The organism is Limnohabitans sp. TS-CS-82, assembly GCF_002943475.1.
Genome location: NZ_PTQX01000017.1, coordinates 57,021 through 111,975 on the forward strand (window position 1 = coordinate 57,021; position 54,955 = coordinate 111,975).

The following is a 54,955-nucleotide window of genomic DNA, read 5'->3' on the forward strand; positions in this document are numbered from 1 at the left end:
CTATGTGCAGGTCGATGTGGGCGAGGGCTTGGTCACGTGTGACGATGCGCTGGAAGACATCGACGTGCATGAAGGTCTGCGGTACTCGGTGCAAGGCGTGGTGTGGCCGTATCACGCCAAAGCCTATGTGCTCCTGCACAAACCCGCAGGCTACGAGTGTTCGCACAAGCCTTCGGCGTGGCCCAGCATGTACACCTTGCTGCCACCACCCTTGCGCTACCGTCCGCAAAAAAGCGCGGTGCAAGGCGTGCAAGCGGTGGGGCGATTGGACCAAGACACTACGGGCATGTTGGTGCTGACCGACGATGGCCCGCTGATTCACCGCATGAGCTCACCGCGCCACCATGTGCCCAAGGTGTATGAGGTGACCACGGACGACCCGCTGGACGACAAACAAGTGCAACGCTTGCTCGATGGTGTGGTGTTGGACGACTCGCCCAAGCCCGTCAAAGCCGCAGCGTGTGTGGCGGTGGCCGAGCACCATTTGCGCCTGACCTTGACCGAAGGCAAGTACCACCAAGTTAAACGCATGTTGGCCGCGGTAGGCAACAAAGTGGTGGGGCTGCACCGTTCGCAAATTGGTGCCATGCCATTGCCTGCTGATTTGGCGCCAGGTCAGTGGCGTTGGATCAGCCCTGATGAGTTGAAGCTGCTAGCTACAAACGCTTAATTTCATCCCGCGTTTGTGGCTTGTGCCCTTTGCGCAGGTGTGCGTAGCTTGGCTCGTTACACTGAGGGCAGATTTTTCAAGGTGTTTTTTGTGTTTTTGATTCAACGTTTAACGCTGGCTTTGGCCAGCGTGCTGCTGTTGGCGGCAACCCCTGCAGCGCAAGCCGGTAACCCAATTTTTGTGCTGAATTCGCAAGACGCGAATGTGAGCGTGATTGACCCCGCCACATGGAAAGAAACCCGTCGCATTGCCACGGGCAAAGAGCCGCACCACATCTACCTCACGCCCGATGAAACCTCGGTCATTGTGGCCAACGCGGGTGGCGATTCACTGACCTTCATCGACCCACGCACCGCCGAAGTGCAACGCGTGGTGCGTGGCACCTTGGACCCTTACCAGCTGCGTTTTTCACCCGACATGAAATGGTTTGTCACGGTGGCCAACCGCCTGAACCACATCGACATTTACCGTTGGGACGGCAAAGAGTTGACGCTGGCCAAGCGCATTCCATCCAGCAAAACACCCAGCCACATTTGGATTGACACCAAAAGCACCACGGCCTACGCCACCATGCAAGACAGCAATGAGTTGGTGGCTGTCGATTTGGCCACGCAAACGTTGAAGTGGCGCATGAAAACAGGTGAAATGCCTGCCGACGTGTTTGGCACACCCAACGACAAATACCTGTTGGTGGGCCTCACAGGCGACAACCATGTGCAGGTGTTTGATGTGTCGGGTGCTCAGCCTAAATTGTTCAAAACCATTCCCACCGGTGCAGGCGCACATGCCTTCCGTGCGGCGGGTGATGGTCGCCATGTGTTTGTGGGCAACCGTGTGGCCAACACCATCAACAAAATCGACTACCTCAGCTTAGAGTCGGTCATGCAGTTCGCTGCACCTGGTGGGCCTGATTGCATGGAGGTCACGGCAGACGGTAAGTTGTTGTTTGTGTCCTCGCGTTGGATCAAAAAAATGAGCGTGATTGACACGGCCACAGGTCAGCTCGTGCGCCAAGTCAAAGTCGGCAAATCGCCTCACGGCATTTGGACTTTGGACCACGCCAAACGGTATTGATGCTGATGCGTTGCTTGCGTTGGGTTGTCTTGGCCTCACTGAGCATCGCTGCACATGTGGCGCACGCCGCTGCGCCTTGTCACAAGCCGCTGTACCTCACGTTTGACACAGGCCACATGGGTGTGGCGCCGTTGATTGCGGAGGTGTTGAACCGTCACAACGTCAAAGTCACTTTCTTCGCAGCCAATGAAGCCACCAAAGAAGGCGATGGTTCGCTGGGCGAGTATTGGGCGCCTTGGTGGAAGGCACGTGGCGCAGAGGGCCATGCCTTTGCTTCGCACACCTTTGACCATGTGTATTGGCGCTCGGACCTGCCACGCGGCAGCTGGCAAATGCGTCCCACAGCAGGGCCCAGCAAAGGCCAAACCGAGGTGTGGACCAGCCAGCGTTACTGTGACCAATTGCAACTGGCCAACACGCGTTTGGAGCAAATCACAGGTGTCAAACCCTTGCCTTTGTTTCGCGCACCGGGCGGGAAAACCTCTCCCTCGTTGTTGACCGCTGCGAAGCAATGCGGCTTTGCCCATGTGGGGTGGGCGGATGCAGGCTTTTTGGGCGACGAGTTGCCCAGCGATAAATTTCCCAACGCCATGCTGCTGCAACGCGCATTAAGCAACATCCGCTCGGGCGATATCTTGATGGCGCATTTGGGCATTTGGTCACGCCAAGACCCATGGGCACCGGCAGTGCTGGAGCCTTTGATTGAAGGCCTCAAAGCCAAAGGGTTTTGCTTTGCCACGCTCAAAGAGCATCCACAATTCAAACCATGGATACGCTGATCGATCTATTTGCCAACGCGCAAGCCGCCTTGTATGAAAGCGTGATGCAGCCCATCGCGTTTGCGGTGGGGTTGGGCAATCGATTGGAAGATGTGTTTGATGGCACGGGGTGGTTGCTGGTGGGCTTGATTCAAATCGCCATCATGGTGGCTGTGATTGGGCCTCTGCAGCGTTGGCGTCCTGTGGAAGCCGTAACCGATACGCGTGCGGTTTATACCGATGTGATTTACACACTTATTCACCGCTTGGGGCTATTTCGCGTGGTGCTGTTTTTGTTGGTCGAGCCCGTGTTGGACACCTTGCTGGGCGAGCTGCGTGTACAGGGCGTGGGGACGTTCCATTTGGAAGACCTCTGGCCAGGTGTGACCGATGGCCCGCTGACCAGCTTTGTGCTGTACCTCGTGGTGTTTGACTTCGTCAATTACTGGCTGCACCGCGCGCAGCACCAGTGGAGTTGGTGGTGGGCTTTGCATGCCTTGCACCACTCGCAGCGTCAGATGACGCAGTGGACCGACAACCGCAACCACTTGCTGGATGACTTGATGGGCGCTGTCATTTGGGTGTGCATCGCGCAACTCATAGGCATTGCGCCCACGCAGTTTGTGGCGGTGGTGGCCATCACCCAGTTGTTTGAAAACTTCCAACACGCCAATTTGCGCTTGAGCTTTGGCGCGTTGGGCGAGCGCTTGTGGGTCAGCCCGCGCTTTCATCGCTTGCACCATGCGGTTGGGTTGGGGCATGAATCCTCTCAAGGTGTCAAGACGGTTCTGGGTGGACACAATTTTGGTGTCTTGCTGCCATGGTGGGATGTCTTGTTTGGAACCGCTAACTTCGATGTGCGTTTTGAGTCCACCGGCATCCGCGACCAAGTGGAGCAGGGGGTGGATTACGGCGAAGGTTTCTGGTCGCAGCAGCGATTGGGTATCAAACGCCTCATGCAAGCCTTGGGATTTTCTTCCGCACGTTAAATAGCTGCGGTATGCTTTTGGCATGCGTTTGTTTTTGGATTCTTTTTGGCGTGCACTGGCGTATTGCTTGATGCCGCGCGTGATGCTCCTGTCACTGCTGCCACTGGCCATGTTGCTGGTGTTGTCGGTGAGCTGGGGATATTTCTATTGGTCGCCCACCCAAGACTGGGTGCGCGAGATGTTGGCTTCTTGGCAAGTGCTGCAAGGCATACTGGATTGGTTGCAAGACAACGGTGCCGGTGAATTGCAATCGGTGATGGTGCCCTTGGTGGTGATTTTTGCGATCACGCCCATCTTGGTGGTCATTTCTTTGTTGGCGGTGTCTTTGATGATGACGCCTGCTTTGGTGGACTTGGTGGTGCAACGTCGCTTTGCGCATTTGGCGCTCAAGCATGGTGGCACCACGCTGACCAGTTTGGCTTGGACCGTGGGTTCTACGCTGATCGCCATGGTGGCCATGTTCATTTCGCTGCCGCTGTGGGCGGTGCCGCCTTTGATGTTCATCGTGCCTCCTCTGATTTGGGGCTGGCTCAGCTACCGCGTGATGGTGTTTGATGCTTTGGTGCTGCACGCCAGTCGTGAAGAACGTTTGGTCATTGGCCGTCAGCACCGCATTTGGCTGCTGCTGATCGGTGTGTTGACGGGCTATATGGGCGCTTTTCCCAGTTTGGTGTGGGCCTCAGGTGCGGTGTTTGCGGCTGCCTTTTTGGTGCTCATTCCCCTCGCCATTTGGATTTATGCCTTGGTGTTTGCTTTCACCTCGCTCTGGTTCACGCATTACAGCTTGGCTGCGCTGGAAGCCCTGCGTGCCGAGTCGGGCACTGTGGTGATGGGCGCCTCGGTGCCGCTGCCCACGGTAGCATTGGGCGATGACTCAAATCCCACCTCCAGCATCTAAAGCCAGGCCAGAGTTTGGCCTCATCATCGTCGGCGATGAAATTCTCTCGGGCAAGCGTGCCGACAAGCACATGCCCAAACTCATTGAGCTTTTGAGTGCGCGTGGTTTGTCGCTGGATTGGGCGGACTACGTGGGCGATTCGCCCGAGCGCATCACCCGCACACTGGCCCGTGCTTTTGAGAGCCACAGCATTGTGTTTTCGTGCGGCGGCATTGGTGCCACGCCTGACGACCACACCCGTCAGTGTGCAGGCAAGGCATTGGGCCTAGACATCGTGCTGCACCCGCAAGCCGAAGCCTTGATTCGTGAACGCATGCAAGACACGGCGAAAGAGCAGGGCGTGCCCTACGAACCCGACCGCCACGACAACATCCACCGCCTCAACATGGGTGTGTTCCCCGTGGGAGCCAGCATCATCCCCAATCCGTACAACAAGATTCCAGGCTTCACTTGCCACGGTGCAGGTGGCGGCGTGGTGCACTTTGTGCCGGGCTTTCCCGTGATGGCGTGGCCCATGATGGCATGGGTGCTCGACACACATTACCCGCATCTGTTTCAGCATGAGGCTTGGATTGAGCAGTCTGTTGTCGTCTACGGCTCGATGGAGGCTACGCTGACGCCCTTGATGGAAGCCTTGGAGCGTGATTTCGAAGGTGTCAAAGTGTTCAGCTTGCCAAGCGTGGATCACCCAGTGCACGGGCGTCACATCGAGTTGGGCGTCAAGGGCGCACCTGAAATCGTGACTCAGGCTTATTCGGCGATGCTGACGGGGCTTCAACCGTTTGGCTTGAAGTTAGGCCCTGAATTGGTGCGAAAATAACAATGAACCATTTTGGTGCAAGATTGCACCAAAATAAAGCATTTTGTTTTTCTGTGTTTGATGCGCGTAATGGGCATCTTGAGTTAATTTGCGCCAATCTCGGTGCAAAATACGCGACTTGACGGTAGAGCTGATGAAGCTTGCTGCTGGCAAACGCTGGCACAGAAACTGCATTCTCAAACCTCGAAACACTTTTTAACCCAACTACCCAGCAGGAGAACTTGATGGCCAAGACCGTCGCAGACGTAATCAAAATGGTGAAAGAGAACGAAGTCAAATTCGTTGATTTCCGTTTCACCGATACCCGTGGCAAGTGGCAGCACATCACTGCGCCCGTGTCGCAGTTTGACGAAAGCAAGTTTGAAGAAGGTCAAGCGTTTGACGGTTCTTCTATTGCTGGTTGGAAAGGCATCGAAGCCTCTGACATGTTGTTGATGCCTGATCCAAGCAGCGCGATCATCGACCCCTTCTTTGAAGAAGTGACCCTTGTGTTGATCTGTGATGTGATCGAACCCACAGACGGCAAGGCCTACGAGCGTGACCCACGTTCGATCGCCAAGCGCGCCGAGTCCTTCCTCAAGCAATCTGGCGTGGGCGACACCGCTTACTTTGGTCCAGAGCCAGAGTTCTTCTTGTTTGACGATGTGCGTTGGAGCACTGAGCCAAACAACACCTTCTACGCCATCGACGAAGCCGAAGCGCCTTGGAACAGCGGCACCAAGATGGACAATGGCAACAGCGGTCACCGCAACCGTGTCAAGGGTGGCTACTTCCCAGTGCCTCCGGTTGACAGCACACACGACATGCGCAGCGAAATGTCGCTGATCCTCGAGTCCGTGGGTATCCCCGTTGAAGTGCACCACCACGAAGTGGCCGGCGCGGGTCAATGCGAAATCGGTACCAAGTTCTCCACTTTGGTCGAGCGCGCTGACTGGACATTGCTCCAAAAGTACGTGATCCACAACGTGGCCAACGCTTACGGCAAAACCGCCACGTTCATGCCTAAGCCCTACGCTGGCGACAACGGTTCTGGCATGCACGTGCACCAGTCCATCTGGAAAGACGGCAAGAACTTGTTCGCAGGCAACGGCTACGCTGGTTTGTCAGACTTGGCGCTGTACTACATCGGCGGCATCATCAAGCACGCCCGTGCTTTGAACGCCATCACCAACCCAGGTACCAACAGCTACAAGCGTTTGGTGCCTCACTTCGAAGCCCCAGTGAAATTGGCTTACTCTGCCAAGAACCGTTCTGCTTCGATCCGTATTCCTAACGTGGCCAGCGACAAGGGTCGCCGCGTAGAAGCGCGTTTCCCAGATCCATTGTGCAACCCTTACCTCGGCTTCGCAGCCTTGTTGATGGCTGGTTTGGACGGTATCGAGAACAAGATCCACCCAGGCGAAGCAGCGACCAAAGATTTGTACCACCTCCCACCCGAGGAAGACAAATTGGTCCCAACCGTGTGCTCTAGCTTGGACCAAGCTTTGGAAGCCCTCGATGCAGACCGTGCCTTCTTGACCAAAGGCGGCGTGTTCACCGACTCGTGGATCGACGCTTACATCGACTTGAAGATGCAAGAAGTCACCCGTAGCCGCGTGGAAGTGTCTCCTGTCGAATACGACATGTACTACTCGCTGTAATTCGTTGCAACGACACGTGCAATCAAAGGACGGCGCAAGCCGTCCTTTTTTGTTTCAACTGTTATGAAGTGATGACCTCTTTGTTGCGCCACTCCTTGTTGTTTGATCGCGTTGTGCGTGATCTTTTGTTGCCAGGCTTTTGTTTGGCCTCGCTTTTGTTCGCGTGGCCAGCATGTGCTTCGTCTGAGCAGCAACGTATTTACCGCTGTGGCAACGCCTATACCAACCAACCCGACCCTGCAGCGAACTGCAAGCCCTTGGCTGGTGGCAGTGTGACGGTGATTGAAGGCACGCGTGTGCAAGGCGCATCCGTTGCATCGCCCCAAGTGAATGCCAGCGGCGGCACCAGTGCAGGCTCAGCGAAGGTCGACAGCGCCGAACAGCGTCAACGCGACACACAGGCGCAAGTTGTGCTGCAAGCTGAATTGCAAAAAGCACAGCAGCAACATGCCGGGTTGCTGCGCGAGTGGAACAACGGTGAGCCTGAACGTCGCGCCGATGAGTTCCGTCAACCGCAAAAATACCAAGACCGTGTCGCGCAGCTACGCAGTGCATTGCAACGCACAGAGGCTGATCTGGCAGGGCTGCAGCGCGAGTTATCACGCTTGTCGGCCCCCGTTCAAACTGGAAGCAAACCATGACCCTGCAGGTGATTCAATCCAATTACGCACAAGCGTTTGACTTGCTGGCGACCTTGGTGGCTGTGGTGCGCACCGACGGTGTGGTGGTGTTTGCCAATGCGGCGCTAGAAGATGTGATGGGTGTCTCGCGCCGCACCATTGAAGGCTCTGCCATGGCGAGCTACTTCAACGAAACCCAATCGTTTGAGAATGCCTTGCAAGGTGCGCAGACCAATGCGTTTGCCACCATGCGCTATGACGCACAGCTGCGCCGCCCCTTGCAAGACCCCATGCCTGTGCACGTCATCGTGGCGCCCACGGATGTGGCAGGTGAGGTGCTGGTCGAGCTGTTGCCGCTGGAGCTGCAAACCCGTCAAGACCGCGAAGAGCGCCTGATTGACCAAGCCCAAGCCAACAAAGAGCTGATTCGCAACTTGGCCCACGAAATCAAAAACCCATTAGGGGGCATTCGTGGCGCAGCGCAGTTGTTGCAGATGGAAGTGGAAAGCAAAGACCTCATCGAATACACCCAAGTCATCATCCACGAAGCCGATCGTTTGCAAGTGTTGGTCGACCGTCTGCTGGCGCCGCACCGCCGTCCGCATGTGGTGGGTGACGTCAACATCCATGAGGTGTGTGAGCGTGTGCGAAGCCTGATCTTGGCGGAGTTCCCCAAAGGTCTGCGCATGGTGCGCGACTACGACACATCCATCCCTGAGTTCCGTGGCGACCGTGAGCAGCTCATTCAAGCTGTGCTCAACATCGTGCACAACGCAGCGCAAGCTTTGGCTGATCGGGTGGCGGAAGGGGATGCTGAGATTGTTTTACGCACACGCATCAACCGCCAAGTGACTTTTGGCAAACAACGCTATCGGTTGGCACTGGAATTGCATGTGATAGACAACGGGCCCGGCATTCCGGAAGAAATCAAGGACAGGTTATTTTTCCCCTTGGTTTCTGGACGAGATGGCGGTTCTGGCCTAGGGCTGAATTTGGCACAAACCTTTGTGCAACAGCACCATGGCTTGATTGAGTGTGACAGTGTGCCGGGACGCACGGATTTCAAAATCCTCATCCCGCTGCCTTGAAGCCTCGCATGGCCCCTAACTTAGAACAGAAAGTGCCGAGATGAAATCGATTTGGATTGTGGACGACGACCAGTCAATTCGCTTCGTGCTGGAAAAAGCGCTGTTGCGCGAGAACTTGCCCACCCGCAGCTTCACCAGCCCACGCGAAGTGCTGCAAGCGCTCGACTCGGTGAGCGAGGATGATGGCCCGCAAATTTTGGTCAGCGACATCCGCATGCCGGGTGGCTCGGGGCTCGATTTGCTCACCAAGGTGAAAGAGCGTTTGCCTGCACTGCCCGTCATCATCATGACGGCCTTTTCTGATTTGGACAGCGCAGTATCTGCCTTTCAAGGCGGTGCGTTTGAATATCTGCCCAAACCGTTTGACTTGCCCAAAGCAGTCGAGCTGATTCGTCGCGCTTTGGACGAAAGCCAACGCGAACAACTGCAAAGCGAGCAACAAGACGCCACGCCTGAAATGCTGGGCCAAGCGCCTGCCATGCAAGACGTGTTTCGTGCGATTGGTCGCTTGAGTCAAAGCAATGTGACCGTGATGATCACGGGTGAAAGTGGCTCGGGTAAAGAACTCGTGGCACGTGCGCTGCACAAACATTCGCCTCGTGGTGATGCGGGCAACAAAGGCCCGTTTGTGGCCATCAACACAGCGGCGATACCGAAAGATTTGTTGGAGAGCGAACTCTTCGGCCACGAACGAGGTGCATTCACCGGTGCGCAAACCACACGCCGTGGCCGCTTTGAGCAGGCCGAGGGCGGCACCTTGTTCCTCGATGAAATCGGCGACATGCCTTTTGATTTGCAAACCCGCTTGCTGCGTGTGTTGAGCGATGGCACTTATTACCGCGTGGGTGGGCACAACGCCATCAAAGCCAATGTGCGTGTGATTGCAGCGACCCACCAAGACTTGGAAAAACGCGTCAAAGACGGCGTGTTCCGCGAAGACTTGTTTCACCGCTTGAACGTGATTCGCTTGCGTTTGCCTGCTTTGCGTGAGCGCCGTGAAGACATCCCCACGTTGACGCGCCACTTTTTGCAGCAGAGTGCACAACAATTGGGCGTGGAGCCCAAACGTATCTCGGATGGTGCACAAACGGTGCTCAACCAGTTTTCGTTTCCGGGTAACGTGCGTCAGCTCGAAAATATTTGCCACTGGTTGACCGTGATGGCACCGGCGCAAGTGATTGAGCCCAAAGATTTGCCACCTGAAGTGACCTTGTCGGGGGAAGCCTTGGCAGCCCTCAGCCACACAGGGCAAGACACCTCAGGCTTTGGCGCTGCCCCCGCGGCAGATGTGGGGCAGGTGGCCTCGGCGCCTGTGGTTGGCATTGAGGGGGCAATCGCGCCCGTGGTGCTCAACATGCCGGGCGCAGATTGGGAGCAAGGCTTAGAAGCCGAAGCCATGAGCATGCTTGTGGCCGGACGCACCGATGTGTGGGATGCCTTGGTGAACCGCGTCGAAGCCAAGTTGATTCAAACCGCGTTGGCCAACACGCGCGGTCGTCGCATTGAGGCCGCTCAAAAGTTGGGCATTGGTCGCAACACCATCACCCGCAAAATTCAAGAGCTGGGTTTAGACGATTGAATTTTTAAGCGAGCTTCACAACCACAGGCGTGTGGTCGCTGGGGCGCTCGTTTTTACGCGGTGCTTTGTCAATCACGCAGGCTTGCACCGATGCCTTCAGCGCATCGCTGACCAAAATGTGGTCAATGCGCAGACCACGGTTGCGACGAAACGCAAACTCGCGGTAGTCCCACCAGCTGTAGCTCTTCTCGGCTTGTTCAAACAAGCGGAAGGCATCGTGTGTGCCCAAGTCAATCAAGGCTTGAAAGTGGTCACGCTCTTGCACGGTGCAGTGGATGGTGTCTTTCAAGGCCACAGGGTCCCACACATCGCGGTCATCGACGGTGATGTTGAAGTCACCCATCAACACCAGATTGGGGTGTTGTTTGAGTTCTTCACGCAGCCAGTTTTGCAAGGCTTCGAGCCAACGCATTTTGTAAACAAACTTGTCGCTGTCGGGGGCTTGGCCATTGGGGAAGTACGCGCCAATCACGCGCACACTGTCGACCGTGCCGGCAATCACGCGGGCCATGTCGTCTTCAAAGCCGGGGATGTTTTTCACCACATCGGTGGCTTCGCTGCGCGAGAGCAGGGCCACGCCGTTGTAGGTTTTCTGACCGAAAAATGCCACCTTGTAACCTGCCGCTTCAATGGCCTCGCGTGGAAACTTATCGTCTGTGGTTTTGGTTTCTTGCAAGACCAACGCATCGACGGGGTTGGCCGCCAACCAGTCCAGCACTTGCGGTAAGCGCACGGTGAGTGAGTTGACGTTCCAAGTGGCGAGTTGCATATGTGAGTGTTCTTTGCTTAACGTGTGCGATCTAGGGTGACGAGGCTGTAGCTCAAGCCGTTCGCGGCCACGTGGGTGGTGCGTGCAGTTTCTTGCCAGTTGGCATCGAAGGTAGGGGCAAAGGCATCGCCTTCAAAATCAGCATCGATTTCTGTGACGACCGCACGCGAAGCCAAAGGCATGGCTTGCGCATACACCTCAGCGCCGCCAATGACCCAGATCTGTGCATCAGCAGGGCACTGTTGCACGGCTTCTTCGATCGAGTGTGCAACGACGGCACCAACGGCTTGCCAATCGGTTTGACGCGTCACCACAATGTTGGTGCGCCCGGGCAGAGGGCGAAATTTAGGTGGCAGCGATTCCCATGTTTTGCGGCCCATGACGACGGGCTGGCCGAGCGTGGTTTGTTTGAAGTGGGCGAGGTCTTCGGGCAAGTGCCAAGGCAGGGTGTTGTCCTTGCCAATGACGCCGTTGCGCGCACGCGCAAAAATCAAATTCAAAGCCATGGCTTAAACGGCTACCGGGGCTTTGATGGCACCGTGGCATTGGTAGTCCAGCACCTCGAAGTCTTCAAACTGGTAGTCGAAGATGGAGTCGGGTTTGCGTTTGATGTGCAGTGTGGGATAGGCAAACGGCTCGCGGCTGAGTTGCAACGCCACTTGTTCGTGGTGGTTGCTGTAGATGTGACAGTCGCCACCGGTCCAGATGAAGTCGCCCACATCCAAGTCGCACTGCTGGGCCACCATGTGCGTGAGCAGGGCGTAGCTGGCGATGTTGAAGGGCACGCCCAAAAAGATGTCGGCACTACGCTGGTACAGCTGGCAACTGAGCTTGGCTTTGTCGCCTGGGTTTTGCGCGGGGGCCACATAGAACTGAAAGAACGCATGGCAGGGCATGAGCGCCATCTTGTCGAGCTCGGCCACGTTCCATGCACTCACGATGATGCGGCGGCTGTCGGGGTTGTTCTTCAGGGTGTCGATGACCTGCTGAATTTGGTCAATGTGGCCACCATCGGGTGTGGGCCAGCTGCGCCATTGCACGCCATACACGGGGCCAAGGTCGCCGTCTTCGCGGGCCCATTCGTCCCAGATGGTGACGTTGCGTTCTTTGAGCCAGTTGTTGTTGCTCGACCCAGTCAAAAACCACAGCAGCTCTTGGATGATGGAGCGCAGGTGAACCTTTTTGGTTGTGACCAGCGGGAAGCCTTCGTTCAGGTCGAACCGCATTTGGTAACCAAACACGCTTTTGGTGCCCGTGCCCGTGCGGTCTGTTTTGGCAACGCCGTGGCTGTCCACGTGTTGCATGAAGTCTTCGTATTGGCGGCGGATGGGGCGCATAAGGGTAATTCGGTAAAAAACTCTTGCAGAGTTTACGCGCTGCCGTCTTAGAGTCCGTTAGCATACCGACTTGCTTACTTTGGACGCATACTTAAGTTGTCTACGCCAAGCGGCGTATTGACGACAATTGCTTCCACGGCGACAGTACGATTTTATTTTTAGACAAGTTGTGACAAAGCTGTCAAATATGACACCCAACGGCCATTCAGAAGAACCTAAGCGCAGCGTGTATGGCACCTGTGACCCTCACTACCTTCGCACCTTGCGTGAGGCTGCGGGCATGGATATGTTTGTGTTGGCGCGCACGGCTTGTTTGTCTGTCGCTCAAGTTCGCCAACTCGAAAGTGACGACAGCGACGGCTTGTTTTACTCCGACGCCATCAAGCGTCAAGCCTACAAACGTTTGCTGATGATTTTGGGGGCAGAGCCACCCTCTGTCGAGATTCCAGAAGAGCTACGTGATGCAGCGAAGGTTGCGGATGCGCACTTGACCACGTTGGATCAAATTGTGGCCATGAGCGAGCAGCCGCCCATGAACCATTCTGCGTTCGATGCTGTGCATGCTGGTTTGGCCAAATTGAGAGAACACAAGCAAGCAACGGCTGCCTTGCTGTTATTGGTGGCAGCGGTGACCTTGTTTGTTTTGCATGGGCCACAGAGTGTGGTGGAGGCAACATCTGAGCTTGCAGCAGCTTCGCCAACGCCCAAGGTGTCTGCTGTCGCGGTATCGGTGGAGCCGCCTTCTGTGACAACCGCTTCGGTTCCCGTGGCTGCTGTCGCTGCGGCATCAGCCTCTGTGGCGGCTGCTTCTGCTTTGGTGGCAGCATCTCCAACCGCGCCTAGCAAGACAATGGGGGCATGCACTCATTCCAATGAGGCTATGCCACAGTTGTCACCATTCGTGGCTCAAAAAGAAGGCAAGTATGTTTACTTGGTAAGTGCTGCCAACGCAGAAGTGTGTGTGGTTGATGGCAACAAACAAGCCACACTGTTGCAGCTCAAAGCCGGTGAGAATCGCAGCGTCTATGGTGTGTCGCCGTGGCAAGTGTCTAGCACCAGTCTGCAAAAAGTTCAAATCTTCTTCCAAGGTGGGCGTGTTTCTTTGCCCGACGCCACAGTTAGCCGCGTGCAACTGGTTGAGATGACTGTCGCTCGCTAATCCTATGTTTAAGCATATGAAGTTCAGGCAGTCGGAACAAACCGACGCCACTCAAAAAACCATCATCGGTCAATCTGCGGTCGTGGTGGGCAATATCGTGTCACAAGATGTGGTTCAACTCAAAGGCCATGTGGTTGGCAATATTGATGTGAATGGCAGTCCAAATGCCCAACTGTCTGTTCTTTCGCAAGCGCATGTTGAAGGTGACATCAGTGCGCAGCAAGCAGTTGTCAATGGCGTGGTCACAGGCAATATTGAATCAACCGGACGTGTCGAGTTGCACGCTGGCGCCGATGTCAAAGGTAATATTTCATACGCCACTATGGCGATTGAGCATGGCGCGAAGTTATACGGAATGATGAGCAGTACAGATGTCAAACAGCGCTGACAATTCAGAGAAATTGGGTCATGTCATCGTGATCGACGATGACGCCTCAGTCCGTCGCAGCTTGGCCACCATGCTTGAACGTGTGGGCTACAACGTGAGTTTGTACGACTGTGCCGATGCATTTTTGCAAAACCCTGTGGTGCCTTCCCCCGCTGTGATTTTGTTAGACATGCGCATGCCGGGTACCACTGGTGTGGGTTTGCAATCGCAGCTTAAAACCTTGGCGCGACATGTGCCTGTGATTTTTGTGAGCGGTGACAGTCGCCCAGAAGAAATCATCACTGCCATGAAGCAAGGCGCAGTGGACTTTTTGCTCAAGCCCTTCACAGCGCAGGCCATGATGGATGTAATTCAACGTGCCATGCACATGTCTGAACAGGCCGTGGTGGAGGCTGATAAAAACATGCAAGTGTCGGAACGTTTAAAACGACTGACACCCCGCGAGATGGAGGTCTGTCATTGGATGGTGCGTGGTTACTCCAACCAACAAATCGCCACCATTGATGGAGGGGCATCAGCCACGATCAAATTGCATCGCGCCCGAGTGATGGAAAAAATGGCGGCTCGCACCTTGCCTGAGTTGATCGACATGCTGATCGGCATGGACCTCCCCGCACCTGCGCGCCAAGCTTTAGCGAACGACACGGCCCGGGTTGAGTAAGCCTTGCGGGTCAAGCGCACGCTTGACTTGCTGCATCAAGGCCAAAGCCACAGGGTCTTTGTAATCTGGCAAGCTGTCTACCTTCATGCTGCCCACGCCGTGTTCGGCAGAAATAGATCCACCAAAACGCTTCACGGATTGATAGACCAACGTGTTCACACGGTCTTCGTTCTCGTGCAAAAAAGCGCGTGTGTCGCAGTTCTCGGGGGCTTGTACGTTGTAGTGCAAATTGCCATCACCCAAGTGCCCAAAGTTCACCAAACGCACGCCTACAATTTCTCGCGTCAGCAATGCATCGGTTTCTGCCACAAACGCTGGAATAGATGAAATGGGCACAGAAATATCGTGCTTGATGTTCAGCCCTTCTTCAGCTTGGGCGAGGGTGATGCTCTCGCGGATGTGCCAAAGGTTGCGGGCTTGACCGAGGTTTTCTGCCACCACGGCATCGCTTACACAACCCGCTTCAAAAGCGACTTCTAGCAAATGCTCAAACCGTGCGCGGGCATGGGCTTCGGACTCGCTGTCGGAGTTTTCCAGCAGCACGCAGTAGGGAGACTCTTGCCACAAAGGCACGCGCAGTTGAGGGTAGTGCTTGTCGACCAAGCTCAGCGCAAATTGCCCCATCATTTCGAAGCCAGTCAAGCCTGCTCCTAAGTGCTGGTGCGCCAAGCTCAATAGCTTGACGGCATGTGCGACTGACGGCACAGCAGCCCAAGCGGTCAGGCTGACGGCTGGCATGGGGTAGAGCTTCATGGTGGCGGCGGTGATGATGCCTAGCGTGCCTTCGCTGCCAATCATCAGATTGCGCAAGTCGTAGCCCGTGTTGTCTTTGCGCAGGCCGCTCAAGCTGTGCATGACCTCGCCTTGCGCGGTGACGACTTCAAGCCCCAAGCACAAGTCGCGCGTGTTGCCATAACGCACCACCTGTGTGCCGCCTGCGTTGGTGGCCAAGTTGCCGCCTATGGTGCAACTGCCTTCGGCGCCCAAACTCAGAGGAAACAAGAAGCCCGCTTGTTCAGCGGCTTGCTGAAGATTTTGTAAAACACAACCGGCCTCGACCGTGATGGTGAGGTTGTCCGCATCTATCGCACGTACCGCATGCATGCGCTGCAGGCTCAACAACACTTGTGTGCCGGTGTCATCTGGAATGCCGCCGACGACCAAGCCGGTGTTACCGCCTTGCGGCACGATGCTCACGCCCGCTTGGGCACAGGCTTTGACCACATCCGCCACTTGCTGGGTGTTGGCGGGGCGAACAACGGCCAAGGCTTTGCCACGCGTGCGTTTGCGCCAATCTTGTTCGTAGGCCGATAAGTCACCCTCGATCAACACATGAGCGTTGCCCAGCAGCTGGCGCAGTTTGTTTAACAAATCAAACGAAGCGGTATTGGGCATGGCGGGCTTTTAATTTTGAATTGAAGCGTCGACTTGTTCGGCGAGGGGGTTGGCTTTGGCGTGCTTCAAACGTAGGCGCACATGAAAAGCACAAGCTGCAAACAGCACGACGCATAAGAGCACTTCCACCATCGCGAAATAGTTGCTGGGTGCTGCATCGCCCCACGCACGCACGACACCCTCTGTGAAGTACAACCAAATTAACAGGCTCAGCCAGCGGTAGGTGTACATGCGGTTTTTGAGCAAACCTGTGAGCGGAAAACACAATGGCAACACTTTCAGTGCCAAGAGTGTGCCGCCAGGACGCAAAGGTGCCAGCCACAGCTCCCAAGCCAAGCCCAGCACGATGAGGCCCATCAGGCTGCTCACGGCGAGCAAGCGGGTGAGCGTCACGTGACGCAATGAATTTTCTTGGGGGGCGAGGGTGGAGTTGTGCATAGAAAGTGGGATGATTCAGACCATGATTGTCCCGCAACTCCAGAACTTTTTTGACCGCCTTGCACGATTCCCTTGGCGCAACACTGCCCGCACTTTGCGTCAGCGTTTTCGCGATGACCGCTTAGGCCAGACCGCGGGCAGCTTGACCTTCACCACCACCATTGCTTTGGTGCCGATGGTGACGGTGGCCTTGGCGGTGCTGACCGTGTTTCCTATGTTTGCTGACTTTCAAACGGTGCTGCAAAAGCGTTTGATTGAGAGCTTGGTGCCCGACAACATTTCGCGCCAAGTGTTGGGTTATCTGACCCAGTTCGCCAGCAAAGCCAGCCGCTTGGGGGCTGCGGGTGTGGCGGCCTTGTTGTTCTCAGCATTGGCGTTGGTGTTCACGATTGACCGCACGCTCAACGCTATTTGGCGGGTGCGTAAACGCCGTCCTTTGGTGCACAGCATGCTGTTGTACTGGACCGCCATCACATTGGGCCCATTACTCATGGGCGCAAGCTTGGTGATGATGTCGCAGTTTGTGGCGGCATCGCGTGGCGTGGTCCCAGACATGGCCGGCAATTTACGCTGGGTGTTCAGTCTGTTGGAATTTTTCTTATTGGCTTGGGCGGTGAGTGCGCTTTACCGTTTTGTGCCATACACCCAAGTGCGCTGGAGCCATGCCTTGGTCGGCGGCGTGTGGGTGGCGGCGGCCACCGAAGTGGCGCGCAAAGTGCTGGCCTATTACTTTGGTCAAATGCCCACGTATTCGGTGGTGTACGGCGCATTTGCCACCGTGCCAATTTTGTTGGTCTGGATCTATTTGGCATGGTCCATCGTGTTGATCGGCGCGGTGTTGGTGGCCAATTTACCAAGTTTGCTGGGTGGCATTTCTCGTGATGGACGCAGTGTGGGTTGGCGTTTTCAGTTGGCGCTTGAAGTGCTGCAACGCTTGCAAGTGGCGCGCAACACGGACGAACACGGGGCCAGCATGAGCACCTTGTGCGAAGACCTTGCCCTGGACCCTTTGCAGATTGAAGACGTGTTAGCTGCCTTGGTGGACCTCGATTGGATTGCCCGCTTGAGCGAGTCGGTCGATGCCCGCCAAACCCATGTCAAAGAAGCACGCTATGTGATGTTGGCGGACCCGCATCGCACACCCTTAGCGCCACTCATGGAGCGCTTGCTGTTGGTGCGTAGCCCGGAGGCTGAAGGGCTGTGGATGAAGTGGCAAGACCTGCGCTTGCGCGATGTGCTCTGAGCTTAAGACCTCAAGCCTAAAAATGCTTTCAACGCATCTAAGGTTTCTTCAGGCGATTCACTCATTTGGTGATGACCCATCGGCACCTTCGCTACCGTGAACGTTTTGCCATGGGCTTTGGCTTGGTCTGTCAAACTCTTGGCGGCGCGTGGGGGCGTCATCTGGTCGGCCTCACCCAACACAAACAGCACAGGGCAAGTCACGGCCGCCATGGCTTCTAAGCCGTTGGCATAGCTGTCACACGCCACAAAGCCTCGGTGAAAGATGTTGACCTGCGTGTTGCTGGCCAACACGCGTCGCCCCAACGCCATGGACGCGCCATACACCCATGTACCAGGCCCCAGCGCCGAGGGGGGCGCGGCCAACGTGGCGCGTGAAAACACATTCACCATTTGCAACGCTTTCATGGGCTCGTTCAACGACGCCTCAATCAAAGCGGGCGACACCTTCATGGGGAAGGCCGTGCCCACCAACGCCAAGTGCGTGATGCGGTCTTTCAGTCGCGCGGCTGTTTCCAGTGCAATCAACGAACCCCAGCTATGACCCACCAAGCCCGCTTGCTTGACCCCTGCCGCATCTAGCAACGCCTCGATGAATTGCGCGGCTTCTTCCACACTCGCGGGGGCGTCGCCGCCACTGCGCCCGTGACCGGGCAAGTCGACCGCGAGCACATTGAAGCCGTGGTGTGCGAGGTAGCGCGTTTGCAAAATCCACACGCTGTGGTCGTTGAGCACGCCGTGGATGAATACCAGCGTGGGCTTGGCCGCATCAAAGGCTTTGCCGCCTGTGTAGGCGTAGGCTTCGTAGTTTTGGCCAGCAGCAGTTTTTAAAGTGAACTTCATCACGCACCTGCCTTCTCTGCAGCTTTCAGGGCGCGCTTCAAATCGTCAATCAAATCAGCGGGGTCTTCAAGTCCGATGGACAAACGAATGGTGCCTGGCCCAATGCCGGCGCCTGCCAGGGCTTCATCACTCATGCGAAAGTGCGTGGTGCTGGCGGGGTGAATGACCAAGCTGCGGCAGTCGCCCACATTGGCCAAGTGGCTGAAAATTTTCAGAGCTTCGATGAAGGCCTTGCCTTGCTCGCGTGAGCCTTGGATGTCAAAGCTGAACACCGAGCCTGTGCCGCGTGCGCCAAAACGCAACAGCTTTTCAGCCAGTGCGTGGCTGGGGTGGCTTTCGATGAGCGGATGCCCCACACGGCTGACCAGCGGATGGCTGGCCAAGAACTGCACCACTTTTTCGGTGTTGGCCATGTGGCGGTCCATGCGCAGCGAGAGGGTTTCGATGCCTTGCAAAATCAGCCACGCGCTGTGCGGACTCATGCACGCGCCAAAGTCGCGCAAGCCTTCGCGGCGTGCGCGCAGCAAGAATGCGCCAACCGTGCTTTCTTCGCTGAACACCATGTTGTGAAAGCCTTCGTAGCTTTGCGTCAGTTCTGGGAATTTGCCACTTTTCTCCCAATCAAAACTGCCGCCATCCACCACGATGCCACCAATCACAGTGCCGTGGCCGCTAAGGAACTTAGTGGCCGAGTGGTACACCAAGTCAGCGCCTAGCTCGAATGGTTTGACCAAGTAAGGCGTGGTGAGTGTGCTGTCCACCAACAGAGGTACACCCGCTTCGTGGGCGATGGCAGAGATGGTCGGAATGTCCAACACATCCAAGCCAGGGTTGCCCACCGTTTCGCCAAAAAACAATTTGGTGTTGGAGCGCACAGCCGCGCGCCACGCATCGATATCGTTGGGACTGACGAATGTGGTCTCAATGCCAAAGCGACTCAGCGTGTAGTGCAACAGGTTGTGTGAGCCGCCATACAACGCCGTGCTGGCGACGATGTGCGAGCCCGCGCCCATGAGTGTGGCAATCGTCAAGTGCAGCGCTGCTTGCCCGCTGGCGGTGGTGATGGCTCCGATGCCACCCTCTAAAGCTGCCACGCGCTGTTCTAAGACCGCGTTGGTGGGGTTGCTGATGCGGCTGTACACATGGCCTGCGCGTTCGAGGTTGAACAACGAGGCGGCATGGTCGCTGGACTCAAACACAAACGAGGTGCTCAGGTGGATGGGCACAGCGCGTGCGCCTGTGGCGGGGTCGGGTGCCGCACCTGCGTGCAAGGCGAGCGTGTCAAAACTGGGGTCGTTGTAGCCGGGCATGGTTTCCTCGGGTGCTTTGTCAGAAATTCGTTCCTCATTGTGGGCTATATTCAAAACCTCACTGGGGGAGAAAAACCATGAAAGTCAGCGATATTCTGCGCGTCAAAGGCCAAAGCGGCGGCACCTTGTTCACCATCGGACCTATGGAGCCGCTGGACTCAGCCGTGAATATCATGGCAGAAAAAGACATGGGTTCCCTGCTGGTCATGGAGGGCGGCGAGTTGGTCGGGGTGCTTTCGTTTCGAGAGGTCATCCAAACCCTCAGTCGCCATGGTGGCAAGTTAGAAGGTTTGACGGTTCGCCATGCGATGGAAACCAACCCACTCACCTGTTCGACGGACACCAGCATTGATGAGGTGCGCCGCATGATGTTGGGTAGCCATGCGCGTTACATCCCGATTTTGGACAACCGGGTGTTGCAAGGCGTCATCAGCTTTTATGACGTGGCCAAGTCTGTGGTGGACAGCCAAAACTTTGAAAATCAAATGCTCAAGGCCTACATCAAAGACTGGCCCAGCGGCACGCCTGAGCCTGAACACCCCTAAGCAAGAAGCCTTCATGGTGGTGGGATAATCTCAGCCCATGAGCGGCAATACCTTCGGAACCCTTTTTAGCGTCACCAACTTTGGTGAATCCCACGGCCCAGCCATTGGCTGCGTGATTGACGGCTGCCCTCCGGGCATGTCACTGTGCGAGGCAGACATCCAGCATGACTTGGACCGTCGCCGCCCCGGCACCAGTCGCCACGTGACCCAACGCAACGAACCCGATCAAGTGCAAATCTTGTCAGGTGTGTACGAGGGCAAAACCACGGGCACGCCCATTGCGCTGCTGATTCAAAACACCGACCAACGCAGCAAAGACTACGGCAATATTTTGCAAACCTTCCGCCCAGGTCACGCGGACTACACCTATTTCCAAAAGTTCGGCATTCGCGACCCACGCGGTGGTGGCCGTTCTTCGGCACGTTTGACAGCGCCCACCGTAGCGGCAGGTGCGGTGGCCAAGAAGTGGCTCAAAGAAAAATATGGCACCACGTTTTATGGCTGCATGACGCAAATTGGCGAGCTGCCTATTCCTTTCGAGAGCTGGGACCACGTTAGCCATAACCCGTTTTACGCCCCTTGTGCCGACGTGCAAGCCTTCGAAGACTACATGGACAGCCTGCGCAAAGCGGGCGACTCGTGCGGCGCACGCATTCGTGTGGTGGCCACGGGCATGCCTGTGGGCTTGGGTCAACCCATTTACGACCGCTTGGATGCCAACATTGCTTACGCCATGATGGGTCTCAACGCTGTGAAAGGTGTGGAGATTGGCGCTGGTTTTGCCAGTGTGGCGCAACGCGGCACCACGCATGGCGACTCGCTCACGCCAGAAGGCTTTGCCACCAACAACTCAGGCGGCGTGTTGGGGGGCATCAGCACAGGCCAAGACTTGGAGGTGAGCATTGCCATCAAGCCCACCAGTTCCATCTTGAGCCCGCGTGACTCGATTGACCAAAACAGCCAACCTACTGAGGTGGTGACCAAGGGTCGTCATGACCCGTGCGTGGGCATTCGCGCCACACCGATTGCGGAAGCCTTGTTGGCTTTGGTGGTGATGGATCACGCCTTGCTGCACCGCGCGCAATGTGGTGACGTGCAGGTGGGCATGCCAGCCATTCCAGGCCACATTGGCGCTTGATGGTCTTGTACGCAGGTCTGCTTTGACATCTCCCACCTCAGAAGCGCGTTCGAGTAACGCGCTTTCTCGTTTTCAGCTCTTTCCTTTTGCAGCGCTGTCTGCCAGCTACTTTGCGCACATCGGATTTTTCAACCCGTACTTGCCGTTGTGGCTCAAAGACTTGGGCTTCTCCATCACCATCATTGGTTTGCTCACGGCGGTGCAAGCGGCCACGCGCGTGTTGGCTCCCTATGGCTGGGGCTGGCTGAGCGACCACACCGGCGAACGCGTCAAGCTGCTGCGCTTTTGCGCCAGTGCTGCGTTGATCTGTTCGGCGGGCTTGTTGGTTGATGGCAGCGTGGTGTGGATTGCGGTGGTGTTGCTGTTAATGTTCATTCATACCAGCGCCATGATGCCCATGAGCGAGGCCGCTTTGGCGCATTTGGTCAGCACCGACCAAGGCTTTGATTCGCGTCGCTATGGTCGCGTGCGTTTGTGGGGTTCGTTGGGGTTTTTGGTCACGGTGTTTGTGGCGGGGGCGTGGTTTGAAGTGCAGGGCATGCAGAGCTTTCCTGCGTGGGCGGTGGGGTCCTTGGTCTTGCTCAACCTCAGCGTGTGGTGGCTGCCCAATCGCAAAGAAGCGGTGCATCACGACGAGGTGCGTCCATCCGTCATGCCTGTGTTGCGTCAACGCCAGGTGCAGTGGTTTTTTGCCACGGTGTTTTTCCATGTGTTGTCGCACATTGGTATTTATGTGTTCTTCTCGCTCTACCTCGATGAGTTGGGTTACAGCAAAACCATGATTGGTGTGTTGTGGGCCGTGTCAGTGGCTGCGGAGATTGTGTGGTTCTTCACCCAAAGCCGTTGGCTGCCCAAGTTCAGTTTGTCGATGTGGATGTTCATTTGCGCCGTTGCGATGGTGCTGCGCATGGTGCTCACCACATGGGCGGCCGAGTGGTTGTGGGCCTTGCTGTTTGCTCAGGTGTTGCATGCGCTCACCTTTGCCACGCAACACACGGCATGCATTGCTTTGTTGTCGCACCATTTTCCTGGACGCTTGCGGGGCAGAGGGCAGGCCTTGTATGCCTCGATTGGCTATGGTGTGCCAGGGGTTTTGGGTGCTTTAGGCGGTGGAGCCTTAAGCGATGCTTTGGGTCTGTCGTCGGTCTATGCCGTGTCGATTGCCACAGCGGCGCTGGCTTGTGTGTGTGCATGGCAATGCATGCGACAACACGCCAAGCACTGAATCGGTCGTCAGCGTGTCAAACGCGCAAAAAGTGGCTTGGTTTTGCGAGCGGCCCAGTGGTGAATAGGGACCTCGACTTTCTCATGCAGAAATAAGCCTATGCCCACACAGCACAACCAAGCAAACCCCGTCAGTGCAAAGGCCGTGTTGGGGCTGTCAAGATGGCTTTCGTTCCACATTGCGCTGAACAACACGATGACGCCAAAGTGCGTCAAGAACAGCACATACGCACTGTTAGACAAACGGTGCACCACGCGTTTCATGGGCGTCCAGTGCACCATGCCTTTTGGCTTGATGACCAGCCACACGGCGGTGAGCAACGCCAGTGACAAACGCGTGCGGTATTCAAACCACAAGGCACCCACGGTCAGCAGTGCCGTGACCCCAAACACCCTGGCTTCAAAGGGAGAGCGCTTGGCCCACGCCGCCAATACGCCTAAGCCATAGGCTGCAAAAAAGTAAATGGCCCACATGTCCAGCTCATCCACACGGTTGAATTGCCACATCGAGGCCACGCACAGCAAAGCCACGGTGATGGACAGACGCTTGTTGGTGTCGGTGTGCAAAGCGTGGCACAACACCATCAGCAATGCGTAGAGCTGGAAATCGATGGCCACATACCAGGCCCCGCTGGAAAGCGCCTCAAACCCCAAGAGGTCATGCACCAAAAAACCATGTGCCAAAAACTGCCACACGGTAGGTTCGTTGGGAAGCCAACTGGCATGGATGCTGTCACGCGACACCGCCACCGCCACGCTGATGAGAGTCAGCGCAAGCACATAAAACGGCACCAGCCGCAAATAGCGTTTGATGATGCTGATGAGCGGATGCTGGATAGATTTGTGCATCACCGATTGCGCGGCCAAATAGCCCCCCACCACCAAGAACACTTGCACGGCCAAGCGTGCATAGCGGTAGAGCCAATCCATGAGCTGTGGCCACATGAGGGTCATGGTGTCAGCCATCGGGCCGTAGGCTGAAAAGTGGTGCCACACAATCAACTGTGCGGCTACAACTTTCAACACATCGACAGTGAGGGAGCGTTCTAGCAAACGAATCTATTCCAAGAAGGGTTTAGTCGTTGGGCTTGAACACCAGCAACAGTGGTGAGTGCACGCGGCCATCGGTGTCACGTGGCAAGATTTCGGTCTTGTCGATGGCTTTGAGTACTGCGTTGTCCCAAGCCACGTTGCCGCTGGACTTGACTAGTTTTTTGTTAACAATCGTTCCGTCAGGCGCACAGCGCACTTCGACTTCGGCCGCGGGGTTGCCAGACACTGAGCTAGGGTCAAACGTGATGTTGGGTTTGATTTTTGCGCGGATACGACCGCCATATGTGTCAGACGGACCTGAAGACTTCATGGCAGTGCCCGTGGCATTCTCGCTGCCGCTCGCACCCGCCAGACCAGCGATGCGCTTCATGTTTTCTTTGCGAATGGCTTCGAGCTTTTTAGCTTCTTCGGCAGAAGCTTTGCTGTCTTTCTGCTCGGCCTGCTTCTTGGCTTCTTTTTCTTTGCGTTCCTTCTCGTCGCGCTCTTTCTGTTTTTCTTTTTCTTTACGCTCTTTGTCCTTGCGCTCTTCTTCTTTCTTCGCTTCTAGTTTTCGCTTGTCGTCGTCGAGCTTGGCTTTGGCTTTTTTCTCAGCCTCTTTTTTCACTTCTTCTTTGCGGCGCTCTTCAGCCTTCAACGCTTCTTGAATCTTTTTCTCTTCTTCAATCTTGCGTTTTTTGGCCAGTGCAATGTCTGCATCGCGGTTGGGCGCAGGTGGCTCGGGCGCTTTCACCACAGGCTTAGGCGCAGACTCTGGTTTGGGTGCGGGAGGGGGCGGTGGTGCTTCGACCTCGACCAACTTGGGCGCAGCCGCCATGGGCACGGCAGACCACAATTCGGCTTCGACAGACAAGCTGTTGTCTTGCTTCCACTGAATGCCGGCAGTCAGCGCCACGATGAGCAAAGCGTGCACCACCAAGGCCGCACCCACAGAGCGGGCGGTTCCTTCAGGTGGCGGAGGAGCAAACTCCAGATGCTTTGCTTGTGCGCTCATGGCTTAAAAATCAATCCACCAATTGAACCGCGAGGCCCACACGTTGCACACCCGAGCGCTGCAGCGTGTCCATGGCTTTGACCACAGTTTCGTATTTGATGGTGCGGTCTGCAGTGATCACCACAGGGCCTTGTGATGTCTCGCCTTGCAGCTCTTTCACGTCACGGGCCAGTCCAAGCAATGTGCTGTTGACAGACTTGTTCACAGTACCTGTGCTCTTGACAGTGATCCGCTCTTCTTTGCTGATCTCCACATGAATCACTTGGTCAGGCACGGTGGCAGCTTTGCCCACACTGGGCAAATCAATCACGGTGGGCGAGATGAGGGGCGCAGTCACCATGAAGATGATGAGCAAGACCAACATCACGTCGATGAACGGCACCATGTTGATGTCGTTCATAGCGCGGCGGCCGCGTCCTGAGCGAGGGGCAATAGAAGCCATGCTGGGTGTTCCTGCTTAGTGAGCTGTGCCGCTGGCGCTGACGTTGCGCTGCAAGATGTTGCTGAACTCTTCGATGAAGGTTTCCAGTTTGATCGACACGCGGTCAATGTCACGTGAGAAACGGTTGTAGGCCAACACCGCAGGAATCGCGGCAAACAAACCAATGGCGGTAGCCACCAGCGCTTCGGCAATACCCGGGGCCACTTTGGCCAAGGTCACTTGCTGCATGCCAGCCAAACCCGTGAAGGCGTGCATGATGCCCCATACCGTGCCAAACAAGCCCACGTAAGGTGACACAGAGCCGACGGAGGCCAGCATGGAGAGGTTGGATTCAATTGCATCCATCTCACGTTGGTAGCTCGCACGCATCGCGCGGCGCGCACCGTCCATCAATGCGCTGCTGTCGTTGATGCGGCGTTCGCGCAGTTTTTGGTACTCGCGCATGCCGCTGGCGAAGATGCGTTCCATGGGGCCAGAGGTCTTGGCGTTTTGGGCGGCGGCTGCGAACAGCTCGTTCAAGCTGGTGCCAGACCAAAAGTCGCGTTCGAACTCCTCGTTGAGTTCTTTGATGCGCTTGATGGAACCGATCTTGCGAAAGATCGCAGCCCAACTCACGATAGAAACCGTCATGAGCATCAGCACCACAACTTGGACAACCCAACTCGCGTTGAGCAATAAATGGACGATGGAAAAGTCTTGTGTCATGTCAGTCGTTCCAATACAGAAGAGGGGATTCTCGCAGGCTTCATGGCGGCAGCATCGACCCATCCGATACGGATGGTGCCTTCGCAAAGTAAAGTTTCATCCAGCCATGCTTGTTGGGCAATGACGAGGCTGGCTCGACCACCTTCGGCCAAGGTGGCGGTGACGCGCAGCTGGTCATCCAGCTTGGCGGGGCGGTGGTATTTGACGGTGGTTTCACTCACCACAAACATCCCGCCGGTTTCTTCGCGCAAGGCGTGCTGGCCAATGCCAAGCGCGCGCAGCCACTCGGTGCGGGCGCGCTCAAAAAATTTCAGGTAGTTGGCATAGAACACGATGCCACCGGCATCTGTGTCTTCCCAATAAACCCGAATAGGGTGCTCAAAAACGGTGCTCATGAATTAGCCCAGCAAGGTTTGTAAACGCCCAATGGCTGCTTGCAACTCAGGCAGTGAGCGGGCGGTGGAGAAACGCACAAAGCGCGAGGTGTCGGCATGACCAAAGTCGCGGCCTGGTGCGATGGCTAAATTTGCTTTGTTCATCACTTCAAATGCAAAGTCCCAACTGCCTTTGACGCCAAGTTTGTCGGCAGCTGCCGTGCAATCGGCCCACGCATAAAACGCGCCGTCAGGCATGACAGGCACATTCAGCCCCAATGCGTTGAGGGCGGGCACAAAGTAATCGCGGCGGGCTTTGAATTCGGCACGGCGGCGTTCGTACTCGGCAATGCTCTCGGCTTCAAAGCAGGCGAGGGCAGCATGTTGCGCCACCGTGCTAGCGCAGATGAACAGGTTTTGCGCCAAGCGCTCCAGCACGGGCACAAGTGCATCAGGCACCACCAGCCAACCCAAACGCCAGCCCGTCATGTTGAAGTACTTGCTGAAGCTGTTGAGGCTGATGATTTGGTCGTCAATGCCCAGGGCCGATTGGCCAAACTGTTCGTCGTGACTCAGGCCCAAATAAATTTCATCAATCAAGGTGGTGCCGCCACGTTGTGACACCTCGTTGTGAATGGCACGCAACTCATCGGGATGAATCGAGGTGCCTGTGGGGTTAGACGGAGAAGCCAGCAATACGCCGCGTGTGTGTGCCGTCCAATTCGCACGCACTTGCTCAGCGCTGAGCTGAAAGCGTTCCGCCGCTGTGGTGGGTACCAACACAGCTCGGCCTTCTGCCGCGCTCACAAAATGACGGTTGCAAGGGTAGCTGGGGTCTGGCATCAGCACTTCATCACCGGCTTCAATCAAGGCCAAGCATGCCAACTGCAAAGCTGCGGATGCGCCGGCCGTGATGACGATGCGGCGGGCTGGCACATTCACACCAAAGCGTGTGCTGTACCAAGCGCTGATGCGCTCGCGCAATTCTGAAATGCCAAGAGCAGGTGTGTATTGCGTCACGCCATCGTGCACAGCGCGTGCAGCAGCTTCTTGCACCAATGGCGGCGCGGTGAAATCAGGCTCGCCGATGTTCAGAAAAATCATGGGCGCATCGGTGTGCGCCACCAAAGCGGCACGTTCGGCGGCGGCCTTGGCCACCTCCATCACATAGAAAGGCTCAATGCGTTGCGCACGCTGGGCGATCTTCATCATCAATCGCGCAACTTACCTTTGGCGCGGTCAGACTCGACTTCGAGTGCGCGCAGTTTGGGTGCTAAACCGTTGAGCACGCCGTTGACGTACTTGTGACCATCGGTGCCGCCGAAAGACTTGGCGAGTTCGATGTATTCGTTCAGCACCACGCGCCATGGCACGTCGATGCAGTGTTGAAACTCATACGCGCCCATCCACATCACGGCGTGTTCGATGGGGGAGATTTCGTTGAGCTTGCGGTCAAGCAAGGGCTCAATGAGTGAGTCCAAAATTTCGCGTTGCTCAATGCAGCCATACAGCAGCGCGTCGTAATGCACCGAGTCAGATTTGTGAAAGCCGCTCAGGTCGCGTGTGAACACATCAATGTCGGCCGCTTCGTTGTTGCCCACCAAAAATTGGTAGAGGCCTTGCAGGGCAAATTCACGCGAACGGCTGCGGCCAGATTTGGCGGCGCTTTTGGTGGTGCCATTTTTTTCCGATTTACTGTCCGTTTTACTGGCAGTTTTGCGCGGGGCTTTGTCTTCGGTATTCAAATGTTCGCTCATGCCAAGCTCTCCAAAAGCAAAGCCATTTCTACGGCTACGCGTGCCGCATCCCGGCCTTTGTCAGTTTGACGCGCCACAGCTTGTGGCATGTCTTCGGTGGTGATGATGGCGTTGGCTATCGGCACGTGGTAGTCCATGCCCACGCGGGTCACACCAGCGCCTGATTCGTTAGCAACTAATTCAAAGTGGTAAGTCTCGCCACGGATGATGCAGCCCAGTGCGATGAGGGCGCTGAACGGTTCTGGGTCTTCAATTTGCGCGAGTGCAGCCAAGGCCAAGGGCACTTCGAGCGCGCCCGGCACATGCACGTGGGTGATGCGGTCATCGCTCACGCCCATGGCTTTGAGTTCAGCGATGCAAGCAGCAGCCAGTGCGTTGGTGATGTCGTCGTTGAAGCGCGCTTGGACGATGCCAATTTTCAAAGCGCTGCCGTCGAGCGTAGTAGTGGAGGCGAGGTTAGAGATAAACATATTTTTATTCTTTGTGGTTTTATTCTTTAGACAGATAGCCCGTGATTTCAAGTCCGTAGCCCGTCATGCTGGGCATGCGGCGTGGATTGCCCATGAGGCGCATTTTGTGCACCCCGCAGTCACGCAAAATTTGCGCGCCCACGCCATAGCTTCGCAGGTCCATGCGGCCGCGCTCTGGGCCGTGAGCTGAGCGGGCAGTGCCATCAAATTGGTTCAGCAGTTGCTCACCGCTTTCGCCGCAGTTGAGCAAGACCACTACGCCTGTGCCCTCAAGGCTGATGCGTGCCAAAGCTGCATCCAAACCCCATGAGTGCATGACACGGTTGGGTTCCAGCGCATCGAGCACCGAGAGTGGCTCGTGTACGCGTGCCAACACTTCGGCGTCAGCGCCCCAAGTGCCTTTGACGAGGGCCATGTGCACAGCGCCGCTGGTCATGTCTTTGTAGGCGTTGGCGGTGAACTCGCCGTGCGCGGTGTGCATGGTGCGCGAGCTGACTTTGTGCACGAGTGATTCGTTGCGGCTGCGGTAGGCAATGAGGTCAGCGATGGTGCCAATTTTCAAATCGTGTTCGGCTGCGAAGATTTGCAAATCAGGCAAACGTGCCATCGTGCCATCGTCTTTCATGATTTCGCAAATCACGGAAGAGGGTGAGCAGCCAGCCATCGCAGCCAAATCGCAACCTGCTTCGGTGTGGCCTGCACGCATGAGCACGCCACCGTCTACCGCTTGCAGGGGGAACACGTGGCCGGGTTGCACCAAGTCAGTAGGTTGGGTGGCTTTGGCCACGGCAACTTCGATGGTGCGCGAACGGTCAGCGGCAGAGATGCCGGTGGTCACGCCCTCAGCAGCTTCGATGGAGACGGTGAACGCGGTGCTGTACACCGTGCCATTGCGTGCGGCCATGGGGGGCAGCTTCAAATATTCGCAGCGCTCGCGGGTGAGCGTGAGACAAATTAGGCCACGACCAAAGCGGGCCATGAAGTTGATGGCTTCAGGTGTGACGTGGTCAGACGCTAGTACTAAGTCGCCCTCGTTCTCGCGGTCTTCCTCATCGACCAAGATCACGATGCGACCGGCCTTCATGTCGGCCACGATGTCTTCGACGGGAGAGATGGCGACGGGCGATTTGCCCGATGCGTTGGCGATACTCATGCGTTGGCTTTCAATGCGGCAGCGTCACCCAGCGAAGCGTCGACACGCAACATGCGTTCAACGTAGCGGGCGACGGTGTCAATTTCGAGGTTCACGGTGCTACCGGTTTTGAGCGAACCCAAAGCGGTGTTGTCCACAGTGTGAGGAATGAGGTTGATACTGACTTCAGAGCCACGCAAGCCTAGAGGGCCGTCTGCGTTGAAGAAGTCTTGCACGCTGTTCACCGTTAGGCTCACGCCATTGATGGTGATGGAGCCTTTGTAAGCCAAGTACTTGGCTAGGTCGGTGGGGGCCATGATGCGCAGCTCCCAGCTTTCGCCGATTTGCGCAAAGTGGCTCACGTGACCAATGCCGTCCACATGGCCCGACACGATGTGGCCGCCCAAGCGGTCATGGGCGCGTAGCGCTTTTTCAAGGTTGACGCGGCCGAGCTCAGTTAGACCACTGGTGCGAGCCAGTGATTCCACAGAGATGTCGATGGTGAAAGTGTGTGTGTCGAGGTCGAAGCTGGTGACCGTCATGCAAGCGCCGTTGAGCGCGATGCTGTCCCCCAGCGTGACGTCGTCGAGATACGCGGCAGGGGCCTCAATGGTGAGACGCTTGCCGTGGCTTAAAGAGCTACCCAGGTCGTGGACAGCGGTGATGCGCCCCACGCCGGTGATGATTCCGGTGAACATGGACGATATTTTCGCAGGTTTAAGTGCCGCTTACCGGCCGAGGCGGGCCAATATCCTTAAATCAGGACCGATTTGTGTCACTTCGTGAAACGAGAGGGCTTTGGCATCGTCCAAACTCGTGAAAGGCCCCAAATTTGTCATGCCGCGTCCTTGGCCCATGAGCTTGGGTGCGAGGTAGGTGAGCAGCTCATCCACCAAGCCTTCACGCAACAAAGAGCCATTGAGTTTGTGACCCGCTTCCACATGCACTTCGTTGATTTGCTTTTGACCGAGCTCTTTGAGCATGGCAACTAGGTCGACTTTGCCTGATGAGTTGGGTAGGCAAATGACCTTTGCGCCTTTGGTCTCAAGGGCTTGGCGACGCTCGGCGTTGTCGACGGCGCAGTAAATCCAAACAGGGCGTTGCGGTTTGAAGAGCTTGGCCGTGAGTGGCGTTTCGAGCTGGCTGTCCATCACCACCAGCGTGGGCTGGCGTGGGGTGGGCACGGCGCGCACATCGAGTTGCGGGTCGTCTTCCAAAACGGTGCCGATGCCTGTGAGCACGGCGCATGCGCGGGCACGCCATGCATGGCCATCGTCACGCGCGGGGGCCGAGGTGATCCACTGACTCACGCCGTTCTCTAACGCAGTTTGCCCGTCGAGCGATGCTGCCACTTTCATGCGCACCCAGGGGGTGCCGTGGGTCATGCGTTTGAAAAAACCGATGTTGAGTTCGTGCGCTTCTTCGCCAAGCAAGCCTACGTCCACTTGCACGCCTGCTGCACGCAAGCGTGCAATGCCTTGGCCTGCCACATGTGGGTTAGGGTCACCTTCTGCCACCACCACGCGAGCCAAGCCTACATCGATGAGTGCATCGCAACAGGGGCCGGTGCGGCCTTGGTGGCTGCAAGGTTCCAGCGTCACATACGCTGTGGCGCCTTTGACGTCGTTGTTTTTAGCTTGTGCATCGAGCAGGGCCATCACTTCGGCGTGCGCTTCGCCTGCACGTTGTGTGTGGCCGCTACCGAGCACTTCGCCGTTAGCACCGACGATGACGCAGCCCACGCGGGGGTTGGGCGAGGTCAAAAACAAAGCCTCGCGCGCTAAGGCCAAGGCGCTTGTCATGTGGAGGGTGTCGTGCGCTGAAAAAGTCATGGCGCAATTATGAATGGCGAGACCTGCAGTTCACATGGGGGTATTTCTTTTGCGCGTGGCCATGGTGCATTCCTACCGACTCCAACACTGCGCCGCCGTTTGACTGGCGCCTTGCACGCTGCGCACACCCAGATGGTTAACAGTCAAGACACCGCAGCTGTCAGCGGCTTGCGTGCCTTGTGGGGTGGCGCTGAGCGTGTAGCTTTGTGTGCTGCTGGCGACGGTCATCTTGTAGCGCTGCCCCTCAACTTGCAGAACGCTCGCGGGCACATCGGCTGCTGACGGATAGCTGCCATTAGCGCTGGCCGCGCGTTCAAACCAGTGTGCGGCTTGCAGCAATGAAGCACGTGCTTGGGCGCGTTGGCTTCGCAGAATCAAACTTTGGTAGCTGGGCCAAGCAAGGCTGGCAAGTAGGGCCACGCAGGCGAGGGCGATGAGCAGCTCGATGAGGGTGAAGCCATGTTGGCGATGGGCGTGTGTCATGTGGGTTCAGTCGTGCAGCACATGCCAGCTGTGCCACTGACCTGTGTGGGATGTGTCACTGGTTCGTGTCCAAATGGCTTGCAGCACGGTGGTGCTGCCGGGCGTGACGCCTTTGGCTAAGGTTGTGATGCGGTAAAGGAATGGTGGGGTGGATGTGACGTTGGCAGTGGCATTGCCGTTGCCGTTGCCGTTGCCGTTGCCGTTGTTCGGAAACACCTCGACCCAATACCAAGCGGTGTTGTTGCCATAGGGCGTATGGGCGGCGCTGACTTGCATGGCTGAGCCTGTTTGCGATTTCCAGTCACTTGCTTTGGTGGCAGAGGGATTGAGTGCATGGGGCGCGCAAATGCCAGCGTTGCAAATGTTTGTGCCTAAGCGTTGGCGCAGCATGTCGTACTCAGCCAGGGTGTTGGGAAAGAACGCGTGGGTCTGCGTGGCGTTGCCGGCGGTGTGGCGCAAGTTGGTGGTTCCGTCGTTGTTGGTGGCGTTGCTCAGGATGTCGGCCAAGGCCACGGGCAACACCGCTTCAGCTTTGTGCTGTGCGCGTAACTGGTCTGCTTCTGCGTTGAGCAGTTGGTCGTTCACCCAGAGGTTGCGCATCGCCAATAGCGTGGCGATGCTGGCCAGCGCAAGCATGACCATCAAGGTGGGAAGTGCAAATCCGTTGATGCGTGTTGAGTACCTCATGGCATGACTCCTTCGCGATTGCGCAAAGCCACCACACGTTTGAACGTTCGGCGTACGCGGCCATCAGACAGCAAAACCTCATCTTGGCAACCTTTGAGATGGCTGTTGGACTTGGTGTTGTGCACGGTGTTGATGCTGGCGACGCGCAAACACACCTCGATGGCCAACACCTGCCCCATGTCCGTCACTTGGTTGGCGGTTTTCCACTGAAGGGTTTGGGTGCTTGGGTTGGCTTCGGCGTAGCGCAACTGAAAATCTTCCACGCCTTCCGCCAAAGCTTGGTAGGTGCTGTTGGTGAGGTTGAGGTCTTTGCAGCTCAGCTCCTTGTTGGTGTTGAGTTTGTAATCGCTGCGCACTATGGCGTGGGTACTGCCGGTGTTGCCTTGGCAGTCCATGGTGTCGAGTGCATGCCAATGGCCGAGGGTGAGGCTCTCGACAGATTTGTTGCCATTCACACCCGCCAAAGCGACTTGCCCCGCGTCTTCATTGAGTGAAATTTCCACGGTGAAGTTGCCGTTGCTGTTATTCGCTTTGAGGTAAGCGGCCCCTGCCACGTGTACTTGCTCGTGGATATTGCGCAAAGCCACGCGTGCGTTGGCGTGCACCGCATCCGCCGCAGCCATGGCGTGCCACGTTTGTTTGCTGGTGCCATAGACGGCTGTGGCTGCAGCGATGACCAGCAGACCGAGCGCCATGCCAATGAGTAACTCTGGCAGGGTGTAGCCCTTCTGTGAGTATGTTTGGTTTTTGTATGGGCTCATCGGTCTGGTCTGAAGAACAAACGCCAGCAGCTCATGTCAGTGGGGCAGGGCGGAGAGCCCGATGTTGTGTCGGTGCGGTAGGTTTCATTCGCGTCGCGCCAAGCGATGACGATGCCCCACCAGTTGGGTGCGTCTGTCAAAGCAAACACAGCGGCGTCGCCCTCTGGTAGTTGGCTTTGCAAGGCTTGTTGTAGCTGCTGCATGTCCCACGTTGCAAGGTCTTGGCGTGAACAGGCGGTGGCTGAGCAGTCGGGTGCTGCGGTGGTGGCATTGCCCCACGCCTTGGCGTACATCGCACGTTGCGGTGCGTTCAAACGCATGCGCTCCGCCAAGTCGTCTGCAATGCCTGTGGCGACCGAGCGCATGAGTTGTTGGCGCTGTTGCGTCAGGGCTTGCTGGTGCATCCACAACAGACCTAGGACGCCAAAGGCCAAGATGACCAAAGCCACAAGCGCTTCTAGCAAAGCAATGCCAAGCAGTTGTTGTCTGGCTTGCCTTGGATGCCGCATGAATTGCGGCTTAATTGGCTGATTCAGCTGCTGCATGCTTCACCCGATTGCCAGCGCAAACGGCTGGCGCTGCTGAGGCACAAGACGTTGGCAATGTTGAGTGCAGCTTGCCGTGACTTAATCACCCAGCGGTCGCCCACGGTGCCAAGGTCGCCACGTTGGCTGATGTCCAGTGGGTCTGATTTGGTAAACGTCACTTGCAAAGGCGTTTGCACTTGCGAGGTGTGCAACACGGTTTGGTCGACCTTGACGACCAGCTGCCACCCGCAGCTCCAATCGTTGTTGGCAGACGTGCCCCATGTGCAATCGCGCAAGCGGGCGAGTTGCAAAGTTTCGCCACGTTGCACGGCACGGACGCGGGCGGTTTGCAAATCGTTCATCAGTTGGTCACGGGCGGCTTCAACGCGGCTGCGTTCTTGCAAACGTTGCCAGCTAGGGATGGCAAAAGATGCCATGACCGCGAGCACGCCCAAACACACCAACAGCTCCACCAGGGTGAAGCCTTGTGAGTTTGAATCCCGTGAGCACCGGATATGAGGCGTAAAAAAACCTAGCCTTTGCATGGCGCAAATGCTAGGTTTTGACGGGGCATCAGCGCATGGCTGAGACTCGAAAACTACTTACGAACTTCGTCCACCAAACTCTTGAAGTCGTCGATGTCTTCAAAGCTGCGGTACACGCTGGCAAAACGGATATAGGCGACTTTGTCGAGCTTTTTGAGTTCGCGCATGACGAGCTCGCCAATCCGTGTGGAGGGCACTTCGCGTTGACCCAATGACATGAGCTTTTCTTCGATGCGTTCGATGGCGTTGTCCACCTGCTCGGTACTGACAGGGCGTTTACGCAGTGCAAGGCCCATGGATTCGAGGAGTTTGTTGCGTTTGTATTCGATGCGTCGACCGTCTTTTTTGACGATGTTGGGGAAGCTGACGTCTGGGCGCTCGTAGGTGGTGTAGCGCTTTTCACAGGCGCCGCATTGGCGACGGCGGCGAATGGAGTCGCCGTCTTCGGACATGCGGGTTTCGACGACTTGCGTTTCTAGGTGGCCGCAGAAGGGACATTTCATTTTTTGTGCTCTCTTTTGCTTTTGTATTTTTTGCTGGGCTCGCTGAGGGCATTTGGTATTGGCCGCTTCCTCATGCTGGAGTACCAGAAATCGTCAGCGGCCAATACCAAACACCCTCAGTCTGCGTCATGCTTTGCTTCGCTCGCAAACCTCACTCGGCCCCGTTCCTCTGACAAAGTTGCAAAGCAACGAGTGAACCACTTCTAACCTCAAACAGCGCGGGTTGTAGGTGCGGCGGGCGATGATTTCTGGTACCCCAGCATGAAGAGCCCGCCGTACCTGCAGCCCGTGTCCTATCCGGCGAGAAACCTTAACCAGCAAAAACTCTTCACGAATACAAACTACTAAAAACAAAACCCCCGTCACGAATGAGCGGGGGTTTGAAAGAAGTTACTTGTAAACAGGAAACTTAGAAGTCAGCGCATGCACCTTGGCACGCACCGCAGCAATGTTGGCTTCGTCGTGTGGGTTGTCCAGCACGTCAGCAATCAAGTTGGCTGTGATGCGAGCTTCCTCGTCTTTGAAACCACGCGTTGTCATCGCTGGCGTGCCGATGCGCACACCGCTGGTGACGAAAGGTTTCTCTGGATCGTTCGGAATGGCGTTCTTATTGATCGTCATGTGCGCAGCGCCCAAAGCCGCTTCGGCTTCTTTGCCGGTGATCTTCTTGGAGCGCAAGTCCACCAACATCACATGGCTTTGAGTGCCGCCGCTCACGATGCGCAGACCGCGCGCTGTCAACGTTTCAGCCACGATCTTGGCGTTCTTCACCACCTGGGCTTGGTACTCTTTGAACTCAGGCTGCATGGCTTCTTTGAAAGCCACCGCCTTGGCGGCGATGACATGCATCAGCGGGCCGCCTTGCAGGCCAGGGAAGATGGCGCTGTTGATGGCTTTTTCGTGCTCGGCCTTCATCAAGATGATGCCGCCGCGTGGGCCGCGCAAGCTCTTGTGGGTGGTGGAGGTCACCACGTCGGCGTGAGGCACGGGGTTGGGGTATTGGCCTGCGGCGATCAAGCCAGCGTAGTGGGCCATGTCGACCATGAAGATCGCGCCAACTTCCTTAGCGATCTTGGCAAAGCGTTCCCAGTCGATGTGCAAGCTGTAGGCAGAAGCGCCGGCCACGATGAGCTTGGGCTTGTGTTCGCGGGCCTTGGCTTCCATCGCTTCGTAGTCGATGGCTTCCTTGCTGTCCAAGCCGTAAGACACAACGTTGAACCATTTGCCAGACATGTTCAGGGCCATGCCGTGGGTCAAGTGACCGCCTTCGGCCAAGCTCATGCCCATGATGGTGTCGCCAGGCTTCAAGAACGCGAGGAACACGGCTTCGTTGGCCGATGCACCGCAATGGGGTTGCACGTTGGCGGCGTCTGCACCGAAGATGGTTTTGATGCGGTCGATGGCCAGTTGTTCGGCCACGTCCACGAATTCGCAGCCACCGTAGTAGCGCTTGCCTGGGTAGCCTTCGGCGTATTTGTTGGTCAGTTGCGAGCCTTGGGCTTGCATGACGGCGGGAGACGCGTAGTTCTCGCTGGCGATCAGCTCGATGTGGTGCTCTTGGCGGGCGTTTTCGGCCTGAATGGCGGCCCAAACTTCGGGGTCTGTTTGTTCGATCAAGATGTTGCGGTTGTACATACTGGCAGTCCTAGAAAAAGGTGGTGTTGTGGCTGCCCAGGCGAACGGCAAAACACCTCTGTGAACAGAGGCTGCGCGCTTCCCAGTGGTCATACATCCACGTCAGCGTTGTGGGGCTGATGCCTCACACGCCTATCGCCAGTTGCGCGCGGATGAGAGTTTACCGCGCTTGGATAGCCTCACTTATTCGCCGTCATCCTTGCCGAATGGCGTCAATCTCTGGGCTTTTTCCCACAAGCTCTCCAACCGGGCGGTGGCAGCCTCGGCGGCGGTAGAGGGTGGTGGGGTAATGGGCACTTTCAAGCCCTTGGCGACTTGCTGGAGGCGGGCGTTTTCGGCCATGACCTTGCTTGCGTAGCCTTGGTCATCCTTCATATTGCCGGCGCCCACATAAAGCTTGAGGCCGCCTTCAATGCTGCCCGCGCGGTTGATGCACTCTTTGAGCACGTTCACGCCCACGCGCACATTGGCCACGGGATCAAATGCGGCTAAGGCGCCGCCGAAGCCTTGGTACTTTTGCTCGTGGACTTTGGTCATCACTTGCATCAGGCCCTGGGCGCCTACATGGCTTTGGGCGAAGGGATTGAAGCCAGACTCCACGGCCATCACGGCCAAGATGAGGGTGGGCTCGATTTGGTTGGCTGGCCCCACGTCGTAGGCTTCGGACACCAAAGCGCTCAAAGGCTCGGGTGCCACACGGTATTTTTTACTCAACCAATAAGCGAGGTTGGCTTGTTGTTTGGGCAGGTCGCGGGGGTCGGTGGCGGTGGCACGGTCAACGGCATCGGCATCAGTGGCAATGCCTGTTTCGTCATATTGGCGCTCTTGCAGCCAGCTGATGACCTTGGCTTCGGTCACCACGCGCAGGTCGGGGCGCACGGTCAGCGCCACGACGAAAAAGAAAATGGACAGGCCCACCACGGCCAAGCCGTTGTGCGAAATGGCGAAAAAACCTTGTGCCACGTCAGCTGCAAAGGTACGTAGACCTAGCTGTAAGCGGGCAATGAAAGGAATAGACATAAATTAATTAAATAGGAAGTAGCTGAAATTTTAAAGCCTCGGCGACAATCACCCCTAATTTACTGTGAGCCCTACTTGTGACTGATGCTTTGAACAAACCCCTCGACCTCGCCGCCTTAGACAAATTGACTGGCGGGGCCTTTACCGTTTCTACCTCGGCGGACCGCACTGCGCGCCTGCGCGACTGGCTCGCTGGCCAGCCCACTTTGGAGCACGTGCAAGCCGTCTTCGACGAAATGAGCCATCGCGACAAAGGTGCTGCCAAAGTCTTGCGCGAAAAGCTGGATGAGCTGCGTCGCAGCAAAGATCAAGACGCTTTGATCGTGGAGTGGGCTGCCAAAGGCGAAGCCTTGCGCGATGCGCCCCACATCAATTTGGCTGACGCCATGGGCTGGCAGCGCGATGCCGCCAAAGCAGGTGCGCCCTTGTCACGCGAACCCTTGGCTGGTCTGAAAACCGCTTTGGCCGAACGTGTCAAGGCGATTGAAGATTTGCAACACCAAACCCAAGTGCAGCGCGAAGCTGCTGTGCTGTTGGCCCAGCGCATTGAAGTGTTGTCCACCAAGCCTTGGCAAGACGCCTTGGCCCAGCGCGAAGCCCTGCAAGCTGACCTTGACCGTTGGGTGGCGCAAGCCCAAGCGTTGGCCGCCGATGCCCAGTGGCCTAGCGTGGATGCCAAATTTGCGTCTGCTCTGCAAACCAGCACCCAACAAGTGCAAGCCGTGTGGACTGCTTTTGGCGAGGCCTTGACCTTGACCGAGGCAGCTGCGGCCGATGCCGCCGCGCCATTGCCAGCTGTGCCCGCATGGTCTGACCAAATTCGTGTGGCCCGTGGTGAAGTATTGCCTCAAGCTGCCGCACCAGAAAAAGCAGCCAAGCCTGCTGCGGGTGTGGATGCAACGCGCAAAGTCAAACCAACAGCCGACAAAGCTGTGGTGGACCAAAAGCGTTTGGAGCTGGCCATTCAAGCCGAGGCGTTGTTCAAGCCTGCGCCTGCGGCTAAGCCTGTGAAAGCCAAAGTGGCGAAGGCGGATGACGCTGCGCTTGCGCAAGATGCTGCTGAAGCCGCCGCGATTGACGCGGTTGCTACTGAGGCTGTCAGCGCACCTGAAGTGAGCGCAGCAGCTGTCGCGGACGTTGCGCCTACATCAGAAGCGGCAACTGAGACGGTAGCGACCGAAGCCGCAGCTCCAGCAGCTGTTGCAGAAAAACCAGCCGCTAAAACCGACGACGTGGTTCGCATTCCTGCCATGGGCGGGCGCAAGATGCAAGAGACCTTGCGCGGCCTGCGCGAGCAATGGAAAAAAGTCGACAAAGAAGCTGCTCCCAACCCTGCGTTGTGGAAGCGCTTTGACTCGGCTTGCAACCGTGCCCACGAAGTGGTGGATGCTTGGCTCAAAGAAGCCCGCGCTCAAACAACAGCTCACAAAGCCCAACGCTTGGCTTTGATCGAAGAAGTCAAAGCATGGGCAGTTGAGCACGCCAATGGCCCTGATTGGAAAGGCGTCGCACGCCAGTTGCACCAGTTCGCCCAGCGCTGGCGCGAAAGCGGCCACTTGAGCGAGAAAATGTTTGCCGAGTTGCAACCCGTTTGGAAAGCCGCTATCCACGCCGCGCACGAACCATTGGAAGTGGTGCAAAAAGCAAGTCTTGCACGCCGCCATGCCCTGATTGCCGAAGCCCAAGCTTTGGGTGCTGCGCCTTCGTTGCGTGTGGATGCCGTGAAGGCTTTGCAACAACGCTGGCAAGAAGAAGCCCACGCCGTGGTGCTCGACCGCAAGCAAGAACAAAAATTGTGGGATGCCTTCCGTCAACCGATTGACGAAGCCTTTGCCCGCAAGTCATCGGTGCGCGAACAGTCTCAAGCTGCGCTGACGCCGCATGACAAAGCCGTGCTCGATGCCGCCAAGGCTTTGGATTCAGCCACCGCCAAAGGCGATGCATCCGCCATTCGTGCGGCCATGCAAATGTTGGAGCAAATCGCACGCGGTGAAGTGGTGGCAAGTGCTGCCCCAACTGCCGCTGAACCTGTTGCGAAACCCGCACAAGAAGCGCCTGCAACTTCAGAATCTGCTGACGTAACTGCCGAAGGCTCTGCTGAGGTGCCCTCAGCAGATGCAGCAGAAGTTGCAAACGAAGCACCCGCCGCAGAGGCTTCAGACTCCGAAGTGCCTGCAGAGCCCGTGGCAGAAGTAGCCTCTGCCAAACCCAAAGCCGCACCACGCCCAGTCGTGGCTGTGCGCGGTGATGACCGCCCAGGTCAAAAACGTACCGAAGCCGCACCTGCTGGCCGTGGCCGCGATGGCAAGCCCAGCGGCAAGTTTGGTGACAAGCCAAGCTTTGGCCGTGACGGCAAACCAGGCCGCGATGGTGGACGTGATGGTGGCCGCGAGGGCTTTGCACCGCGTGGCCCACGTTTGGGTGATGCAGCTTTCCGCGCCCAACGCTTTGCTTTGGAGTCTGCACAAGATGCCTTGCGTCGTTTGGCTTCACAAGCGCACGGCGAGGTGTTGACCCAGCTCATGCACGCTTGGGAAAAGCGCGATGCTTCCCAATTGCCAGCGGCGCAAGCCATTGGTAGCAAGCTCAGCCCAGCGCAGCGCACGCAATGGTCGCAAGCTTTGTCGGCTCAGCCGCAAGGCGCGGCCGTCACGCCCTTGTTGCGTTTGGAAGTGGCCGCTGACTTGCCCACGCCTGCTGCGCAAATGGATGCACGCCGTGCCTTGCAGTTGCAAATGCTCACGCGCCGCAATGACCCGTCGCCTCAAATGACATGGGCTGCTGATGCGGCTCAGGTCTTGGGTGGTGCATATGACGAAGCTGCAGCGCGTCGTTTGCAAGCTGCGCTGAAGGTGTTGCTCAAGCGTTAAACAACGCTGAGCGGCAACCGACAAAGCCCCCTAGTGGGGCTTTGTTCGTTTTGGCGCAGCCAGCTCAGCACTTCAAGTCGCGGCGGTTGGCTGTCTGCATGCCAATCACTCAGCACCCAACGGCTCAAACCATCGCCTAGGTCGTGTGCCGCAGGCTTGTGAGTGTGGCCATGCAGCAGCACTTGAGCGTCAGCTCCTTTGAGCCACGCGATGGCGGCTTGGCTGTCTACATCGGCATAGTCAGTGAAATCTGCTTGCGTGGTGTGACTGCGTTTGAGTGCTTCGCTTTTGTTTCGCACGTCGCGCGCATAGGCTTGGCGTTCTGTCAAAGGTTTGGCTAAAAAAGCGGCTTGCCATTCGGGCTGGCGCACTTGAGCGCGAAAGGCCAAATAGTCGTGGTCGTCTAAGCACAAGGCATCGCCGTGGCTGAGCAAGATGCGCGTGGGTTGGGCGTTGCCAGTGGCGCCAAGGTCTAACACCGTTGGGTCGCTCAATCCTTGCATGCCGCTGGCTTTGAGTAGGTCTGCGCCCACCAAAAAATCGCGGTTGCCGCACATGAAGTACACGGGCAAGCGTTGCGCCGTGGCCTTGAGCACAGCGATGCACTGCAAGGCGAAGGGGTCTGGGTTGTCGTCGCCCACCCACACCTCAAACAAATCACCCAAGATGAAGAGGGCGTCTGCGGGGGTGTGCGCCATGTGCTGTGCCCACGCATCAAACGTGGCACGCTCATGGGCGTCTAGGTGCAGGTCAGAGATGAAGTCCACACGTTGCCAATGCTGCGGCGCTTGTACGCTAGGCACAGGCTGGGGCAGCAGGGGCGGTGTGGACATAGAAGGGGCTTAGAGCGCCACTGCTTTTTCGATGACCACGTCTTCTTTTGGCACGTCGTCATGGAAGCCTTTGCGGCCGGTTTTGACAGCGGCGATTTTGTCGACCACGTCATTACCGCTCACCACTTTGCCAAACACGGCATAGCCCCAGCCTTGCATGCTGGGTGCTTTGTGGTTCAAAAAGTCGTTGTCAGCCACGTTGATGAAGAACTGGGCTGTGGCCGAGTGCGGATCAGACGTACGGGCCATGGCCAGCGTGTAGTGGTTGTTTTTAAGGCCGTTGTTGGCTTCGTTCTCGATGGGCTCGTCGCAATCTTTTTGTGTCATGCCGGGCTCGAAACCGCCGCCTTGCACCATGAAGCCTGGAATCACGCGGTGAAAAATGGTTTTGTCGTAGTGACCTTTGTTCACGTAGTGCAAGAAATTTTCGGTGCACTTCGGCGCTTTTTCAGCATCGAGTTCGATGGTGATGACGCCGTGGTCCAAGATGTGCAGTTCGACTTGAGGGTTGCTCATGGTGTGTTTCCTTAAATGAAATGAGAGGGCCAAGACTTGCTTAGAGCAGGTTGGCCGATTGGATGATGATGGGGGTGCGTGGCACGTCAGACGGGAAGGGGCCGCCAAAGCCAGTCTGTACGCTTTTGATTTTTGTGATTGTGTCCATGCCTGAGACCACTTTGCCAAACACGGTATAGCCGGGTTGTTGAGGTGTAGGGTCCAAAAAGCTGTTGTCCACCACGTTGATGAAAAACTGTGCGGTGGCCGAGTTGGGGACATTGGTGCGCGCCATGGCAATCGTGCCCACGGTGTTGCGCGGGCCGCCTTTGGCCAAGGCTTCGCGGCCTTCATGTTCAACAGGGGGGCGCGTGCGGCGCTCGATGTAGCGTTGGTCATAGCCACCACCTTGCACCATGAAGTTACCAATCACGCGGTGAAATATCGTGCCGTCGTAGTGCTTGTCGCGCACGTATTGCAAAAAGTTGTCGACAGTCTTGGGTGCTTTGTCTGGGTAGACCTCGACCACAAATTCGCCCGCATTGGTGACGAACTTCACGCGGGGGGCGTCTTGCGCGATGGCTGTTTGGGCCAAGCCAATGAAGGCGAGGGCACATAAGACGCGACGTGTCATGTGAACAAATGTCATGGTTTGCCTTGGGTAATTGCGAGAACAGGTGTGAGTCGTTCGATTTTCTGAGTTAAACCGCGTTGTTTGGCATCAATCGCCAAAGACCGTTCGTACGACTGACGCGCCATATTGACTAAGAGATCGCCCATGTTTTCGTGGGCTGCTGCGTAATTGGGATTGGCCCGCAAGGCTGCATCCAGTGAAGCCTTGGCGTTGGGGTAGTCGCCCTTGGCTGCATAAAGCACACCTAGGTTGTTGTGCGGCTCGGCCAGCTCTGGGTAATCTTGAGTCAGGCCCAAATACACCTGTTGCCCCATGTCTGATTGCCCTAGTTGCTCAAAGATGAACCCTTGCCAAAATCGCATTTGCGGATCACGCGGGTTGTTGACCAAACCTTTGTTGACCAGTAGCAAGGCTTGTGGGTACTTGGCTTGGCGCAGCAGCTTGCGGACATCGTTGTGCGGTGTGCTGATCACCATGGGCATCATGGATTGGCCCGGTTGCCAGTCCAATGCTTCCACGCTTTGAGCCTGCGCATTGAATGAACCAAAACCTACAACCCACCCCAGGACCCATGCAGCCACCCATCGGGCTTGTGCGAAGGTTTGACGAGCTGTGGGCGATGCCAAAGACTTGGTTAGGGAGGGAGCGTGAGGGTTTGTCATGTGCTTTGTATACTCATGGCATTGTAAAACAGAGGGTCTCAAGGACTCTTTGGCTTTCACCTCATTACCGACCCATCTTTGCGGTCTTCTCTCGATTCACTCATGACGCTTCGCATTCACAACACGCTCACGCGTGCGCTGGAGAACTTTTCGCCGTTAGAACCTGGCCATGTGCGCATGTACGTGTGCGGCATGACCGTGTACGACCTGTGTCATTTGGGCCATGCCCGTTCGATGGTGGCGTTCGATGTGGTGCAGCGTTGGCTCAAGGCAAGCGGCTATCGTGTGACCTATGTGCGCAACATCACCGACATTGACGACAAGATCATCAAACGCTCGCTAGAAAACGGCGAAACCGTGCGCGGCCTGACCGATCGCATGATTGATGCCTTGCATCAAGACGCCGACGCTTTGGGCATTGAGCGCCCCACGCACGAGCCCCGCGCGATGGACTATGTGCCGCAAATGTTGTCGATGATTGGCACCTTGCAAGGCAAGGGCTTGGCCTATCAAGCCAGCAATGGCGATGTGAACTACGCCGTGCGCAAGTTCCCAGGCTACGGCAAGTTGTCGGGCAAGTCGCTGGATGAGTTGCAGGCGGGTGAGCGCGTAGCCGTCGACGACGGCAAGCAAGACCCGCTGGACTTTGTGTTGTGGAAGTCTGCCAAAGAGAGCGAACCTGACGAAGTGAAATGGGCCAGCCCCTTTGGTGCAGGCCGCCCCGGCTGGCACATCGAGTGCTCAGCTATGAGTTGCGAGATGCTGGGCCAGAGTTTTGACATTCATGGCGGTGGCGCTGACTTGCAGTTCCCACACCACGAGAACGAAATCGCCCAAAGCGAAGGCGCGAATGGCCAAAAAATGGCCAGCGTCTGGATGCACAACGGCTTCATCAACGTGGACAACGAAAAAATGTCCAAAAGCTTGGGCAACTTCTTCACCATCCGTGATGTGTTGAAAGAGTTTGATGCTGAAACCGTGCGTTTCTTTGTGGTGCGCAGCCACTACCGCAGCCAGCTCAATTACAGCGACGTGCATTTGAACGACGCCCGTGGCGCGTTGAAACGCCTCTACACAGCGCTCGGAACAGTTGCCGCTGATGACGTCAAGATCGATTGGGCTGAGCCCCATGCCGCGCGCTTCAAAGCTGCCATGGACGAAGACTTTGGCACGCCTGAGGCGGTGGCTGTGTTGTTTGAACTCGCCAGCGAGCTCAACCGCACACAGTCGGCACAGGCCGCTGGCTTGCTCAAAGCCTTGGGCGGCGTGTTGGGCTTGTTGCAAGACGACCCCAAAGCCTTTGCCCAAGCGGGCGCAGATGTGGACGAAGACGCCATTCAAGCCCAAATCGCTGCACGTGCAGCAGCCAAAGCGGCCAAGAACTTTGCCGAGGCCGACCGCATTCGCCAAGCCTTGGCCGCCGAGGGCATTGTGCTCAAAGACTCGCCCGTAGGCACCACTTGGGAGCGTGGCTAATTGATGGTCGCCCAAGACAAAATCACCATCGCCACACCCGAGTACTGGGCTGATGCGTGCAAACACTTGGTCAAAAAAGACCGAGTGATGAAACGCCTCATCCCTCAGTTTGGCGAGGCCTCGTTGCAGTCGCGCGGTGATGCGTTTGTCACGCTGGCGCGCAGCATTGTGGGCCAGCAGGTGTCGGTCAAGGCCGCTCAAACCGTGTGGGACCGCTTTGCTTTGTTGCCTCGCAAAATCACGCCCGCCAATGTGCTCAAGCTCAAGGTGGATGACATGCGCGCCGCAGGCTTGTCAGTCCGCAAGGTCGAATACATCGTCGACTTGGCGCTGCACTTTGACAACGGTGCTTTGCATGTGAAGAAATGGTCTGAGATGACGGATGACGCCATCATCGAAGAGCTGGTGGCCATTCGCGGCATTGGCCGCTGGACCGCTGAGATGTTTTTGATGTTCCACCTCATGCGGCCCAATGTGTTGCCGCTTGACGATGTGGGCTTGATCAACGGGATTAGCCACAACTATTTCTCGGGCGAGGCGGTCAGCCGCAGCGAAGCCCGAGAAGTGGCTGCGGCGTGGGCGCCATACTGCAGTGTGGCGACTTGGTATATTTGGCGATCGCTAGATCCGCTGCCAGTGTCTTACTGAGCGCTCAAGGAGTAATTAATTTTGGCTAAACGAACTTTCCTCGACTTTGAACAACCGATTGCTGAGCTAGAAGGCAAGATCGAAGAACTGCGCTATGTGCAAAGCGAGTCTGCGGTGGACATTTCTGACGAGATTGACCAGCTCAGCAAGAAAAGCATGCAGCTGACCAAAGACATTTACAGCGACCTCACACCTTGGCAAATCACCAAGATTGCCCGTCATGCCGAGCGTCCCTACACGCTGGACTACATCAACGAGATCTTCACCGACTTCGTAGAAATGCATGGCGACCGCCACTTTGCCGATGACTTGAGCATCGTGGGTGGCTTGGCCCGTTTCAATGGCAATGCGTGTATGGTCTTGGGTCAGCAAAAAGGCCGCGACACCAAAGAGCGCGCTGCGCGTAACTTTGGCATGAGTCGCCCTGAGGGCTACCGCAAAGCTTTGCGTTTGATGAATACGGCCGAGAAGTTCAAGTTGCCTGTGTTCACCTTTGTGGACACACCCGGCGCTTACCCCGGCATCGACGCAGAAGAGCGCAGCCAATCCGAAGCGATTGGTCGCAATATTTTTGAAATGGCCCAACTCGAAGTGCCGATCATCACCACCATCATTGGTGAAGGTGGCTCGGGCGGCGCATTGGCCATCAGCGTGGCAGACCAAGTTTTGATGCTGCAATACTCGGTGTACTCAGTCATTAGTCCTGAAGGCTGTGCTTCGATCTTGTGGAAAACCTCTGACCGCGCCGAAGATGCTGCTGAAGCCTTGGGCATTACTGCTCATCGCCTGAAAGCCTTGGGTTTGGTCGACAAAATAGTGAACGAGCCTGTGGGTGGCGCACACCGCGACCCCAAGCAAATGGCGGCTCAACTCAAGCGCGGCTTGAACGACGCGTGGCGCCAAGTGACGGACATGAAGGTCAAAGAGCTGCTCGATAAGCGTTACGAGCGTCTGCAAAGCTATGGCCGTTTCACCGACACCAAAGCTGAACGCTGATTTCCCTTCGCTGGGCGCGCTCCAGCATTTAGGCCCATTCGCCGTTGCGCTCAGCGGCGGGGCCGATTCCACCGCCTTACTGATTGCCTGTGCCACGCGATGGCCGGGCAGGGTGCATGCTGTGCATGTGCACCACGGCTTGCAAGCGGCTGCAGATGGTTTTGAAGCGCATTGCGTGGCTTTGTGTGAGCGCATGCACGTGCCGTTGGTGGTGCAACGCGTCAATGCTGCGCACGCCGCAGGCGAAAGCCCCGAAGATGCGGCGCGTCAAGCGCGCTACCGTGCGTTTGCCGAGGCGCTGCAACACAACTGGGGCGGGCACATCAAACACATGGCCTTGGCACAACACGCCGATGACCAAGTGGAAACCTTGCTGCTGGCGCTCTCGCGTGGTGCAGGGTTGCCGGGTCTTGCGTGCATGCCTGCAGTCGCAGAACGTCATGGTGTGACCTACCACCGCCCTTGGCTGGACGTGCCGGGTTCGCAGCTGCGTGATGCTTTGAGAGCGGCAGGGGAAACATGGGTGGAAGACCCGACCAACTCGGATACACGTTACACACGCAACCGCATCCGTGCAGAGCTATTGCCCGTGATTGAGCGCGCATTTTCCTCGTTCAGACAAACCTTTGCACGCAGTGCCTCGCATGCTGCGCAAGCGCAAACCTTGCTGCAAGAGGTGGCCGCGCAAGACTTCCAACAGGTGGGCAACCCACCAGTGATCAAGGCTTTGCAGCAACTCAGTGAGGCTCGGCAATCCAACGTCTTGCGCCATTGGTTGGCGCTAGAACACTCACAAGCCAGCGCGGCACAACTGCAAGCGCTATTGGTTCAAGTGAAAGCGTGCACCACGCGCGGCCACCACATCGATATCAAGGTGGGGCGTGGGTTTGTGCGGCGAGATGGTGCCGTGTTGCGTTGCTACAATCTGTAGGTTTTTTGCCCATAACACAACAGTTTTAAAGAAATATGGCATTGATTGTTCATAAATACGGCGGCACGTCGATGGGCTCGACAGAGCGCATTCGCAACGTCGCCAAGCGCGTGGCCAAATGGGCCCGTGCGGGTCACCAAATGGTGGTGGTTCCTTCCGCGATGAGCGGCGAGACCAACCGTTTGCTAGGCCTTGCCAAAGAATTGGCCCCCTCCAAAGCCGACTCGGCCTACAACCGCGAACTCGACATGCTGGCCTCGACGGGCGAGCAAGCGTCTTCTGCACTGTTGGCTATTGCATTGCAAGCCGAAGGCCAGCCTTCTGTCAGCTACGCGGGCTGGCAAGTGCCGATTCGCACCAACAACGCCTACACCAAGGCCCGCATCGAGTCGATTGACGATGCACGCGTGCGTGCCGATTTGGACGCTGGCAAAGTGGTCATCATCACGGGCTTCCAAGGCAAAGACGAACACGACAACATCACCACCTTAGGCCGTGGCGGCTCTGACACCTCGGCTGTGGCCGTGGCAGCAGCGCTCAAAGCCAAAGAGTGTTTGATTTATACCGACGTGGATGGTGTGTACACCACAGACCCACGTGTGGTGCCTGAAGCCCGTCGCTTAGAAACACTGTGTTTCGAAGAGATGCTGGAGATGGCATCTTTGGGTAGCAAAGTTTTGCAAATTCGCTCAGTTGAGTTTGCAGGTAAATACAAGGTGCCGCTGCGCGTGTTGTCCAGCTTCACCGCGTGGGACATTGACATCAACGAAGAAGCCAAATCAGGTACGTTGATCACCTTTGAGGAAGACGAAAAAATGGAACAAGCAATCGTATCGGGCATCGCATTCAACCGTGACGAAGCCAAAATCTCTGTGGTCGGCGTGCCAGACAAGCCAGGTATCGCTTACCAAATCTTGGGCGCTGTGGCTGAAGCCAACATTGAAGTGGACATGATCATCCAAAACATCAGCAAGGATGGCAAAACCGACTTCAGCTTCACCGTGCACCGCAACGATTACGCTCGCACAACAGATTTGTTGAAAGACAAAGTGTTGCCAGCCTTGGGCGCATCTGATGTGCAAGGCGACACCAAGATTTGCAAAGTCTCTATCGTCGGTATCGGCATGCGCAGCCACGTGGGTGTGGCCAGCAAGATGTTCCGCTCATTGAGCGAAGAGGGCATCAACATCCAAATGATCTCGACATCTGAAATTAAGACCTCCGTTGTGATCGACGAAAAATACATGGAACTCGCTGTGCGCGCGTTGCACAAAGCTTTCGATTTGGACCAGCCTTCTGCTTAAGTTCAGGCATAATATGCCCTGCTGGAAACGTGACCGAGTGGCCGAAGGTGCTCCCCTGCTAAGGGAGTATGGGGTGTAGAGCCTCATCGAGGGTTCGAATCCCTCCGTTTCCGCCAGCACACCCTAAAAAGCCGTTGTATATCAACGGCTTTTTTATTTTGAAGATACATTCCGACACGATGAGCTGGTGCTTGCGTGGGTGATAGGCATCACTGACTTCCGTAAACACCAAGGTTGACTGCAGTTGACGGTTGTGCAAAATGGCATGACTCAATTTCTTCAGTCACTCAAGGGGCGAACAGATCAGGAGTCTGGTTTCAGGTAATCCCAAGCTCATTAGTATTAAGGAATTCGAACGGTTCGTAACAGCATTTGAAGTGCTCCTAGAACCACCATCGTGCCAAATAAGTCGCCCAAGAACATGACGACAAGTGTGTCCAAGAACTGCTCGTTTGTTCCAATCCAGAAATACCAAAGTTGGTGAATGACTGCGCTTATGAATGCGAAGAAGACAGCTAACTTAAACAGCCCAACGGAGCTGAGATTCGTCATTTCTTTATTTAGTTTCAGGAACACAGAAGCGAACCGCCATGCTATGTAAGGTCCAATACCAGCCAGAGAGCCTGAGATCAGAAGTTTCAGGTAGTTACCGTCAAAATACTGCTGGTACGTTATGAATATTGACGCAATCGCAATACCTAAAGCACCATCCAGCAAAAATATCAGTACAAACGCAAGACGAATGCCGCTAGGCAGAAAAATCCAATCCACACGATGTGCGTAATTGAGCGATGAACCAATCAAGAGAAAGTTCAATTGGTAGCAAAGAAAATACGCAAGCCCAGTGACAGCTATTATTGAAATTCTGCTTTGAAGTGTCATTTGTAAACTCGTTTACAGCATGATAAATAACTGAAAAACACTGTGTGTATACATTTATTGATGATTGGCAGAGCTCCGGCTGAATTGGTTTACTAACGTATTAGCAAGCTACATTAAAAAATTTTTCAGAGTTTGAAGCTAGGCAAATGAATAGACAAAGTCAGTTTGTAAAAGTTGCTTGGGAGCTTTTTGAACAAAAAGGTTATGCCGAGGTGGGAATGCGTGAAATCGCTGCTCAAGCTGGCTTCACCCCTGTCCAAGCGTATCGCTTAGGTCTTACCAAGGTGGACTTACTCGCCGAAATCAGCATCGCTTTGAGTGATGAGCAGATCAACAAGGTCGCTAAAAAGGCTCGCGTGAAGCCTAGCGAGGACCTTAATGCGTTTGTTTTTCGATACCTCTTGGCGCTTTATGTCTTCGATATTAAGCACATCAAAGTTCGACGTCAGAGTGCTGCTTACGGATGGATGTGGTCTAAGGCATACGAGGAGCGCATTCGCAATCAGGTGACTGAGCTGCTTGGTCCCATTATTGCGGTGTTGACAGAGGCGAAACACCCAGATGTTCCAGCATGCTGCCTTGCTATTTGGGCGCTTTATTACGTTGGCTACCGTAATGCTGTTGTGAACGGCCGCAAGCCAAAGCAGTGCCTTGAATCTATTGCTCCAAGTTTGAAGTTGTTGCTAGTTCACGCAGAGGGCAAGCTGAACTAAACCTCATCAACCCACCGTCTGTTGAAGATTTTTCGCAGCTTACTGCCTCATGTGCAGGAGTCGTGTGATGCCATGGCGTAGGGCGTGAGCGCTTTCAGCCACTTTGTTGCAGGCAAGGGCCAACGTTCTTCGATGGCCTGCGCTTGCAAGCGCAGTGCTTGCTTGTCCTGTGTGCGTGGCGTGCAAAAGGCCAACACAATGGTGTTGCCTGCAGGGGTTGGTTTGAAGGCCCACAGGGCATCTTTGCCAAATGACTGAGCCAGTTTGTTCATGCTTTGCTTGAAGTGCATGTGGCGCCCAAATAAATTCACAACCAAGCAGCCTTGCGGCGTGAGCAATTGTCTGCAATTGGCATAAAACGCTTCGCTGTCATGCACAGGCCTATCTGCTTCTTGGTCGTAGAGGTCGATTTGTAATACATCGACTTTGTCAAACCATTGTGGTTGGGTCACTGCTTCAGCTGCATCACCGATGGTGACTTGCAGTTTCGAATCATCTGGAGGTAAATGGAACCACTGTCTGCATGTGGTGATCACTTGCGGGTTTAACTCAATGGCTGTGGTTTGCATGTTCAAGTGGTGATGGCAAAACTTGGTCAATGATGCAGCGCCCAAACCCAATTGCATGGCATGTAAATTTTGAACGTTGTTCAAGTCAGTGAAGAGCAACCAACCCATCATGCGTTGTACATACTCAAGATGAATATCAAAAGGTTTGCTCAGTTTCATCGAGCCTTGTACCGAGGGCGTGCCTAAATGCAAGAAGCGCATATCGCCATAGTCGACGAAGGTGACCGTTGGCAAGTTTTCTTGGTGTGGTGCGGTGGTGTTTGTCGTCTTGTTCTTCGGTGTGGAAAAGGCATGTGCTTGTTTTTTGGCAAGAACAGTCCCTATCAACACCGACAAAATACAGGCCACTAAGCCGTAAATTATTTCAAGCGGTGTGAAGGGCAATCCAAAATCTGAAGTCATTCGATTCCATAAATCCATGTTCAATGTCCTATTCCACCTTCAGTTGGTGTGGAGAAACAGATCCTTGATGTTTTTTAATCAAGAAAACCATCACTTTTTTCGTGAGTTTCAGTTTCAAAAAATACACAGTTTGCAATCGATATGCTTCACTCTGGATGGGTGAGTGTTCAAAATGGAAACAAGTGTTGTGTAAATTAACCCTATTGATGGAATTGCTGATTTAAACCGCCAAATCTAACATCCTTTCATAAAACATCTTTTTGATGTGTTGAAAGGCGATTCTGGTGTTTGCATGCGTGTGTTTTATTTTTCAAGGTGTCGTCTTCGTGGCTTTTGTGGCCGCGAGCACGGTATCCATCGCACAAGATTTACCTTGGCACTTAGGCGCTTTGAATCCTGCGACACCCGTGGCGCCATCAGCCATCAATACGGCAGGCATCAAACCTGGTCCGCATGAGGTGGTTGTTGCGGTGATTGACAGTGGGGTTTTGTCCAATCACCCTAGCCTTGAAGGTCGTTTGCTGCCTGGGTACGACATGTTGTCACCTCCTTTGAATTTGCGTGGCGCGCGTTCTGCCGATTACGCCCCAGATGCACGTGATGCCAAATGCGGAGAGCGTGTGACCTCTACAACGTTTCGTACCCACGGGACCGAGGTCTCTAGCTTGATTGCAGGGAATGGCAAAGATGGTGTGCGCGGTGTGAATCCCAACGCAAAGATTTTGCCAATTCGTTTGTTTGGGTCATGCCCGATGACACGTGCTGATTTGCTCGATGCCATGGCATGGGCTGGGGGCTTGCCTGTGGCAGGTGTTCCGCAAAATGCCAATCCCGCACGAATCATCAATTTGAGTTTTTCTGGCGGTAAACGCGTGTGTGGTCCAGATTTACAAAATCTGGTAGACCGGTTGGCGAAGAAAAATATCTTTGTGGTGGCGGCTGTGGGGAATACCTTTGGCAAAAAATTGGCAGAGCCAGCCAATTGCGAAGGGGTGATTTCTGTGGGCGCAGTTGACGCAGAGAACAACATCGAGAGCTATTCGGCACTGGATGCGCGCACTGTGATTTATGCACCTGGCGGCGGTAAAGATTTAAATGGCCATGCACCTTGGCACAACAACAAATTGAAGGTGGCTTCGTTTGATGTGGATTTCAAGGGTGATGAAACCCATTTAGGGGCTTACCGTGGCGTTGGAACAAGCTATGCCGCACCCCTGGTATCTGGGTTTTTGTCTTTGCTCTTGTCTTCTCGCTTAGATATGAGCCCGGCAGACTTTATGAACGAGTTGCCAAAATTTTCTCGCCCTGTGAATCCGACAGATAAATGCATGGATTGCACGCCCAAGGGCTTGGCGATGCTCCCTACGGCTTCTAAATAAACTTTTTTGCTCGATATATTTATGTAGAATAATGTATTCTTTTTTGTCATTTTGACTTAACAAGATTTATCATTGTTCTTACAAATTGATTTCTAAAATTCTTCGAAATCGATTCGAACGGAGAAGGTTATGAGCAAAAAAATCATTAAGTTGGCAGTTCTGGTACCTGCTGCACTTGGCGCTTTGGCGTTAGCTGGCGTTTTGATTTTCAATGCCACTCGACATTTCATTGTTGAGCACAACGAGGCTTTGGTTCACTCTGTCGCGCAAAGTATCTTGCCGGCTTTGCTGGTCAATGACACCCAACAAGTCGATGCTGTGTTGAAAGCCTTGGAAAATTATCCAGGCATCGAGTCGGCTGAACTGGTGAGTGCGCAGGGAGCGTCTATTGCCAGTTATACAAGGTCGGGAAACGTGTTGGATCCCATGTCTGCTTCGTTTGAGCTGGCTTCAGCGAATGACGATCCCAATCAAATGCATGTCATGGCCCCTATTACGTTCGATAGCTTGATTGTTGCCAATCTGCATATCGCGGTAAATCTGTGGCCCACTTATCTGCGCATCATCTCTTGGCTGGGTATTTTGCTGATTGTCCCCAGTGTGATTTATGTATTGATTAAGCAGTTTCGTATCAAAGTTCGTTTTGAAAGAGTTGCTGCGGATGATGACGCTGATCGCGGGGGCTCTTCATTTGATGTAGCACATGCCGTGAATGCGGCGATGCAGGATGCAGATCTATCAATCGACTATCAACCGATTCAGCGCATGAGTGATGACGGTGTATTTGGTATGGAGGTGGTGGTGTGTTGGCGCCATCCTTCAGGTCAAACATTGCATGTGTCGCCCTCTGATTTTGTTGGAATGGCGGAGAAAAACAAAATTTGTTTGCCATTTGACGATTGGTTATTGCGTTCCGCATGCACGCAAGCGGTCGCATGGCAGCATCAGTATGGGCCATTGATTTTGGCGATCAATATCACAGAGGCTCAATTCAAAGAGCCAAGTTTTGCGCAGAAAATTCGTGATGTATGTCGTGACACTCAGTACCCCCATCAATTGTTAGAGCTGGAGGTGAACGAGTCCGTCGTGGCCACTAATCCAAAGAAAGCTGCGGCTCACATAGCGGCATTTGCAGAGCAAGGACTGAGTGTCACGATTGACCGATTCGGTTTGAGTGCTCACTCACAAGCGCTACTTGAGGTTTTGCCTGTACACAAAGTGAAGATAGACGGCAAGCTGGTTCAGCGTCTGAACAACGACGCACAAGTCAAAGAATGGGTGAATGCAACCATTCAACATGCATTAGCGCATGATGTTCAAGTTATGACTGATGGACTTGATTTTGGTTGGCAACAGGCGGAGCTACAAAGCATGGGCTGTATCTTGGGGCAGGGCGCCTATTTTTATTCCCCAATGACGGCGGTGGCGTTTGAAAGTCTCTTGTCCAAACGTTCGTTCCGTGTAACGCGTATGCCGAACCTGAGAGAGGCACCTTCTGATTCTGGTGAGTACTCTGCGGCTTAGTTTAGAAGCAGGGCTGGACAGACACCGTGTCATGAGGTTCATCCAAATACCCAACGGCAGGGAAATGCTGGGAGATGCATGACAGCATTTGAACGTCATTGGTGACCAAGTAAAGATGGCTGTGAATGATGGTGCTTTTTCTTGCCAGCGCTTGAATGGTGGATGCTTGCAATCCTAACGATGCCAATGTTGTCGATGTCAGTTTTTCATTGTTTGGCATGAAGCATGCGGATAGTGGGAGCCCTCCTACGCGAACGGTGACGCCAGAGTAAACATCGATCAAATCGCTGATAGACACGCCGATTATTTCGGTCGATGTGCCGAAGGATGCAATTGAAAACTGATTTTCTCTTACATGGGGTACTGCCGTTTTTTCAACTTCAGTGTTTCGTGAGCAATGCCACACCGGATCAGCGACGGTTGAGCAACTTATCAAGACAGAGAAAAGTAAAGGCCATTTCATGGCTGGGTGATTCCTGCATTGGCGGCTAAGCCTTTCGGGGTGCATTCTGCACATTTTTCGATGGGATCAACTTGGCGCAAAAATTTTGGTAGGTCACGCGATAAATCAGAGGGCTGCTTTTGGGGTTGATGCGATAGCCACAAAGAGATGAATCCTGCAACGATGGGAGCCGCAAAACTAGTGCCCACTCCTCGCTCTAAGGCAGCAGATCGTTCAGAACCTAAAAAATCTAAATCATAGGTGGCCACCATCAATTTGTTAATTGCCCAATAGGCGTCAGATGGCAAACGTTTCCCACCTCCAGGGGCATACAAAATGGTGCGAGGGTCCAGGGCTGAATATGTTTCTATCCGATTTTCAGCGTCCACTGCGCCGACGGAAATGACCCCATTGCAATTGGCGGGTTCTGGCAACGGCTTGTGAAAGTTATTGCCTGCCGCAGCCACGACGAAGACGCCTTTTTCGATCACGCGATTGAGCAGACGTTGTAAATCTGCGCCGCATACAGTGAGCCCGCCCGCAATGCTCATGTTGATGACCTTTGCAGGTGTTGGATTGTCTGGAACACCTGCGACAGGAAGCCCAGCGGCCCATGCAATGGCATCTAACAGGTCAGAGCGTGACATGCTGCATGCACCAAATAATCGAATCGGCAAAATTTTTGCCGTCGGA

60 protein-coding genes, 1 tRNA gene and 1 riboswitch (2 of these 62 only partly in view) are annotated in these 54,955 nt (G+C 55.6%); of the genes, 27 read left to right on the plus strand and 34 right to left on the minus strand.

Annotated features, from left to right (window positions below; all coding sequences use genetic code 11):
• The 10 genes from C5F52_RS25115 to ntrC all read left to right on the plus strand — a co-directional run.
• A protein-coding gene (locus C5F52_RS25115; RefSeq protein ID WP_104801112.1) for a pseudouridine synthase crosses the window boundary here: on the plus strand, positions 1-670 show its 3' portion. 74 nt of this gene lie to the left of the window's left edge; only the last 670 of its 744 coding nucleotides appear in the window; its start codon lies beyond the left edge, outside the window; its stop codon occupies positions 668-670.
• 90 nt (positions 671-760) lie between these two features.
• On the plus strand, positions 761-1,744 hold the full coding sequence (locus tag C5F52_RS25120) for a YncE family protein (protein ID WP_369954267.1): 984 nt from the start codon (positions 761-763) through the stop codon (positions 1,742-1,744).
• The gene (locus C5F52_RS25125; RefSeq protein WP_104801113.1) at positions 1,744-2,523 is read left to right on the plus strand and encodes a polysaccharide deacetylase family protein; all 780 of its coding nucleotides are present in this window, start codon (positions 1,744-1,746) and stop codon (positions 2,521-2,523) included. The genes C5F52_RS25120 and C5F52_RS25125 overlap by 1 nt, the downstream gene beginning before the upstream one ends.
• Entirely contained in the window at positions 2,511-3,491 is a 981-nt protein-coding gene (locus C5F52_RS25130; protein ID WP_104801114.1) for a sterol desaturase family protein, read from the plus strand. Before C5F52_RS25125 ends, C5F52_RS25130 begins: the two co-directional genes overlap by 13 nt.
• Before the next feature lie 22 nt (positions 3,492-3,513).
• Complete coding sequence (locus tag C5F52_RS25135) at positions 3,514-4,389, plus strand: EI24 domain-containing protein (protein ID WP_104801115.1); 876 nt, start codon at positions 3,514-3,516, stop codon at positions 4,387-4,389.
• Positions 4,361-5,209, plus strand: a complete 849-nt coding sequence (locus C5F52_RS25140) for a molybdopterin-binding protein (RefSeq protein ID WP_104801116.1) — start codon at positions 4,361-4,363, stop codon at positions 5,207-5,209. The genes C5F52_RS25135 and C5F52_RS25140 overlap by 29 nt, the downstream gene beginning before the upstream one ends.
• Positions 5,210-5,433: 224 nt before the next feature.
• Positions 5,434-6,849 carry a type I glutamate--ammonia ligase gene (gene glnA, locus C5F52_RS25145; protein ID WP_104801117.1) on the plus strand — a complete coding sequence of 472 codons (1,416 nt, stop codon included), beginning with the start codon at positions 5,434-5,436 and terminating at the stop codon, positions 6,847-6,849.
• A 71-nt stretch (positions 6,850-6,920) separates the two neighbouring features.
• Positions 6,921-7,490: a hypothetical protein gene (locus C5F52_RS25150; protein ID WP_236658006.1), complete on the plus strand. Its 570-nt coding sequence runs from the start codon at positions 6,921-6,923 to the stop codon at positions 7,488-7,490.
• Positions 7,487-8,557, plus strand: a complete 1,071-nt coding sequence (glnL, locus tag C5F52_RS25155) for a nitrogen regulation protein NR(II) (protein WP_104801118.1) — start codon at positions 7,487-7,489, stop codon at positions 8,555-8,557. The genes C5F52_RS25150 and glnL overlap by 4 nt, the downstream gene beginning before the upstream one ends.
• 40 nt (positions 8,558-8,597) lie before the next feature.
• Positions 8,598-10,136 carry a nitrogen regulation protein NR(I) gene (gene ntrC, locus C5F52_RS25160; protein WP_104801119.1) on the plus strand — a complete coding sequence of 513 codons (1,539 nt, stop codon included), beginning with the start codon at positions 8,598-8,600 and terminating at the stop codon, positions 10,134-10,136.
• 4 nt (positions 10,137-10,140) lie between these two features.
• Here ntrC and xth read toward each other — a convergent pair whose 3' ends face one another.
• From xth to C5F52_RS25175, 3 genes are read right to left on the minus strand one after another with little or no spacing between them, the layout of a single operon-like run.
• Positions 10,141-10,905 (minus strand): exodeoxyribonuclease III, encoded by a 765-nt coding sequence (gene xth / locus C5F52_RS25165; protein ID WP_104801120.1) that lies wholly within the window; start codon positions 10,903-10,905, stop codon positions 10,141-10,143.
• 17 nt (positions 10,906-10,922) lie between these two features.
• Positions 10,923-11,411 carry a dihydrofolate reductase gene (locus tag C5F52_RS25170; protein ID WP_104801121.1) on the minus strand — a complete coding sequence of 163 codons (489 nt, stop codon included), beginning with the start codon at positions 11,409-11,411 and terminating at the stop codon, positions 10,923-10,925.
• Positions 11,412-11,414: 3 nt separating this feature from the next.
• On the minus strand, positions 11,415-12,242 hold the full coding sequence (locus tag C5F52_RS25175) for a thymidylate synthase (protein WP_104801122.1): 828 nt from the start codon (positions 12,240-12,242) through the stop codon (positions 11,415-11,417).
• Between the two features lie 187 nt (positions 12,243-12,429).
• Between C5F52_RS25175 and C5F52_RS25180 the strand changes: the two genes are divergently transcribed.
• The 3 genes from C5F52_RS25180 to C5F52_RS25190 are packed head-to-tail and all read left to right on the plus strand — an operon-like array spanning position 12,430 to position 14,450.
• Positions 12,430-13,401, plus strand: a complete 972-nt coding sequence (locus C5F52_RS25180; RefSeq protein WP_104801123.1) for a helix-turn-helix domain-containing protein — start codon at positions 12,430-12,432, stop codon at positions 13,399-13,401.
• Positions 13,402-13,405: 4 nt separating this feature from the next.
• The gene (locus C5F52_RS25185) at positions 13,406-13,789 is read left to right on the plus strand and encodes a polymer-forming cytoskeletal protein (RefSeq protein WP_104801124.1); all 384 of its coding nucleotides are present in this window, start codon (positions 13,406-13,408) and stop codon (positions 13,787-13,789) included.
• On the plus strand, positions 13,773-14,450 hold the full coding sequence (locus tag C5F52_RS25190; RefSeq protein WP_104801125.1) for a response regulator transcription factor: 678 nt from the start codon (positions 13,773-13,775) through the stop codon (positions 14,448-14,450). The genes C5F52_RS25185 and C5F52_RS25190 overlap by 17 nt, the downstream gene beginning before the upstream one ends.
• Here the strand turns inward: C5F52_RS25190 and C5F52_RS25195 are convergent.
• Positions 14,421-15,845, minus strand: a complete 1,425-nt coding sequence (locus C5F52_RS25195) for an FAD-binding oxidoreductase (RefSeq protein ID WP_104801126.1) — start codon at positions 15,843-15,845, stop codon at positions 14,421-14,423. The genes C5F52_RS25190 and C5F52_RS25195 overlap by 30 nt on opposite strands.
• A gap of 9 nt (positions 15,846-15,854) precedes the next feature.
• Positions 15,855-16,283 carry a DUF2069 domain-containing protein gene (locus C5F52_RS25200; RefSeq protein WP_104801127.1) on the minus strand — a complete coding sequence of 143 codons (429 nt, stop codon included), beginning with the start codon at positions 16,281-16,283 and terminating at the stop codon, positions 15,855-15,857.
• A gap of 22 nt (positions 16,284-16,305) precedes the next feature.
• On the opposite strand from C5F52_RS25200, the gene C5F52_RS25205 reads away from it, so the two are divergent.
• The gene (locus C5F52_RS25205; protein WP_236658007.1) at positions 16,306-17,526 is read left to right on the plus strand and encodes a YihY family inner membrane protein; all 1,221 of its coding nucleotides are present in this window, start codon (positions 16,306-16,308) and stop codon (positions 17,524-17,526) included.
• A 2-nt stretch (positions 17,527-17,528) separates the two neighbouring features.
• Here the strand turns inward: C5F52_RS25205 and C5F52_RS25210 are convergent, their stop codons facing one another.
• Entirely contained in the window at positions 17,529-18,368 is an 840-nt protein-coding gene (locus tag C5F52_RS25210; RefSeq protein ID WP_104801203.1) for an alpha/beta fold hydrolase, read from the minus strand.
• Positions 18,368-19,678 (minus strand): O-acetylhomoserine aminocarboxypropyltransferase, encoded by a 1,311-nt coding sequence (locus tag C5F52_RS25215; RefSeq protein WP_104801129.1) that lies wholly within the window; start codon positions 19,676-19,678, stop codon positions 18,368-18,370. Before C5F52_RS25215 ends, C5F52_RS25210 begins: the two co-directional genes overlap by 1 nt.
• A 77-nt stretch (positions 19,679-19,755) precedes the next feature.
• Here C5F52_RS25215 and C5F52_RS25220 point away from each other — a divergent pair, with 77 nt between their 5' ends.
• From C5F52_RS25220 to C5F52_RS25230, 3 genes are read left to right on the plus strand one after another with little or no spacing between them, the layout of a single operon-like run.
• Positions 19,756-20,223 (plus strand): CBS domain-containing protein, encoded by a 468-nt coding sequence (locus C5F52_RS25220; protein ID WP_104801130.1) that lies wholly within the window; start codon positions 19,756-19,758, stop codon positions 20,221-20,223.
• A gap of 37 nt (positions 20,224-20,260) precedes the next feature.
• Positions 20,261-21,361 (plus strand): chorismate synthase, encoded by a 1,101-nt coding sequence (aroC, locus tag C5F52_RS25225; RefSeq protein WP_104801131.1) that lies wholly within the window; start codon positions 20,261-20,263, stop codon positions 21,359-21,361.
• A gap of 22 nt (positions 21,362-21,383) precedes the next feature.
• On the plus strand, positions 21,384-22,586 hold the full coding sequence (locus tag C5F52_RS25230; RefSeq protein ID WP_104801132.1) for an MFS transporter: 1,203 nt from the start codon (positions 21,384-21,386) through the stop codon (positions 22,584-22,586).
• Positions 22,587-22,594: 8 nt separating this feature from the next.
• Here C5F52_RS25230 and C5F52_RS25235 read toward each other — a convergent pair whose 3' ends face one another.
• From C5F52_RS25235 to C5F52_RS25325, 19 genes are all read right to left on the minus strand, one after another.
• Positions 22,595-23,638: an acyltransferase gene (locus C5F52_RS25235; RefSeq protein ID WP_161499764.1), complete on the minus strand. Its 1,044-nt coding sequence runs from the start codon at positions 23,636-23,638 to the stop codon at positions 22,595-22,597.
• A 22-nt stretch (positions 23,639-23,660) separates the two neighbouring features.
• Positions 23,661-24,629 carry a cell envelope integrity protein TolA gene (gene tolA, locus C5F52_RS25240; RefSeq protein ID WP_104801134.1) on the minus strand — a complete coding sequence of 323 codons (969 nt, stop codon included), beginning with the start codon at positions 24,627-24,629 and terminating at the stop codon, positions 23,661-23,663.
• 10 nt (positions 24,630-24,639) lie between these two features.
• Entirely contained in the window at positions 24,640-25,071 is a 432-nt protein-coding gene (locus tag C5F52_RS25245) for a biopolymer transporter ExbD (protein ID WP_104801135.1), read from the minus strand.
• Between the two features lie 15 nt (positions 25,072-25,086).
• Positions 25,087-25,776, minus strand: coding sequence for a protein TolQ (gene tolQ / locus C5F52_RS25250; protein ID WP_104801136.1), 690 nt, complete (start codon positions 25,774-25,776; stop codon positions 25,087-25,089).
• Positions 25,773-26,171: a tol-pal system-associated acyl-CoA thioesterase gene (ybgC, locus tag C5F52_RS25255; protein ID WP_104801137.1), complete on the minus strand. Its 399-nt coding sequence runs from the start codon at positions 26,169-26,171 to the stop codon at positions 25,773-25,775. The genes tolQ and ybgC overlap by 4 nt, the downstream gene beginning before the upstream one ends.
• 3 nt (positions 26,172-26,174) lie before the next feature.
• On the minus strand, positions 26,175-27,359 hold the full coding sequence (locus tag C5F52_RS25260; RefSeq protein WP_104801138.1) for a pyridoxal phosphate-dependent aminotransferase: 1,185 nt from the start codon (positions 27,357-27,359) through the stop codon (positions 26,175-26,177).
• A gap of 2 nt (positions 27,360-27,361) precedes the next feature.
• Positions 27,362-27,907 carry a transcription antitermination factor NusB gene (gene nusB, locus C5F52_RS25265; RefSeq protein WP_104801139.1) on the minus strand — a complete coding sequence of 182 codons (546 nt, stop codon included), beginning with the start codon at positions 27,905-27,907 and terminating at the stop codon, positions 27,362-27,364.
• Positions 27,904-28,377, minus strand: a complete 474-nt coding sequence (gene ribH / locus C5F52_RS25270) for a 6,7-dimethyl-8-ribityllumazine synthase (protein WP_104801140.1) — start codon at positions 28,375-28,377, stop codon at positions 27,904-27,906. The genes nusB and ribH overlap by 4 nt, the downstream gene beginning before the upstream one ends.
• A 19-nt stretch (positions 28,378-28,396) precedes the next feature.
• Positions 28,397-29,530 (minus strand): bifunctional 3,4-dihydroxy-2-butanone-4-phosphate synthase/GTP cyclohydrolase II, encoded by a 1,134-nt coding sequence (gene ribBA / locus C5F52_RS25275; RefSeq protein ID WP_104801141.1) that lies wholly within the window; start codon positions 29,528-29,530, stop codon positions 28,397-28,399.
• Complete coding sequence (locus C5F52_RS25280; RefSeq protein WP_104801142.1) at positions 29,527-30,207, minus strand: riboflavin synthase; 681 nt, start codon at positions 30,205-30,207, stop codon at positions 29,527-29,529. The genes ribBA and C5F52_RS25280 overlap by 4 nt, the downstream gene beginning before the upstream one ends.
• A 30-nt stretch (positions 30,208-30,237) precedes the next feature.
• On the minus strand, positions 30,238-31,341 hold the full coding sequence (gene ribD, locus C5F52_RS25285; RefSeq protein WP_104801143.1) for a bifunctional diaminohydroxyphosphoribosylaminopyrimidine deaminase/5-amino-6-(5-phosphoribosylamino)uracil reductase RibD: 1,104 nt from the start codon (positions 31,339-31,341) through the stop codon (positions 30,238-30,240).
• 72 nt (positions 31,342-31,413) lie between these two features.
• Positions 31,414-31,824 carry a type IV pilin protein gene (locus C5F52_RS25290; protein WP_104801144.1) on the minus strand — a complete coding sequence of 137 codons (411 nt, stop codon included), beginning with the start codon at positions 31,822-31,824 and terminating at the stop codon, positions 31,414-31,416.
• A gap of 6 nt (positions 31,825-31,830) precedes the next feature.
• Positions 31,831-32,511, minus strand: a complete 681-nt coding sequence (locus C5F52_RS25295; RefSeq protein ID WP_104801145.1) for a pilus assembly protein — start codon at positions 32,509-32,511, stop codon at positions 31,831-31,833.
• Positions 32,508-33,272 carry a PilW family protein gene (locus tag C5F52_RS25300; RefSeq protein ID WP_104801146.1) on the minus strand — a complete coding sequence of 255 codons (765 nt, stop codon included), beginning with the start codon at positions 33,270-33,272 and terminating at the stop codon, positions 32,508-32,510. The genes C5F52_RS25295 and C5F52_RS25300 overlap by 4 nt, the downstream gene beginning before the upstream one ends.
• Positions 33,269-33,781: a type IV pilus modification protein PilV gene (gene pilV / locus C5F52_RS25305; RefSeq protein ID WP_161499765.1), complete on the minus strand. Its 513-nt coding sequence runs from the start codon at positions 33,779-33,781 to the stop codon at positions 33,269-33,271. The genes C5F52_RS25300 and pilV overlap by 4 nt, the downstream gene beginning before the upstream one ends.
• Positions 33,782-33,804: 23 nt before the next feature.
• A complete protein-coding gene (locus tag C5F52_RS25310) occupies positions 33,805-34,344 on the minus strand; it encodes a Tfp pilus assembly protein FimT/FimU (RefSeq protein ID WP_104801148.1) in 540 nt (179 codons plus the stop codon).
• A 53-nt stretch (positions 34,345-34,397) separates the two neighbouring features.
• Positions 34,398-34,847: a transcriptional regulator NrdR gene (gene nrdR, locus C5F52_RS25315; protein ID WP_104801149.1), complete on the minus strand. Its 450-nt coding sequence runs from the start codon at positions 34,845-34,847 to the stop codon at positions 34,398-34,400.
• A 390-nt stretch (positions 34,848-35,237) separates the two neighbouring features.
• The gene (gene glyA / locus C5F52_RS25320) at positions 35,238-36,482 is read right to left on the minus strand and encodes a serine hydroxymethyltransferase (protein ID WP_104801150.1); all 1,245 of its coding nucleotides are present in this window, start codon (positions 36,480-36,482) and stop codon (positions 35,238-35,240) included.
• 27 nt (positions 36,483-36,509) lie between these two features.
• A riboswitch (ZMP/ZTP riboswitch) is annotated at positions 36,510-36,638 on the minus strand.
• 27 nt (positions 36,639-36,665) lie between these two features.
• Complete coding sequence (locus tag C5F52_RS25325; RefSeq protein WP_104801151.1) at positions 36,666-37,502, minus strand: lytic transglycosylase domain-containing protein; 837 nt, start codon at positions 37,500-37,502, stop codon at positions 36,666-36,668.
• Between the two features lie 89 nt (positions 37,503-37,591).
• Here C5F52_RS25325 and C5F52_RS25330 point away from each other — a divergent pair, with 89 nt between their 5' ends.
• Positions 37,592-40,372, plus strand: coding sequence for a DUF349 domain-containing protein (locus C5F52_RS25330; RefSeq protein ID WP_236658009.1), 2,781 nt, complete (start codon positions 37,592-37,594; stop codon positions 40,370-40,372).
• On the opposite strand, the gene C5F52_RS25335 is transcribed toward C5F52_RS25330, so the two are convergent.
• From C5F52_RS25335 to C5F52_RS25350, 4 genes are read right to left on the minus strand one after another with little or no spacing between them, the layout of a single operon-like run.
• Positions 40,369-41,205 carry a UDP-2,3-diacylglucosamine diphosphatase gene (locus tag C5F52_RS25335; RefSeq protein ID WP_104801153.1) on the minus strand — a complete coding sequence of 279 codons (837 nt, stop codon included), beginning with the start codon at positions 41,203-41,205 and terminating at the stop codon, positions 40,369-40,371. The two genes, C5F52_RS25330 and C5F52_RS25335, sit on opposite strands and share 4 nt — an antisense overlap.
• A 9-nt stretch (positions 41,206-41,214) precedes the next feature.
• Positions 41,215-41,721 carry a peptidylprolyl isomerase gene (locus C5F52_RS25340; RefSeq protein WP_104801154.1) on the minus strand — a complete coding sequence of 169 codons (507 nt, stop codon included), beginning with the start codon at positions 41,719-41,721 and terminating at the stop codon, positions 41,215-41,217.
• Positions 41,722-41,761: 40 nt separating this feature from the next.
• Complete coding sequence (locus C5F52_RS25345) at positions 41,762-42,334, minus strand: peptidylprolyl isomerase (RefSeq protein WP_236658010.1); 573 nt, start codon at positions 42,332-42,334, stop codon at positions 41,762-41,764.
• Positions 42,335-42,345: 11 nt separating this feature from the next.
• Positions 42,346-42,996: a tetratricopeptide repeat protein gene (locus tag C5F52_RS25350; RefSeq protein WP_104801156.1), complete on the minus strand. Its 651-nt coding sequence runs from the start codon at positions 42,994-42,996 to the stop codon at positions 42,346-42,348.
• A gap of 102 nt (positions 42,997-43,098) precedes the next feature.
• Between C5F52_RS25350 and cysS the strand changes: the two genes are divergently transcribed.
• The 6 genes from cysS to C5F52_RS25380 all read left to right on the plus strand — a co-directional run bounded on the left by cysS (position 43,099) and on the right by C5F52_RS25380 (position 48,467).
• The gene (gene cysS / locus C5F52_RS25355) at positions 43,099-44,472 is read left to right on the plus strand and encodes a cysteine--tRNA ligase (RefSeq protein WP_104801157.1); all 1,374 of its coding nucleotides are present in this window, start codon (positions 43,099-43,101) and stop codon (positions 44,470-44,472) included.
• A 3-nt stretch (positions 44,473-44,475) separates the two neighbouring features.
• Complete coding sequence (locus C5F52_RS25360; RefSeq protein WP_104801158.1) at positions 44,476-45,120, plus strand: DNA-3-methyladenine glycosylase; 645 nt, start codon at positions 44,476-44,478, stop codon at positions 45,118-45,120.
• A gap of 21 nt (positions 45,121-45,141) precedes the next feature.
• Positions 45,142-46,116 carry an acetyl-CoA carboxylase carboxyltransferase subunit alpha gene (locus C5F52_RS25365; RefSeq protein ID WP_104801159.1) on the plus strand — a complete coding sequence of 325 codons (975 nt, stop codon included), beginning with the start codon at positions 45,142-45,144 and terminating at the stop codon, positions 46,114-46,116.
• Positions 46,082-47,047 (plus strand): tRNA lysidine(34) synthetase TilS, encoded by a 966-nt coding sequence (tilS, locus tag C5F52_RS25370; protein WP_104801160.1) that lies wholly within the window; start codon positions 46,082-46,084, stop codon positions 47,045-47,047. Before C5F52_RS25365 ends, tilS begins: the two co-directional genes overlap by 35 nt.
• A gap of 35 nt (positions 47,048-47,082) precedes the next feature.
• A complete protein-coding gene (locus C5F52_RS25375; protein ID WP_104801161.1) occupies positions 47,083-48,351 on the plus strand; it encodes an aspartate kinase in 1,269 nt (422 codons plus the stop codon).
• Between the two features lie 23 nt (positions 48,352-48,374).
• Positions 48,375-48,467, plus strand: a tRNA-Ser gene (locus tag C5F52_RS25380).
• A 226-nt stretch (positions 48,468-48,693) separates the two neighbouring features.
• On the opposite strand, the gene C5F52_RS25385 is transcribed toward C5F52_RS25380, so the two are convergent.
• Complete coding sequence (locus C5F52_RS25385; RefSeq protein WP_104801162.1) at positions 48,694-49,233, minus strand: hypothetical protein; 540 nt, start codon at positions 49,231-49,233, stop codon at positions 48,694-48,696.
• A gap of 146 nt (positions 49,234-49,379) precedes the next feature.
• Here C5F52_RS25385 and C5F52_RS25390 point away from each other — a divergent pair, with 146 nt between their 5' ends.
• A complete protein-coding gene (locus C5F52_RS25390) occupies positions 49,380-49,946 on the plus strand; it encodes a TetR/AcrR family transcriptional regulator (protein WP_104801163.1) in 567 nt (188 codons plus the stop codon).
• 47 nt (positions 49,947-49,993) lie between these two features.
• Here the strand turns inward: C5F52_RS25390 and C5F52_RS25395 are convergent, their stop codons facing one another.
• A complete protein-coding gene (locus C5F52_RS25395) occupies positions 49,994-50,716 on the minus strand; it encodes a spermidine synthase (protein WP_104801204.1) in 723 nt (240 codons plus the stop codon).
• 527 nt (positions 50,717-51,243) lie between these two features.
• Between C5F52_RS25395 and C5F52_RS25400 the strand changes: the two genes are divergently transcribed.
• On the plus strand, positions 51,244-52,296 hold the full coding sequence (locus C5F52_RS25400) for a S8 family serine peptidase (protein ID WP_161499767.1): 1,053 nt from the start codon (positions 51,244-51,246) through the stop codon (positions 52,294-52,296).
• Positions 52,297-52,425: 129 nt separating this feature from the next.
• The gene (locus C5F52_RS25405) at positions 52,426-53,820 is read left to right on the plus strand and encodes an EAL domain-containing protein (protein WP_104801165.1); all 1,395 of its coding nucleotides are present in this window, start codon (positions 52,426-52,428) and stop codon (positions 53,818-53,820) included.
• Position 53,821: 1 nt separating this feature from the next.
• Here the strand turns inward: C5F52_RS25405 and C5F52_RS29780 are convergent, their stop codons facing one another.
• Both C5F52_RS29780 and C5F52_RS25410 read right to left on the minus strand, forming a co-directional pair.
• Positions 53,822-54,283: a hypothetical protein gene (locus C5F52_RS29780; RefSeq protein WP_146100158.1), complete on the minus strand. Its 462-nt coding sequence runs from the start codon at positions 54,281-54,283 to the stop codon at positions 53,822-53,824.
• Positions 54,280-54,955: the 3' portion of a S8 family serine peptidase gene (locus tag C5F52_RS25410; protein WP_161499768.1), read on the minus strand. Its footprint extends 401 nt past the window's final position; 676 of the gene's 1,077 nt are visible here — the last part of the coding sequence; its start codon lies beyond the right edge, outside the window; its stop codon occupies positions 54,280-54,282. Before C5F52_RS25410 ends, C5F52_RS29780 begins: the two co-directional genes overlap by 4 nt.

Bases quoted from the DNA above. Each gene is read 5' to 3' on its own strand.
- C5F52_RS25125 (WP_104801113.1), top strand. From the start codon at position 1,744: ATGCTGATGCGTTGCTTGCGTTGGGTTGTCTTGGCCTCACTGAGCATC.
- C5F52_RS25130 (WP_104801114.1), top strand. From the start codon at position 2,511: ATGGATACGCTGATCGATCTATTTGCCAACGCGCAAGCCGCCTTGTAT.
- C5F52_RS25135 (WP_104801115.1), top strand. From the start codon at position 3,514: ATGCGTTTGTTTTTGGATTCTTTTTGGCGTGCACTGGCGTATTGCTTG.
- C5F52_RS25140 (WP_104801116.1), top strand. From the start codon at position 4,361: ATGACTCAAATCCCACCTCCAGCATCTAAAGCCAGGCCAGAGTTTGGC.
- glnA (WP_104801117.1), top strand. From the start codon at position 5,434: ATGGCCAAGACCGTCGCAGACGTAATCAAAATGGTGAAAGAGAACGAA.
- C5F52_RS25150 (WP_236658006.1), top strand. From the start codon at position 6,921: ATGACCTCTTTGTTGCGCCACTCCTTGTTGTTTGATCGCGTTGTGCGT.
- glnL (WP_104801118.1), top strand. From the start codon at position 7,487: ATGACCCTGCAGGTGATTCAATCCAATTACGCACAAGCGTTTGACTTG.
- ntrC (WP_104801119.1), top strand. From the start codon at position 8,598: ATGAAATCGATTTGGATTGTGGACGACGACCAGTCAATTCGCTTCGTG.
- xth (WP_104801120.1), bottom strand. From the start codon at position 10,905: ATGCAACTCGCCACTTGGAACGTCAACTCACTCACCGTGCGCTTACCG.
- C5F52_RS25170 (WP_104801121.1), bottom strand. From the start codon at position 11,411: ATGGCTTTGAATTTGATTTTTGCGCGTGCGCGCAACGGCGTCATTGGC.
- C5F52_RS25175 (WP_104801122.1), bottom strand. From the start codon at position 12,242: ATGCGCCCCATCCGCCGCCAATACGAAGACTTCATGCAACACGTGGAC.
- C5F52_RS25180 (WP_104801123.1), top strand. From the start codon at position 12,430: ATGACACCCAACGGCCATTCAGAAGAACCTAAGCGCAGCGTGTATGGC.
- C5F52_RS25185 (WP_104801124.1), top strand. From the start codon at position 13,406: ATGTTTAAGCATATGAAGTTCAGGCAGTCGGAACAAACCGACGCCACT.
- C5F52_RS25190 (WP_104801125.1), top strand. From the start codon at position 13,773: ATGTCAAACAGCGCTGACAATTCAGAGAAATTGGGTCATGTCATCGTG.
- C5F52_RS25195 (WP_104801126.1), bottom strand. From the start codon at position 15,845: ATGCCCAATACCGCTTCGTTTGATTTGTTAAACAAACTGCGCCAGCTG.
- C5F52_RS25200 (WP_104801127.1), bottom strand. From the start codon at position 16,283: ATGCACAACTCCACCCTCGCCCCCCAAGAAAATTCATTGCGTCACGTG.
- C5F52_RS25205 (WP_236658007.1), top strand. From the start codon at position 16,306: ATGATTGTCCCGCAACTCCAGAACTTTTTTGACCGCCTTGCACGATTC.
- C5F52_RS25210 (WP_104801203.1), bottom strand. From the start codon at position 18,368: ATGAAGTTCACTTTAAAAACTGCTGCTGGCCAAAACTACGAAGCCTAC.
- C5F52_RS25215 (WP_104801129.1), bottom strand. From the start codon at position 19,678: ATGCCCGGCTACAACGACCCCAGTTTTGACACGCTCGCCTTGCACGCA.
- C5F52_RS25220 (WP_104801130.1), top strand. From the start codon at position 19,756: ATGAAAGTCAGCGATATTCTGCGCGTCAAAGGCCAAAGCGGCGGCACC.
- aroC (WP_104801131.1), top strand. From the start codon at position 20,261: ATGAGCGGCAATACCTTCGGAACCCTTTTTAGCGTCACCAACTTTGGT.
- tolA (WP_104801134.1), bottom strand. From the start codon at position 24,629: ATGAGCGCACAAGCAAAGCATCTGGAGTTTGCTCCTCCGCCACCTGAA.
- C5F52_RS25245 (WP_104801135.1), bottom strand. From the start codon at position 25,071: ATGGCTTCTATTGCCCCTCGCTCAGGACGCGGCCGCCGCGCTATGAAC.
- tolQ (WP_104801136.1), bottom strand. From the start codon at position 25,776: ATGACACAAGACTTTTCCATCGTCCATTTATTGCTCAACGCGAGTTGG.
- ybgC (WP_104801137.1), bottom strand. From the start codon at position 26,171: ATGAGCACCGTTTTTGAGCACCCTATTCGGGTTTATTGGGAAGACACA.
- C5F52_RS25260 (WP_104801138.1), bottom strand. From the start codon at position 27,359: ATGAAGATCGCCCAGCGTGCGCAACGCATTGAGCCTTTCTATGTGATG.
- nusB (WP_104801139.1), bottom strand. From the start codon at position 27,907: ATGAGCGAACATTTGAATACCGAAGACAAAGCCCCGCGCAAAACTGCC.
- ribH (WP_104801140.1), bottom strand. From the start codon at position 28,377: ATGTTTATCTCTAACCTCGCCTCCACTACTACGCTCGACGGCAGCGCT.
- ribBA (WP_104801141.1), bottom strand. From the start codon at position 29,530: ATGAGTATCGCCAACGCATCGGGCAAATCGCCCGTCGCCATCTCTCCC.
- C5F52_RS25280 (WP_104801142.1), bottom strand. From the start codon at position 30,207: ATGTTCACCGGAATCATCACCGGCGTGGGGCGCATCACCGCTGTCCAC.
- ribD (WP_104801143.1), bottom strand. From the start codon at position 31,341: ATGACTTTTTCAGCGCACGACACCCTCCACATGACAAGCGCCTTGGCC.
- C5F52_RS25290 (WP_104801144.1), bottom strand. From the start codon at position 31,824: ATGACACACGCCCATCGCCAACATGGCTTCACCCTCATCGAGCTGCTC.
- C5F52_RS25295 (WP_104801145.1), bottom strand. From the start codon at position 32,511: ATGAGGTACTCAACACGCATCAACGGATTTGCACTTCCCACCTTGATG.
- C5F52_RS25300 (WP_104801146.1), bottom strand. From the start codon at position 33,272: ATGAGCCCATACAAAAACCAAACATACTCACAGAAGGGCTACACCCTG.
- pilV (WP_161499765.1), bottom strand. From the start codon at position 33,781: ATGCGGCATCCAAGGCAAGCCAGACAACAACTGCTTGGCATTGCTTTG.
- C5F52_RS25310 (WP_104801148.1), bottom strand. From the start codon at position 34,344: ATGCAAAGGCTAGGTTTTTTTACGCCTCATATCCGGTGCTCACGGGAT.
- nrdR (WP_104801149.1), bottom strand. From the start codon at position 34,847: ATGAAATGTCCCTTCTGCGGCCACCTAGAAACGCAAGTCGTCGAAACC.
- glyA (WP_104801150.1), bottom strand. From the start codon at position 36,482: ATGTACAACCGCAACATCTTGATCGAACAAACAGACCCCGAAGTTTGG.
- C5F52_RS25325 (WP_104801151.1), bottom strand. From the start codon at position 37,502: ATGTCTATTCCTTTCATTGCCCGCTTACAGCTAGGTCTACGTACCTTT.
- C5F52_RS25335 (WP_104801153.1), bottom strand. From the start codon at position 41,205: ATGTCCACACCGCCCCTGCTGCCCCAGCCTGTGCCTAGCGTACAAGCG.
- C5F52_RS25340 (WP_104801154.1), bottom strand. From the start codon at position 41,721: ATGAGCAACCCTCAAGTCGAACTGCACATCTTGGACCACGGCGTCATC.
- C5F52_RS25345 (WP_236658010.1), bottom strand. From the start codon at position 42,334: ATGACACGTCGCGTCTTATGTGCCCTCGCCTTCATTGGCTTGGCCCAA.
- C5F52_RS25350 (WP_104801156.1), bottom strand. From the start codon at position 42,996: ATGACAAACCCTCACGCTCCCTCCCTAACCAAGTCTTTGGCATCGCCC.
- cysS (WP_104801157.1), top strand. From the start codon at position 43,099: ATGACGCTTCGCATTCACAACACGCTCACGCGTGCGCTGGAGAACTTT.
- C5F52_RS25360 (WP_104801158.1), top strand. From the start codon at position 44,476: ATGGTCGCCCAAGACAAAATCACCATCGCCACACCCGAGTACTGGGCT.
- tilS (WP_104801160.1), top strand. From the start codon at position 46,082: ATGGCCGTTTCACCGACACCAAAGCTGAACGCTGATTTCCCTTCGCTG.
- C5F52_RS25375 (WP_104801161.1), top strand. From the start codon at position 47,083: ATGGCATTGATTGTTCATAAATACGGCGGCACGTCGATGGGCTCGACA.
- C5F52_RS25385 (WP_104801162.1), bottom strand. From the start codon at position 49,233: ATGACACTTCAAAGCAGAATTTCAATAATAGCTGTCACTGGGCTTGCG.
- C5F52_RS25390 (WP_104801163.1), top strand. From the start codon at position 49,380: ATGAATAGACAAAGTCAGTTTGTAAAAGTTGCTTGGGAGCTTTTTGAA.
- C5F52_RS25395 (WP_104801204.1), bottom strand. From the start codon at position 50,716: ATGCGCTTCTTGCATTTAGGCACGCCCTCGGTACAAGGCTCGATGAAA.
- C5F52_RS25405 (WP_104801165.1), top strand. From the start codon at position 52,426: ATGAGCAAAAAAATCATTAAGTTGGCAGTTCTGGTACCTGCTGCACTT.
- C5F52_RS29780 (WP_146100158.1), bottom strand. From the start codon at position 54,283: ATGAAATGGCCTTTACTTTTCTCTGTCTTGATAAGTTGCTCAACCGTC.